Annotated in this window: 52 protein-coding genes, 1 tRNA gene, 1 pseudogene and 1 riboswitch (2 of these 55 cut by a window edge); of the genes and pseudogenes, 30 read left to right on the forward strand and 24 right to left on the reverse strand. The window is 73.9% G+C overall.

Annotated features, from left to right (window positions below):
* Window positions 1-742 carry the 3' portion of an MFS transporter gene (locus tag C569_RS0117505; protein WP_018787078.1) on the forward strand. 686 nt of this gene lie to the left of the window's left edge, so 742 of the gene's 1,428 nt are visible here — the last part of the coding sequence; its start codon lies beyond the left edge, outside the window; the stop codon is at window positions 740-742.
* A 1-nt stretch (window position 743) separates the two neighbouring features.
* Here the strand turns inward: C569_RS0117505 and C569_RS0117510 are convergent, their stop codons facing one another.
* Together C569_RS0117510 and C569_RS0117515 are read right to left on the reverse strand one after the other, a co-directional pair.
* Window positions 744-1,541, reverse strand: coding sequence for an alpha/beta fold hydrolase (locus tag C569_RS0117510; protein ID WP_018787079.1), 798 nt, complete (start codon window positions 1,539-1,541; stop codon window positions 744-746).
* A 56-nt stretch (window positions 1,542-1,597) separates the two neighbouring features.
* Window positions 1,598-2,182 carry a helix-turn-helix domain-containing protein gene (locus tag C569_RS0117515; RefSeq protein WP_018787080.1) on the reverse strand — a complete coding sequence of 195 codons (585 nt, stop codon included), beginning with the start codon at window positions 2,180-2,182 and terminating at the stop codon, window positions 1,598-1,600.
* A 78-nt stretch (window positions 2,183-2,260) separates the two neighbouring features.
* Between C569_RS0117515 and C569_RS0117520 the strand changes: the two genes are divergently transcribed.
* The 3 genes from C569_RS0117520 (at window position 2,261) to C569_RS30495 (ending at window position 7,076) form a co-directional block, all read left to right on the forward strand.
* Window positions 2,261-3,208 (forward strand): NAD(P)/FAD-dependent oxidoreductase, encoded by a 948-nt coding sequence (locus tag C569_RS0117520; RefSeq protein WP_026268288.1) that lies wholly within the window; start codon window positions 2,261-2,263, stop codon window positions 3,206-3,208.
* Between the two features lie 79 nt (window positions 3,209-3,287).
* Window positions 3,288-5,135 (forward strand): glycoside hydrolase family 15 protein, encoded by a 1,848-nt coding sequence (locus C569_RS0117525; RefSeq protein WP_018787082.1) that lies wholly within the window; start codon window positions 3,288-3,290, stop codon window positions 5,133-5,135.
* Between the two features lie 201 nt (window positions 5,136-5,336).
* Window positions 5,337-7,076, forward strand: coding sequence for an ABC-F family ATP-binding cassette domain-containing protein (locus C569_RS30495; RefSeq protein WP_018787083.1), 1,740 nt, complete (start codon window positions 5,337-5,339; stop codon window positions 7,074-7,076).
* A 171-nt stretch (window positions 7,077-7,247) separates the two neighbouring features.
* Here C569_RS30495 and C569_RS0117535 read toward each other — a convergent pair whose 3' ends face one another.
* The 4 genes from C569_RS0117535 to C569_RS0117550 all read right to left on the reverse strand — a co-directional run bounded on the left by C569_RS0117535 (window position 7,248) and on the right by C569_RS0117550 (window position 9,330).
* Window positions 7,248-7,487 carry a hypothetical protein gene (locus tag C569_RS0117535; RefSeq protein WP_018787084.1) on the reverse strand — a complete coding sequence of 80 codons (240 nt, stop codon included), beginning with the start codon at window positions 7,485-7,487 and terminating at the stop codon, window positions 7,248-7,250.
* Window positions 7,484-7,663: a hypothetical protein gene (locus tag C569_RS35060; RefSeq protein WP_018787085.1), complete on the reverse strand. Its 180-nt coding sequence runs from the start codon at window positions 7,661-7,663 to the stop codon at window positions 7,484-7,486. The genes C569_RS0117535 and C569_RS35060 overlap by 4 nt, the downstream gene beginning before the upstream one ends.
* Entirely contained in the window at window positions 7,660-8,016 is a 357-nt protein-coding gene (locus C569_RS33245; protein ID WP_036346155.1) for a hypothetical protein, read from the reverse strand. The genes C569_RS35060 and C569_RS33245 overlap by 4 nt, the downstream gene beginning before the upstream one ends.
* A 117-nt stretch (window positions 8,017-8,133) precedes the next feature.
* The gene (locus C569_RS0117550; protein ID WP_018787087.1) at window positions 8,134-9,330 is read right to left on the reverse strand and encodes a helix-turn-helix domain-containing protein; all 1,197 of its coding nucleotides are present in this window, start codon (window positions 9,328-9,330) and stop codon (window positions 8,134-8,136) included.
* Between the two features lie 165 nt (window positions 9,331-9,495).
* Between C569_RS0117550 and C569_RS30505 the strand changes: the two are divergent.
* Together C569_RS30505 and C569_RS0117560 are read left to right on the forward strand one after the other, a co-directional pair.
* Window positions 9,496-9,906, forward strand: a pseudogene (locus C569_RS30505) (XRE family transcriptional regulator); the annotation flags it as partial.
* Window positions 9,907-10,122: 216 nt separating this feature from the next.
* The gene (locus C569_RS0117560; RefSeq protein WP_018787089.1) at window positions 10,123-10,437 is read left to right on the forward strand and encodes a hypothetical protein; all 315 of its coding nucleotides are present in this window, start codon (window positions 10,123-10,125) and stop codon (window positions 10,435-10,437) included.
* Window positions 10,438-10,529: 92 nt separating this feature from the next.
* On the opposite strand, the gene C569_RS0117565 is transcribed toward C569_RS0117560, so the two are convergent.
* From C569_RS0117565 to C569_RS0117585, 5 genes are all read right to left on the reverse strand, one after another.
* Window positions 10,530-10,604, reverse strand: a tRNA-Val gene (locus tag C569_RS0117565).
* An 83-nt stretch (window positions 10,605-10,687) separates the two neighbouring features.
* Window positions 10,688-11,155: a peroxiredoxin gene (locus C569_RS0117570; RefSeq protein WP_018787090.1), complete on the reverse strand. Its 468-nt coding sequence runs from the start codon at window positions 11,153-11,155 to the stop codon at window positions 10,688-10,690.
* 82 nt (window positions 11,156-11,237) lie between these two features.
* Entirely contained in the window at window positions 11,238-11,672 is a 435-nt protein-coding gene (locus C569_RS0117575) for a DUF3052 domain-containing protein (protein WP_013287823.1), read from the reverse strand.
* Between the two features lie 110 nt (window positions 11,673-11,782).
* Window positions 11,783-14,209 carry a transketolase C-terminal domain-containing protein gene (locus C569_RS0117580; protein ID WP_018787091.1) on the reverse strand — a complete coding sequence of 809 codons (2,427 nt, stop codon included), beginning with the start codon at window positions 14,207-14,209 and terminating at the stop codon, window positions 11,783-11,785.
* A gap of 62 nt (window positions 14,210-14,271) precedes the next feature.
* Window positions 14,272-14,742: a MarR family winged helix-turn-helix transcriptional regulator gene (locus tag C569_RS0117585; protein WP_018787092.1), complete on the reverse strand. Its 471-nt coding sequence runs from the start codon at window positions 14,740-14,742 to the stop codon at window positions 14,272-14,274.
* 185 nt (window positions 14,743-14,927) lie between these two features.
* Between C569_RS0117585 and C569_RS0117590 the strand changes: the two genes are divergently transcribed.
* A complete protein-coding gene (locus C569_RS0117590) occupies window positions 14,928-16,571 on the forward strand; it encodes an alkaline phosphatase (RefSeq protein WP_018787093.1) in 1,644 nt (547 codons plus the stop codon).
* Between the two features lie 37 nt (window positions 16,572-16,608).
* Here the strand turns inward: C569_RS0117590 and C569_RS0117595 are convergent, their stop codons facing one another.
* Window positions 16,609-17,013, reverse strand: coding sequence for a secondary thiamine-phosphate synthase enzyme YjbQ (locus C569_RS0117595; protein WP_018787094.1), 405 nt, complete (start codon window positions 17,011-17,013; stop codon window positions 16,609-16,611).
* Between the two features lie 189 nt (window positions 17,014-17,202).
* On the opposite strand from C569_RS0117595, the gene aceE reads away from it, so the two are divergent.
* Window positions 17,203-19,947 carry a pyruvate dehydrogenase (acetyl-transferring), homodimeric type gene (aceE, locus tag C569_RS0117600; RefSeq protein ID WP_026268289.1) on the forward strand — a complete coding sequence of 915 codons (2,745 nt, stop codon included), beginning with the start codon at window positions 17,203-17,205 and terminating at the stop codon, window positions 19,945-19,947.
* A gap of 137 nt (window positions 19,948-20,084) precedes the next feature.
* On the opposite strand, the gene C569_RS0117605 is transcribed toward aceE, so the two are convergent.
* Window positions 20,085-20,531, reverse strand: coding sequence for an SRPBCC domain-containing protein (locus C569_RS0117605; RefSeq protein ID WP_018787096.1), 447 nt, complete (start codon window positions 20,529-20,531; stop codon window positions 20,085-20,087).
* A 201-nt stretch (window positions 20,532-20,732) separates the two neighbouring features.
* Between C569_RS0117605 and C569_RS0117610 the strand changes: the two genes are divergently transcribed.
* The 3 genes from C569_RS0117610 to gltX all read left to right on the forward strand — a co-directional run bounded on the left by C569_RS0117610 (window position 20,733) and on the right by gltX (window position 24,915).
* Window positions 20,733-22,046, forward strand: a complete 1,314-nt coding sequence (locus C569_RS0117610; protein ID WP_018787097.1) for a GH1 family beta-glucosidase — start codon at window positions 20,733-20,735, stop codon at window positions 22,044-22,046.
* Window positions 22,043-23,320: an MFS transporter gene (locus C569_RS0117615; protein ID WP_018787098.1), complete on the forward strand. Its 1,278-nt coding sequence runs from the start codon at window positions 22,043-22,045 to the stop codon at window positions 23,318-23,320. The genes C569_RS0117610 and C569_RS0117615 overlap by 4 nt, the downstream gene beginning before the upstream one ends.
* A 185-nt stretch (window positions 23,321-23,505) precedes the next feature.
* Window positions 23,506-24,915: a glutamate--tRNA ligase gene (gene gltX, locus C569_RS0117620; protein WP_026268290.1), complete on the forward strand. Its 1,410-nt coding sequence runs from the start codon at window positions 23,506-23,508 to the stop codon at window positions 24,913-24,915.
* Window positions 24,916-24,996: 81 nt separating this feature from the next.
* Here the strand turns inward: gltX and C569_RS0117625 are convergent, their stop codons facing one another.
* Window positions 24,997-25,578: a copper resistance CopC family protein gene (locus C569_RS0117625; RefSeq protein ID WP_018787100.1), complete on the reverse strand. Its 582-nt coding sequence runs from the start codon at window positions 25,576-25,578 to the stop codon at window positions 24,997-24,999.
* Window positions 25,579-25,791: 213 nt separating this feature from the next.
* Between C569_RS0117625 and C569_RS0117630 the strand changes: the two genes are divergently transcribed.
* Window positions 25,792-26,454, forward strand: coding sequence for a hypothetical protein (locus tag C569_RS0117630; protein WP_026268292.1), 663 nt, complete (start codon window positions 25,792-25,794; stop codon window positions 26,452-26,454).
* A gap of 67 nt (window positions 26,455-26,521) precedes the next feature.
* Here the strand turns inward: C569_RS0117630 and C569_RS0117635 are convergent, their stop codons facing one another.
* Window positions 26,522-26,851, reverse strand: coding sequence for a hypothetical protein (locus C569_RS0117635; protein WP_018787102.1), 330 nt, complete (start codon window positions 26,849-26,851; stop codon window positions 26,522-26,524).
* A 103-nt stretch (window positions 26,852-26,954) separates the two neighbouring features.
* Here C569_RS0117635 and C569_RS0117640 point away from each other — a divergent pair, with 103 nt between their 5' ends.
* The 5 genes from C569_RS0117640 to fabF all read left to right on the forward strand — a co-directional run bounded on the left by C569_RS0117640 (window position 26,955) and on the right by fabF (window position 31,992).
* Complete coding sequence (locus C569_RS0117640; RefSeq protein ID WP_369753671.1) at window positions 26,955-28,229, forward strand: PucR family transcriptional regulator; 1,275 nt, start codon at window positions 26,955-26,957, stop codon at window positions 28,227-28,229.
* A gap of 97 nt (window positions 28,230-28,326) precedes the next feature.
* Window positions 28,327-29,496, forward strand: coding sequence for an acyltransferase domain-containing protein (locus tag C569_RS0117645; RefSeq protein WP_018787104.1), 1,170 nt, complete (start codon window positions 28,327-28,329; stop codon window positions 29,494-29,496).
* Entirely contained in the window at window positions 29,497-30,441 is a 945-nt protein-coding gene (locus C569_RS0117650; protein ID WP_018787105.1) for a beta-ketoacyl-ACP synthase III, read from the forward strand. It begins immediately after the preceding gene.
* Window positions 30,442-30,524: 83 nt separating this feature from the next.
* Window positions 30,525-30,764 carry an acyl carrier protein gene (locus C569_RS0117655; RefSeq protein WP_007072348.1) on the forward strand — a complete coding sequence of 80 codons (240 nt, stop codon included), beginning with the start codon at window positions 30,525-30,527 and terminating at the stop codon, window positions 30,762-30,764.
* 1 nt (window position 30,765) lies between these two features.
* Entirely contained in the window at window positions 30,766-31,992 is a 1,227-nt protein-coding gene (gene fabF / locus C569_RS0117660) for a beta-ketoacyl-ACP synthase II (protein WP_018787106.1), read from the forward strand.
* A 179-nt stretch (window positions 31,993-32,171) separates the two neighbouring features.
* On the opposite strand, the gene C569_RS0117665 is transcribed toward fabF, so the two are convergent.
* Both C569_RS0117665 and C569_RS0117670 read right to left on the reverse strand, forming a co-directional pair.
* Window positions 32,172-33,893 (reverse strand): glycoside hydrolase family 3 protein, encoded by a 1,722-nt coding sequence (locus C569_RS0117665; RefSeq protein WP_026268294.1) that lies wholly within the window; start codon window positions 33,891-33,893, stop codon window positions 32,172-32,174.
* 33 nt (window positions 33,894-33,926) lie between these two features.
* Entirely contained in the window at window positions 33,927-34,418 is a 492-nt protein-coding gene (locus tag C569_RS0117670) for a DUF3145 domain-containing protein (RefSeq protein ID WP_026268295.1), read from the reverse strand.
* Between the two features lie 330 nt (window positions 34,419-34,748).
* On the opposite strand from C569_RS0117670, the gene C569_RS0117675 reads away from it, so the two are divergent.
* On the forward strand, window positions 34,749-35,078 hold the full coding sequence (locus tag C569_RS0117675; protein ID WP_026268296.1) for a hypothetical protein: 330 nt from the start codon (window positions 34,749-34,751) through the stop codon (window positions 35,076-35,078).
* Window positions 35,079-35,115: 37 nt separating this feature from the next.
* On the opposite strand, the gene C569_RS0117680 is transcribed toward C569_RS0117675, so the two are convergent.
* On the reverse strand, window positions 35,116-35,745 hold the full coding sequence (locus C569_RS0117680; protein WP_018787110.1) for a carbonic anhydrase: 630 nt from the start codon (window positions 35,743-35,745) through the stop codon (window positions 35,116-35,118).
* Between the two features lie 145 nt (window positions 35,746-35,890).
* Between C569_RS0117680 and C569_RS0117685 the strand changes: the two genes are divergently transcribed.
* The 4 genes from C569_RS0117685 to C569_RS0117700 all read left to right on the forward strand — a co-directional run bounded on the left by C569_RS0117685 (window position 35,891) and on the right by C569_RS0117700 (window position 41,434).
* Window positions 35,891-36,805: an alpha/beta fold hydrolase gene (locus C569_RS0117685; RefSeq protein WP_018787111.1), complete on the forward strand. Its 915-nt coding sequence runs from the start codon at window positions 35,891-35,893 to the stop codon at window positions 36,803-36,805.
* Window positions 36,806-36,930: 125 nt separating this feature from the next.
* The gene (locus C569_RS0117690; protein WP_018787112.1) at window positions 36,931-39,045 is read left to right on the forward strand and encodes an AAA family ATPase; all 2,115 of its coding nucleotides are present in this window, start codon (window positions 36,931-36,933) and stop codon (window positions 39,043-39,045) included.
* Between the two features lie 92 nt (window positions 39,046-39,137).
* The gene (locus C569_RS0117695; protein ID WP_026268297.1) at window positions 39,138-40,052 is read left to right on the forward strand and encodes a cation diffusion facilitator family transporter; all 915 of its coding nucleotides are present in this window, start codon (window positions 39,138-39,140) and stop codon (window positions 40,050-40,052) included.
* A gap of 143 nt (window positions 40,053-40,195) precedes the next feature.
* Window positions 40,196-40,326: riboswitch (cyclic di-AMP (ydaO/yuaA leader) on the forward strand.
* Window positions 40,327-40,330: 4 nt separating this feature from the next.
* Complete coding sequence (locus C569_RS0117700) at window positions 40,331-41,434, forward strand: hypothetical protein (protein ID WP_036346137.1); 1,104 nt, start codon at window positions 40,331-40,333, stop codon at window positions 41,432-41,434.
* Window positions 41,435-41,456: 22 nt separating this feature from the next.
* On the opposite strand, the gene C569_RS0117705 is transcribed toward C569_RS0117700, so the two are convergent.
* Window positions 41,457-41,969 carry an SRPBCC family protein gene (locus C569_RS0117705; protein ID WP_231394822.1) on the reverse strand — a complete coding sequence of 171 codons (513 nt, stop codon included), beginning with the start codon at window positions 41,967-41,969 and terminating at the stop codon, window positions 41,457-41,459.
* Window positions 41,970-42,010: 41 nt separating this feature from the next.
* A complete protein-coding gene (locus C569_RS0117710; RefSeq protein ID WP_018787116.1) occupies window positions 42,011-42,370 on the reverse strand; it encodes an STAS domain-containing protein in 360 nt (119 codons plus the stop codon).
* Window positions 42,371-42,789: 419 nt separating this feature from the next.
* Here C569_RS0117710 and C569_RS0117715 point away from each other — a divergent pair, with 419 nt between their 5' ends.
* The 3 genes from C569_RS0117715 to C569_RS0117725 all read left to right on the forward strand — a co-directional run bounded on the left by C569_RS0117715 (window position 42,790) and on the right by C569_RS0117725 (window position 44,684).
* Complete coding sequence (locus C569_RS0117715) at window positions 42,790-43,194, forward strand: hypothetical protein (RefSeq protein ID WP_018787117.1); 405 nt, start codon at window positions 42,790-42,792, stop codon at window positions 43,192-43,194.
* A 160-nt stretch (window positions 43,195-43,354) separates the two neighbouring features.
* Window positions 43,355-44,029 (forward strand): BON domain-containing protein, encoded by a 675-nt coding sequence (locus C569_RS0117720; protein WP_018787118.1) that lies wholly within the window; start codon window positions 43,355-43,357, stop codon window positions 44,027-44,029.
* A 100-nt stretch (window positions 44,030-44,129) separates the two neighbouring features.
* A complete protein-coding gene (locus tag C569_RS0117725; protein WP_018787119.1) occupies window positions 44,130-44,684 on the forward strand; it encodes a DsbA family protein in 555 nt (184 codons plus the stop codon).
* Window positions 44,685-44,687: 3 nt separating this feature from the next.
* Here C569_RS0117725 and C569_RS0117730 read toward each other — a convergent pair whose 3' ends face one another.
* Window positions 44,688-47,462: a LuxR C-terminal-related transcriptional regulator gene (locus tag C569_RS0117730; RefSeq protein WP_018787120.1), complete on the reverse strand. Its 2,775-nt coding sequence runs from the start codon at window positions 47,460-47,462 to the stop codon at window positions 44,688-44,690.
* A 152-nt stretch (window positions 47,463-47,614) separates the two neighbouring features.
* Here C569_RS0117730 and C569_RS0117735 point away from each other — a divergent pair, with 152 nt between their 5' ends.
* The 5 genes from C569_RS0117735 (at window position 47,615) to serS (ending at window position 53,252) form a co-directional block, all read left to right on the forward strand.
* Window positions 47,615-48,058 carry a hypothetical protein gene (locus C569_RS0117735; RefSeq protein ID WP_018787121.1) on the forward strand — a complete coding sequence of 148 codons (444 nt, stop codon included), beginning with the start codon at window positions 47,615-47,617 and terminating at the stop codon, window positions 48,056-48,058.
* Window positions 48,055-49,194: an alcohol dehydrogenase catalytic domain-containing protein gene (locus C569_RS0117740; RefSeq protein ID WP_018787122.1), complete on the forward strand. Its 1,140-nt coding sequence runs from the start codon at window positions 48,055-48,057 to the stop codon at window positions 49,192-49,194. The genes C569_RS0117735 and C569_RS0117740 overlap by 4 nt, the downstream gene beginning before the upstream one ends.
* Before the next feature lie 31 nt (window positions 49,195-49,225).
* On the forward strand, window positions 49,226-50,401 hold the full coding sequence (locus C569_RS0117745) for a trans-acting enoyl reductase family protein (RefSeq protein WP_018787123.1): 1,176 nt from the start codon (window positions 49,226-49,228) through the stop codon (window positions 50,399-50,401).
* A gap of 31 nt (window positions 50,402-50,432) precedes the next feature.
* Entirely contained in the window at window positions 50,433-51,536 is a 1,104-nt protein-coding gene (locus C569_RS0117750; RefSeq protein ID WP_018787124.1) for a MerR family transcriptional regulator, read from the forward strand.
* 432 nt (window positions 51,537-51,968) lie between these two features.
* Entirely contained in the window at window positions 51,969-53,252 is a 1,284-nt protein-coding gene (serS, locus tag C569_RS0117755; protein WP_018787125.1) for a serine--tRNA ligase, read from the forward strand.
* Window positions 53,253-53,319: 67 nt separating this feature from the next.
* On the opposite strand, the gene C569_RS0117760 is transcribed toward serS, so the two are convergent.
* The 3 genes in view from C569_RS0117760 to C569_RS0117770 are tightly spaced (at most 16 nt apart) and all read right to left on the reverse strand, a layout consistent with a single transcriptional unit that may run on beyond the window.
* A complete protein-coding gene (locus C569_RS0117760; protein WP_026268300.1) occupies window positions 53,320-53,904 on the reverse strand; it encodes a redoxin family protein in 585 nt (194 codons plus the stop codon).
* Between the two features lie 16 nt (window positions 53,905-53,920).
* Complete coding sequence (locus C569_RS0117765; RefSeq protein ID WP_018787127.1) at window positions 53,921-55,387, reverse strand: NADH-quinone oxidoreductase subunit NuoF family protein; 1,467 nt, start codon at window positions 55,385-55,387, stop codon at window positions 53,921-53,923.
* Window positions 55,384-56,885, reverse strand: partial view of a hypothetical protein gene (locus C569_RS0117770; RefSeq protein ID WP_026268301.1) — the 3' portion only. The gene runs 124 nt beyond the window's last position; 1,502 of the gene's 1,626 nt are visible here — the last part of the coding sequence; its start codon lies beyond the right edge, outside the window — the gene reads right to left on this strand; its stop codon occupies window positions 55,384-55,386. Before C569_RS0117770 ends, C569_RS0117765 begins: the two co-directional genes overlap by 4 nt.

The raw sequence follows: 56,885 nt of genomic DNA on the forward strand, positions 1-56,885 counted from the left end.
GCTCGGCCTGGGCGCGCTCGCCGCCGCGCTGGTCGCCGGGTTCGTGGTCCGGCAGGCCACCGCGCGCCGCCCGCTCATGCCGCTGCGGCTGCTGCGCTCGCGCGGCGTCGCCGTGGCGAACGTGGTGCAGGTCCTCACCGTGGCCGCGACCTTCGCGTTCCAGGTCCTCGTCACGCTCTACCTCCAGCAGGTGCTCGGCTACGACGCCACCCGCACCGGGCTGGCGCTGCTCCCGGCCGCGGTCGTCATCGGCGCGGTGTCGCTCGGCGTCTCGGCCCGGCTCAACGCCCGCTTCGGCGAGCGGGCCGTGCTGATCGCCGGGCTCGTGCTGCTCGCCGCCATGTTCGCGCTGCTGGCCCGGGTGCCGGTGGACGGCCGCTACCTGCCCGACGTGCTCCCGGTGATGCTGCTCGCCGGCGGATTCGGGCTGGTGCTGCCGGCGCTCACCGCGCTCGGCATGTCCGCCGCCCGCGCCGAGGACGCCGGTCTCGCCTCCGGGCTGTTCAACACCACCCAGCAGCTCGGCATGGCGTTCGGCGTCGCGGTGCTGTCCACGCTGGCCGCCGCCCGCACCGCGGACCGGGTCGCGCTCGGCGACGACCGGGCCGCCGCCCTGACCAGCGGCTTCCACGCGGCGTTCGCGGTCGGCGCCGGGCTCGTGGTGGTCGCCGTCGTGCTCGCGTACGCGCTGCTGCGCCCGCGCACGGCGGCGCGCGCCGACGCCCCGGCGCTCGTGGGGTGAGTCAGCCGGGGGCGCGCGCCGGATGGGTGAGGAACGGCAGCACCGCCGCCGGCAGCGCGGGTGAGGCCACCACGTCGTAGTGGGTGAGCCCGGGCAGCACCGCGAGCCGGGACGCGGGCCGGGCGGCACCGTCGCCGCCCGCGTCCCGGTGGCCGCCGCCGAGCAGGCCGAAGAACTCCGCCGCGTGGCTCACCGGGATCTCGTCCGCGTCGGCGAAGACCAGTAGCACCGGCATCGGCAGCGCGGCCACCTCGGCGGACCAGTCGTAGTCACGCCGCAGCAGGTCCCCGCTGCGGGCCCAGAGCAGCGGCCAGTCCTGCGGGCGGGGCGCGACCCGCGCGTACCGCTGGTGGGACGGGGTGCCGCGCATGCGCTCGGCGGTGCGCTCGTCGTGGGCGGCCATCGCGGCGAGCGTCTCCGGGTACCAGCCGCGCCGCCGGAACGGCGTGGAGACGAGCACCAGGCGGCGGACCAGGGCGGGATGCAGGATCGCGGTCCGCAGGGCCACCGCGCCGCCGAGCGAGTAGCCGAGCACGTCGGCCCGCGGCAGCCCGAGGTGACGCAGCAGCCCGGCCACGTCGTCGGCCATCGACTCGTACCGCAGCAGCCGGTCCAGACCGCCGGTGCGGCCGTGGCCCCGCAGGTCCACGGCGATCAGCCGGCGGCGCGCGGCCAGCGCCTGCCGGACCGGCGCGAACGTCTCCGCCGACCCGTATCCGCCGTGCAGCAGGACCAGCGGTCGGCCGTCGCCGTGCTCCTCGTACCAGATCCGCAGCCCGCCGACGTCCGCATAGGTCACCCGCCGATCGTCGCGCCGCCGGTGCCGTCGCGGGTGCGTTTGCCGCAGTGCCGGTCTCAGCGGGACGCGCGGGGGCGGGCGCGCAGGTGGGCGCGCTCCCCCTGGCTGCCGAAGAGGCTGAGGAACTCCACCCCCTCCCTGTCGGCGCAGCCGAACCAGTGCGGTACCCGGGTGTCGAACTCGGCCGCCTCACCGGGTTCGAGCACCAGGTCGTGCTCGCCGAGCACGAGCCGCAGCCGCCCGTTGAGCACGTAGACCCACTCGTACCCCTCGTGGGTCTTCGGCTCGGGCTCGGACCGGCCGCCGGCCGGGATGATCAGCTTGTACGCCTGGATGCCGCCGGGCCGGCGGGTGAGCGGCAGCATGGTCATCCCGTACGCGGCGACCGGCCGCAGGTGGATGCGCGGGTCGCCGGTGGGTGGGGCACCGACCAGTTCGTCGAGCGTGACGCCGTGCGCGCGGGCCAGCGGTAGCAGCAGTTCCAGCGTGGGCCTGCGACCGCCGGACTCCAGCCGGGACAGGGTGCTCACGGAGATACCGGTGGCGGCGGAGAGGTCGGTGAGGGTGGTCTCGCGCTCGCGGCGCAGCGCGCGCAGCCGGGGGCCGACCGCGTCGAGGGCCTGGTCGAGGTCGTCGTCCATGCCATCAGTTTGCCGCATCGGCAAAGGAGTTTGCAGTCCGCCGGGCGCGGCGGCACTCTGGTCGCGGAGGTGGTCACGATGACCGAGAACTACGAGGTACTGGTGATCGGCGGCGGCGCGGCCGGGCTCAACGGCGCGCTCATGCTGGCGCGGGCACGCCGGTCGGTGCTGGTGGTGGACGGGGGCGAACCCCGCAACGCGCCCGCCGACGGCGTGCACGGCCTGCTGGGGCACGACGGCGTGCCGCCGGCCGAACTGCTGGCGCGCGGCCGGGACGAGGTGCGCCGCCACGACGGGCACCTGACCGAGGGCCGGGTCGAGGCGGTGGACCGCGACGGCGCCGGGTTCGCGGTGGCGCTCGCCGACGGCCGCCGGGTACGCGCCGGGCACGTGCTGGTCGCCACCGGCCTGGTCGACGAGCTGCCCGACGTGCCCGGCCTGCGCGAGCGCTGGGGGCGGGACGTGGTGCACTGCCCGTACTGCCACGGCTGGGAGGTACGCGAGCGGCCGATCGGAGTGATCGGCAGCGGCCCGATGTCGGTGCACCAGACACTGCTGTTCCGGCAGTGGAGCGACGACGTGGTCTACCTGCGGCACACCGCGCCGCCGCTCACCGACGAGCAGGCCGAGCAGCTCGCCGCGCGTGGCGTGCCGGTGGTCGAGGGCGAGATCGCGGCGGTCGAGACGGCCGGGGACCGGCTGACCGGGGTACGCCTGCGGGACGGCCGCACGGTCGACCGCGAGGTGCTGAGCGTCGCTCCCCGGATGGTGGCGCGCGCCGGATTCCTGGCCGGGGTCGGCCTGCGCCCGCAACCGCACCCCAGCGGGATGGGTGAGTACCTGCCGGCCGACGAGTCGGGGCGTACCGATGTCCCCGGGGTGTGGGTGGCGGGCAACGTGACCGACCTGTCGGCGCAGGTCGGGGCCGCCGCGGCGGCGGGCGCCCGGACCGCGGCGATGATCAACGCGGACCTGGTGCAGCAGGAGACCCGCCGGGCGGTCGAGGCGCGGCGCGCGGCAGGGTGAGTGACCACGAATCGTCCCTAACCTGACAATTGTTCCCTTAGGTTGGGTCGGAGAAGGCAGGCGGAACCTGGGGGGCGATGTGAAGGGCTATCCGGCGATCGAGGATCACGGGCTCATCGGCGACCTCCAGACCGCCGCACTGGTGACCTGCGACGGGACGATCGACTGGTTCTGCGCGCCGCGCTTCGACTCGCCGAGCATCTTCGCCGGACTGCTGGACAAGGACAAGGGCGGCTTCTTCCAGATCGCCCCGCACGACGTCCGGTACGTCACCAAGCAGCTCTACCTGCCCGGCACCCCGATCCTGATCACCCGGTTCATCAGTGCGGACGGCGTCGCCGAGGTGGTGGACTTCATGCCGGTCACCGGCGAACGGGTCACCGACTCGCACCGCATCGTGCGCATGGTCACCATGGTGCGCGGCAGCATGCGCTTCCGGGTGGAGTGCCGGCCCCGGTTCGACTACGCGCGCCAGAGCCACGGGCTGGAGCGGCACCGCAACGGCTTCCTGTTCCGCAGCCCGTCGGCGACGCTCACTTTCAACCCGATCGACCTGGCGCGGCAACGGTGGGCGCAGACCGCGGACGTCCGGATCGAGGGCGGCGACCTCATCGTCTACGGCACGCTCAACGAGGGCGACACCGGCGGGGTGATCCTGGAGACCGGTAGCGAGGAACCCCGGATCATCCCGCCGGAAGAGGTCCAGGGCATGTTCGAGTGGACCCGGGACTACTGGCGGCGCTGGGTCGAACGCTCCCGCTACACCGGGCGGTGGCGGGAGATGGTCGAGCGCTCCGCCATCACGCTCAAGCTCATGACGTACGCGCCGACCGGCGCGATGATCGCCGCGCCGACCGCCGCGCTGCCCGAGCTGGTCGGCGGCACCCGCAACTGGGACTACCGCTACACCTGGGTACGCGACACCTCGTTCTCGGTGCACGCCCTGCTCGGCCTCGGGTTCACCGAGGAGGTCAGCCGGTACATGGACTGGCTCGACGAGCGCATCCGTGAGGCCGGCGACCACCAGGATCCACTGAAGATCATGTACCGGGTGGACGGCTCCTCGGACCTGCACGAGGAGGTGCTCGACCACCTGGAGGGGTACCGGGGCTCCCAACCGGTGCGGATCGGCAACGGCGCGGCCGACCAGCTCCAGCTCGACATCCACGGCGAGGCGCTGTACGCCATGCACCTCGCCGACGAGCAGGGCATCCGCGTGTCGCACCAGGTGTGGAAGAGCACCGTGCGCCTGATCGACTGGCTCTGCCACAACTGGGACCAGCGCGACGCCGGCATCTGGGAGAGCCGCCACCACCCACGCAATTACACGTTCGGCCGGGTGATGTCCTGGGTGGCGCTGGACCGGGCCATCCGCCTGGCCGACCGGACCGGCCGGCCCGGGGACATGAGCTGCTGGACCGAGCAGCGCAACCAGATCTACAACCAGGTCATGGCCCGCGGCTTCCACCGGGAACGCGGCAGCTTCGTGCAGGCGTACGACGAGAACGTGCTCGACGCCGCCCTGCTCTACATGCCGGTCGTCGGTTTCGTCACGCCCACCGACCCGCTCTGGCTGTCCACCCTGAAGTCGATCGAGCGGGACCTGGTCTCGGACAGCCTGGTCCACCGGTACGACCCGGTGCACTCCCCGGACGGCCTGCCCGGTCACGAGGGCACGTTCAACATGTGCACGTTCTGGTACGTCCAGGCGCTGGCCCGCTCCGGCCGGCTGGACGACGCGCGGCTCACCCTGGAGAAGATGTTCACCTTCAGCAACCACCTCGGCCTGTACGCCGAGGAGATCGCCTCCACCGGTGAGCAGATCGGCAACTACCCGCAGGCGTTCAGCCACCTCGCCCTGATCAACTCGGCGCTGACGCTCAACAACCTGCTCGACGCCGAGGCCGACGCCCGCCTCCGCCGATAATCCCGGCGACCCACGGTCCGGCCCCCGGGTAGGCTCGCCCGCATGAGATTCCACGCCACCGTCGTGAAGCCCTGGTCCCTCCGCTGACGGCGGCAGGGTGACCGGCTTCTTCTGACGTACCAGCTCTGCTCCGCCGTCCTGGCGTTCCCGCCGGGCGGTGTCCTCGCGCTGCCCGGCTCCACGACGAGCCGAGAGCGGACTGTGAACAACCTCGACAACATTTCCAACCAGGGCGGCCTGCTGCCCGCCGGGCACCGGGCGCACGTGCGCGCCGACGGCGTCCGCGTGGTACGCGGCGGCCGGGTCGTGCTGTCCGACGTCAGCGTGACCGTCTCCGCCGGATCACGCCTGGCCATCGTCGGCGAGAACGGCCGCGGCAAGACCACCCTGCTCCACGTGCTGGCCGGCATCATCGCGCCCGACCAGGGCGCAGTGGAACGGCTGGGCACGTTCGGCGTCGCCCGGCAGAACCTGGAGTCGCGCCACGGCGAGACAGTGGGCACGCTCGTCCGGGAGGCGATCCACGAGTCCGAATGCGCACTGCGGGCGCTGGACGACGCCGCCGACGCGCTGGCCGCCGGCCGGGCGGGCGCGGACGACGCGTACGCCACAGCGCTCGACGCGGCGACCCGGCTGGACGCCTGGGACGCGCAGCGGCGCGTCGACGTGGCGCTGGCCGGTCTCGACGCCTGCCCGGACCGGGACCGCCCGCTGGCGACGCTGTCGGTCGGCCAGCGCTACCGGGTCCGGCTGGCGTGCCTGCTCGGGGCCCGGGTCGACCTGCTGATGCTGGACGAGCCGACCAACCACCTCGACGCGGACAGCCTGGCCTTCCTCACCGCGCGGCTGCGCGACCACCCGGGCGGTGTGGTGCTGGTGACCCACGACCGCGCCCTGCTGCGGGACGTGGCCACGGAGTTCCTCGACCTCGACCCCAGCGTGGACGGCCGCCCGCGCCGCTACGCCGGGGACTACACCGCCTGGCAGGACGGGCGCCGCCGCGACTTCGCGCACTGGGTACGCGACCACGAGGCGCAGCAGGCCGAGCACCAGCGCCTGGCCGACGCGGTACGGGAGGCGCAGGGCCGGCTCAGCACCGGCTGGCGTCCGGACAAGGGCCACGGCAAGCACCAGCGCCAGTCCCGCGCCCCCGGGCTGGTCCAGGCGCTGCGACGCCGGCAGGAAGCGCTCGACGAACACCGGATCACCGTCCCGGAGCCACCTCAGCCGCTGCGCTGGCCGCCGCTGGACACCCGGGCCGGACTGCCGATCCTGCGGTGCCACGACGTGACGGTGACCGGACGCCTGCGTACCCGGGTCACGCTCACGCTCGACGGCGGGGACCGCCTGCTGGTGACCGGACCCAACGGTGCGGGCAAGTCGACGCTGCTCTCCGTGCTGGCCGGCGACCTCGTGCCGTCGACCGGGGAGGTCCGCCACCCGTCCGGGGCGCGCGTCGCGTACCTCGGTCAGGAGGTGCCCGACTGGCCGCCCCTGATGCTCGCCCACGACCTGTACGAGCAGCACGTGGGGCGGCTGCGCTCCACCGGGCGCCCCGGCTCCGGCACGCCTCTGCCGCTGGGCGCGACGAACCTGCTCGACGCCGAGGCCCGGCGTACCCCGGTCGGCCGGATGTCGCACGGGCAGCACCGGCGGCTGAACCTGGCGCTGCGGCTGGCCGAACGTCCCGACCTGCTGATCCTCGACGAACCCACGAACCACCTGTCCGCGCCGCTGGTCGACGACCTCACTGCGGCCCTGCTGACGACGCCGGCGGCAGTGGTCGTCGCCACCCACGACCGGCAGATGCTCCACGACCTGGCGGCCTGGCCGGCACTGCCGCTCACCGCTGCGGCCCCGGACCAGCGGATGACGGCGTTCGCCCCTCCGGCGACGCCAGGTCGTTCGGTCACGGAGGGTGATGCCCATCCGGAAGAGTGATACTCCGAGCGATATGCCTGAGAGTCATAAATATACCTCTCAGGCATATCGCATTCCGTCCCCACTCTTCTCGCCGCACTGGCGCCGCCCGCGCCGTGGCGGGCTGCCTCGTCGTACCGGCCGAGTGGACGCGGTTCCGGCGGCGGCTGCGGGAGCGGCGCGGCTGAGCAGTCACCGCCCCTGCGGACCGGCCTCCCGGGTCCACCCGACGAAGCGGCGGTGCAGGGCGCCGGCGGGCGCCCACGGCATGTCCTCGGTGGCCTGCACGAGGTAGGCGCCGAGGTAGAGGGCCAGCGACACCGGCGCGCCGGCGTACTCCGCGCGCAGCTCCCGCCTCCGCGTGGGGCACGGCCAGGGCAGGTCGCAGCCGCCACAGGTCCAGACCGGCATGACCGGGCCGTGGGTGGTCACCGCGCACCCTCCAAGAACCGCGCGGTGACCGCCCGCGCCTGCCGGCTGGTCGCCCACTCCACCTGCCAGCAGGGGTACGGCGTGAGCCGCGCCCACCACGCCCGGCACCCGGCACACATGCCGTCGAGTCCCCGTACGTGAACCGCGAGGATCGTCTCCTCCGGCCCGCCGATCACTCGTCACTCCCCTGCGGCCAGTGACCACGGTTGATCGGAATCCGGTGCCGCGAATGACAGGGTAGGTCGGCACCGCACCGGCAGACCCGTCTCCACCGCCGCCAGCACCACACCGGCCGATGCCGCCGGGCGAACGTCAACGCGGCGGCGGACAGGTACGCGTCGTACGAGACGCGACGTTCGCGCGAGGCGTCGCCGTCCGGGGACCGTTGCCCGCCGCGCGCCTGGTCCAGCAAACGCCGCCGGGCGATCTCCTGCTCCAACGCCTGGAGCCTCTCGCCGAAGCCGGGCGCCGCCGACGACGAAAGGTACCGACCGCCGAGCCGCCGCAGGAACGCAATGGTCACCGTCATCTGGCCGGCCCTCCATGGTGGGGGCACGGAAGACATCTGCTGATGTGCCTCGATCCGCGCCCGGTGGAGATCCAGCGTCACGCCGCGCGCGGCCACGATCCAGGAGGTGACCGTCCGCTAACCAGGTGTGCTGTCCGCTGTCGATCGGCGGGCGGGTGCGTACTCGACGCACAGGTCACGCAACATCGCCGCCTCCGGCACGCCCGACTGCTCAACCTTTGCGAGCAGTTCCGCGGCTCGCCACCAGTTCGACGGGACCACCCGGCCGGACGCCACCGCCTGGGCCCCGAGCGCGACCGCCTCATCCGGCTGACCGGCGGCGACCAGGGCAAGCCCGAGGTCGAGACGCGCCGACGCGGACCGGCGAGGACGCGCTCCCCCGTCACCGTGCGGGTCCAGATCGGCCAGCACCGCCCGCGCCACCTGCTCCGCGCCCGGGTCACCGGCCCACGCCAACGTCGTGGCCAGATAGGCGGCGGCCTTCGCGGGGTCATAGCGGTAGTGATGCTCTGCCCGTTCCGGCACGGGCAGATTCGCCGTCAACCGCTCCACCCGATCCAGTACCCGCCGGGTGGCGACCACATCACCGAGCCGCGCCCACGCACGAGCTTCCTGAGCGGTCGCCTGAATCCTGGCCGAGCTGCCGTTCGGCGCGACCCGCTGCGCCTGGTGAGAGAGATCGAGTGCCGTGCGGTAGTCACCTTGCGTCAACACGTCCCAGGCCCGGGTCTCCAGACACCACGCCTGGATCTCCGCATGTTCGGCGTGCTCGGCGAGTTCACGAGCGGCGCGCAGATGAGCAGTCGCCGCACCGCGCTGCCGCAGATCGATGTGAACAGTCGCCCGAAGCACCGCCAACCAGCCACCGGCGACAAACAGCCGGCGCTGCTGAGCAAGCGTGACCCGACCGTCCAGCAGCCGCACCACATAGGCCAGATGCCGTCGGACCAGCGGCAAAAGATCCGCCGGTGCCATCGTCGGATAGGAACCGGCGAGGTCGTCGATGCCCTGCTCGATCCGTTCGAGCACCTCACCGCTGACATCACTGGCGGCAACCCTCGCCCGCAACTCGCCCGCCTCGGCCGCATGGTCGATCGGCGCATCGACCAGACGAGCGAGCACACCTCCGGCGTCGAGAATCTGATCCAAGTGGCGCGCCGTGTCGACAGTCGGGGCCTTGAGCCCCGCCTCCAGCTCGTACAGGTGGCTCTTGCTCCGATGGGCGAGCTGCCCCAAGGATCGGAGCGACAGACCATGCCGCTCCCGAAACTCGCGCAGAGCTGCCCCGAAGCGCGGATCGACGGAGGAAGCCATAGCCCAGCTCCAAGCTCAAGAGGCCCGGCGGCCATTGCGTCGACGGTACCCCGAAACGTCGCCCGTCGATGACCCACCGACTGCACACCAAAGGTGACACTACTGCTACACAGCGCTATCGTGTCGCTCCTGGCCACCTCACCCGTGTCCAGCCCGAGCACCGCTCACAGGTCGTACGAGGGCGTGTGGTTCAGCCGCTACCAGTACTACTCCAGCGGACGGGAGGAGTCGTTCGCCGGACAGCACTTCGTCGTCCTGCTCCAGCACGGCGACAGGCTGACGGCGCGCAGCCTGCCCGGATCTGCTTCCTCATCGCTGTCGCTGGACCTGACCGTGGACGGCGCCGTCATCACCGGCACGTGGGTGGAGCAGACCGACCCGGCCGGCTACTACCGGGGCGCCCGCTATCACGGGGCGATCCAGCTCCTGGCCGAGCCGACGGGCCGACGGATGGCCGGGAAGTGGGTCGGATTCGGCAAGGACATGGACGTGAACACCGGCCCGTGGGAACTCGTCTTCCGCGACGCGTCGACCTCCAAGGCGACGCTGGACCGGTACAACACGCCAGCGACGTAGCAAGCGCCGCGCCATCGCCTCGACGTCGGACGGAAGGGGTGATCGCGTCGACTACTCTGCACCGGAACACGGCACGGTGCCCGTATCCAGCGAAGCCGCACGTCGTGCCCGCCGCCCAGGCGCAGGCGGAGACGTGCTCGGCGCGGACGGCCAAGCGGCTCGCGATGTTCGGCAACGGCACCCTGCACGTCCGGGGCCGGCACGATGTCGCAGGTCATGGCCTGGCTCATCGACTTCGTGGTGTGCCTGTTCGTAGTCGCGGTGGGTGTCGTCGCCCTGTCCGTGGTGGACCGGGCGGCGCCCCTCTCCGGCAGCGCCCTCGCTGGGGCGGCGCTGTCGTTGTTCGTCGCGATCTGGGGCATCAGCGGGCCGAACGGCTACAAGTGCAGCACCACGTTCCCGGCCGCCGGAGGCGTCCGCTCCTGGTTCTGCTACAACGCGCCGAAGGGCACCCTGAACGCGACGGTCTCCGGTCCGGCCGGCCGGCCGTCGCGGCATCCGCTGGTGACGGCGGCGGCATCTCAGGGCTGACCGGCCCGGAACGCCGTCAAGATCCGATCGAACCGGGCACCGGCGCGGTGTTCACCCTCCATGCCGGTGCCCGTTTCGCTTCCCGAGCAGGATGGTGGGCGCGGCAGGTTTCGAACCTGCGACCCCTCGCTTGTAAGGCGAGTGCTCTCCCACTGAGCTACGCGCCCGGGACGCCCGTACGGCGGGCCGGAGCGGCCAGCTTACCTGTCCGCCTCCGGCCCTGCGCAACGACGTGCCTGGGGTGTGGGACTCAGGCGGCGACGGCCTCGGCCAGCGCCTTGCGCCAGCCCTGCTGGTCGCGCGCCTCGCCGGGCATGTTCATCTCGGCGAACCGGACCACGCCGGCCTTGTCGATGACGAAGGTGCCCCGGTTGGCGATGCCCGCGACGTCGTTGAAGACGCCGTACGCCTGCGCCACCGCGCCGTGCGGCCAGAAGTCGGCCAGCAGCGGGAACTGGTAGCCCTCCCGGTCGGCCCAGATCTTGTGGGCGTACACGGAGTCGACGCTGACGGTCAGCACCTGGACGTCGTCGTTGAGGTACTCGTTGAGGTTGTCCCGCACCTCGCACAGCTCGCCCTGGCAGATGCCGGTGAAGGCGAGCGGGTAGAAGACCAGCAGCACGGTCTTGCGACCGCGGAGGTCGGAGAGCCGAACCTCCTGGTTGTTCTGGTCCTTGAGCAGGAAGTCGGGCGCCTCGGCGCCAACCTCGATGGGCATGCGTGCTCCCTCGGGGGAATCGATCTGGAGGTGATCAGCCTGCCACACCCGGCGACCGTGGTCGCCGGGTGTGCGGCGCGCCCTACTTCTTGCTCTTGGACCCGCGCCGCATGACGAGGCGGGCTCCGCTCCAGTCGCGGCCGGCGTTGATGGTGGAGGTCTGCTGGAGCCCGGCGGTCTGCGCGCTCTCCGCGACCTCGCTCGGCTCGACGTGTCCGTCGCGGCCGGCCTTCGGGGTCAGGAGCCAGACCACGCCGTTGTCCGCGAGCGGCCCGAGGGCGTCGACGAGGAGCTCGAACAGGTCACCGTCGCCGTCGCGGTGCCAGACCAGAACCGCGTCGACCACCTCGTCGGTGTCCTCGTCGACGAGTTCCCCACAGCGGTCGGTCAGGGCGTCCCGGAGATCGGTGTCGACGTCGTCGTCGTAGCCCATCTCCATGACGACCATGCCCGGCTCGATACCGAACCGGTCCGCCAGGCTGCGTACCCCGTCGGCCTGGCCAGCGGTCGCGCTCACTGTCGCGTGCCTCCTCATCTATCCCTGCTCGTGGCGTCGGGTGACACCGTCGGGCCCAGTCCACACAGTTGCGGCTCGCCGCGCAAGTGGCGCACCGGGTGGAACGGAATTTACCGTGCCAGCAGCGTACGGGCACCCTGGGTGATGGCTTCCGCGGAGACCAGAACCTGACGGGCAGCCGGACCTAATGGTACAAACGAGTCAAGTGCGGCTACGCGGCGCGCGGCGCCCACGTACCCGGTGTCGACGAGCGCGGACAGCACGCCCTCGCCCACCCCGCCCGTTCGCCGCGTCTCGTCCACCACCAGCACCCGGCCGGTCGCCGACGCCTCCCGGATGATGTCGGCCACCGGCAGCGGGGCCAGCCAGCGCAGGTCCACCACCCGGCTGCCCACGCCCTCCTCGGCCAGCGTGGCGGCGGCGCGCAACGACATCCGTACCCCGTTACCGAACGTGATGATGGTGAGGTCCTCGGCGGAGCCGATCCCGTAGACGCGGGCCCGCCCTATCGGCACGTGCCGGTCCGCCCAGGTGCCCGGCTCGGCATAATCGGCGACCCACTCGTCGTCACCGTCCGTGTACAGGTCACGGACGTGGTAGAGCGCGATCGGCTCCACGAAGACGCAGACGCTGCCGTCCACCCGGGCCGCCGCCAGGCAGGTGCGCAGCATCGGCGCGGCGTCGTCCGGCCGGGCCGGCACGGCCACCACCAGCCCCGGTACGTCCCGCAGTGCCCCCAGCGAGCTGTCGTCGCGGTCGTGCCCGCCGAGTCCGTCCGGGCTCGCCAGGCCGGGCACCCGCACCACCATCGGGTTGCGGAACGCGCCGCGGGACAGGAACCGCATGGTGGCCGCCTCGCCGCGGAGCTGATCCTCGGCCCCGTGCAGCGACGTGAGGTGGCGGATCTCCGGCACCGGCAGCAGGCCGGCCAGTCCGGCGCCCAGCCCGAGCCCGAGGATCGACGTCGGGTCCGGCAGCGTGTCGAACACGCGCGCCGCCCCGAACCGGTCCCGCAGCCCCTCGGTAACCCCGTACACCCCGCCCCGGGCGGCGATCTCGTGGCCGAACACCGCCGTCGCGGGGTGGTCGAGCATGCCGTCGGCGAGCGCGGCGTTGATGCTCTGCGCCAGCGTCAGCGGGCCGGTCAGCTCCGGCGGCTTGCCGCCGAACGCCTCCGCCCGCGCCCCGGCGCCCGGCCCGGCCGCGTGTGCCGCCGCCTCGGCGACCGCGCGGGACACCCGGACCGGCCGGCGCGGCGCCAGTTCCCGCACGATCTCGACCGGGGACGCGAGCTTCGGCTCGTCCAGCACCTCCTCGGCCACGCGGCGCAGCTGCCAGCCCCGCTCGTCGTACCGGGCCAGCAGTTCCTCGCCACTGGCGTACCCGGAGGTCACCAGCAGCCGCGCGGTGGCCAGCAGCGGGTCGCGGGCCGCGTCGCCGTCGCCCTGCTCCATCAGCCGGACCGTGCTCAGGTGCAGCACGGCGGGGCGGCGCTGCCGGCGTACCCAGTCCGCCGCCTCCGCCGCGACCCGGTAGGTCGCGGCCACGTCCGTGCCGTCGGCGGCGAAGTATTCGATGCCGGGCCGGGCCCGCAGCGTGGCGGCCACCCAGCCCTCGGTGGAGACGCCGCCGTCCGCGCAGACGAACAGCACCGGGATGCGCAGGCCGGTGTGGTCGTACCAGCCGGTCGTGTTCAGCGCGGCGGTGGCGGTGGCGTGGTCGACCGCGCCGTCGTCGAAGGAGCAGACCACCACGGCGTCCGCGGGCCAGGGCGCCGGCTCGGCCTCGCCGTCGGCGGGCCGCGCGCCGCGGCGCAGCCGCTCCAGTGCGAGCCCCAGGCCGACGGCGCGCGGCAGGTGCGGGCCGTCGGCCGGGGTGGTCGGCACGACGGCCAGGTCGGCGCGGCCGAACACCTTCGCCCGCCCGCCGGCTGCGGGCTCCTCGGCCGAGGCGACGATGCCGCGCAGCACGTCGCGCGCCGCCGCCGCGTAGGCGTCGTCGGGCGCGGGCTGCGGCAGATCGGGTACGACGACAGTCGCGTCACCGTCCGCGTCCACGACGATCCCGGCGCCCACGGGAAGGCTCTCCGCCTCCTTCTCCCCCGGGCCGGCGTCGAGATCTCGGGGCGAACCGTCCCCCGCAGGGTCGCTTCCGCGCCGAGACCCGTCCGCTTCCGGCGCGTCGGGGGCGGGCGGGAAGGCGCCGGCGGCCTGGGCGGCGCGCAGGCAGTAGAACGCGCCGGAACGGGCGTGCAGCAGCGCCGGATCGGTCGGGCGCAGCGCGGCGGCCACCGCGGCGTCGCCCTCGTGACCGGCCGACTCGACTGTGAAGTACCCCTCGCCGAAGCCGGACAGCCACCGCCCGGCCAGATCGAGCAGCCGGCTGGTGAGCTGCGCGTCGAACAGGGCCAGCGCCTGCGCCCCGGTCAACGGCCCGCCGTCGGGCAGTGCTTCGCCCAGGTCGCGCCGCTGGTCGGGCGCCCCGAGCGCGGCCAGTTCGGCTCGGAGCCGGTCGTCGAGATCGCGCGGGGTGGTCACGCGGACAGCATTACCGACTCGGGCCCGCCTCGCCCAGTCGGACACGTTCCGCCCGGCGTGGCTCAGACCTGGCCACACTCCTGCGGGCAGCCGCCGTCGGCGACCTTGAGCACCAGGTCCCGCAGGATGGCCAGTTCGTCGGTGCTCAGTCCGTCGAGGAGTCGGGAGTCCGACATCACCTGACGGAGCCGGTCGCGTACCTGCCGCCCCCGCCCGGTGACCACGAGCGTCCTCTGCCGCCGGTCGGCCGGGTCGGTACGCCGTTGCACCAGCCCGGCCTGCTCCAGGCGATCGGCCAGGCCGGTGACGTTGGACCTGTCGCAGCCGAGCTGCACGGCGAGGTCACGGGCGGGCAGCGGGCGGTCCGGGTCCAGTTCGTGCAGCGCCCGGGCGACCGCCGGGGTGAGGCCCAGCGCCGCGATCCCCTCGTCCTGGTGGTGCCGCATCGCGGCGGCGACGTGCAGGATCCGGCGCACGGTCTCCCCGGCCAGGTCCGCCCGGTCGTGGACGGCGGGAACGGTGGATTGCGCCATCCGGTCATCGTATTGGCGAGTCGATCTTCGATCAGCCGAACGGTCGGGCACCTCCTGCAACCGATTGCCGATCATGAAGCGCTGTTCGGCGGAAATCCCCGGCCGGTCGTCCGCGCGTCACCTTCCGGCCATCGACGTCCGTGAGGCTGCCCGGAGTCGACGAACCGGACTCCGGGAGGAAAACCGTGGCTCTGTCCCGACGTACCATCCTGCTCAGCGGCGCGGCGCTCGGCGCCGCCGGCGCGGCAGCCGGCCTGCCGGTCGCGGCCGCCGCGTCGCCCGGCCCGCTGCGCCACGACCCGTTCACGCTCGGCGTGGCCTCCGGCGACCCGGACCACGACGGCTTCGTGCTCTGGACCCGGCTGGCGCCGGAGCCGCTGGCCGAGGACGGCCTGGGCGGCATGCCGTCACGGGTCGTGCCGGTGGCCTGGGAGGTGGCCGCCGACGAACGCTTCCGGCACGTGGTACGCCGAGGCGTACGGCTGGCCCGGCCCGAGTCCGCGCACAGCGTGCACGTCGAGCTGAACGGCCTGCTGCCCGGGCGGGAGTACTTCTACCGGTTCCGCGCCGAGCGCTGGCTGTCCCCGGCCGGGCGGACCCGGACCGCCCCGGCGCCGTGGACGATGCCGTCCGCCCTCGCGATGGGCTTCGCCTCCTGCTCCCAGTACGAGCACGGCTACTTCACCGCGTACCGGCGGCTGGCCGAGACCGAGCCGGAGCTGATCCTGCACCTCGGCGACTACCAGTACGAGTACGCCAAGGACACCTACAACGTCCCCGGCGGCAACCCGCGCGACCACGAGGGGCCGGAGACCCGGACGCTGGCGAACTACCGGCAGCGGCACGCCCAGTACAAGACCGACACCGACCTGCAGGCGGCGCACGCGGTCGCGCCGTGGGTGGTGGTCTTCGACGACCACGAGGTGGAGAACAACTGGGCCGACGAGGTGCCCGAGGCGCCCGATCCGGACTTCCCCGCGCGGCGCGCGGCGGCGTTCCAGGCGTACTACGAGAACATGCCGCTGCGCCGTACCTCGATCCCGCGCGGCATCGACATGCAGCTCTACCGGCGGGTGCGCTGGGGGCGGCTGGCCACCTTCCACATGCTCGACACCCGGCAGTACCGGGACGACCAGGCGTGCGGCGACGGCTACAAGAGCTGCGCGGACGCGTCCGACCCGGCCCGCTCGATCACCGGCGCCGCCCAGGAGGCGTGGCTGCTGGACGGCTTCCGCCGTTCCGAGGCGCGCTGGGACCTGCTCGGCCAGCAGGTCTTCTTCGCCCAGCGGGACAACAACTCCGGTCCGCTGACGGTGACGAGCATGGACGCCTGGGACGGGTACGCCGCCTCCCGGGACCGGATCACCAGGGGCTGGACGGCCGCCGGGGTCCGCAACCCGGTGGTGCTCACCGGCGACGTGCACGCGCACTGGGCCAGCGACCTGAAGCTGGACTACGCCGACCCGACCTCGCGCACCGTCGGCAGCGAACTGGTCTGCTCGTCGATCACCTCGACCGGCGACGGCGCCGACTCGCCGACCGGCTCGCACCCGTGGCTGGCGTTCAACCCGCACCTGCGCTTCCAGAACAGCCTGCGGGGGTACGTGCGCACCACGATCACGCCGACCGAGCTGACCGCGAATTTCGACGTGCTGCCGTACGTGAGCCGGCCGGACGCGCCCGCGTACACCCGGGCCACGTTCGTGATCGAGGACCGCGTACCCGGACTGAACCTGACGTACGACCGGCCGCCGGCCGCGGCGCGTACCGCCGCCCCCGGTGTCGACCAGGGCCGGCAGACGGTGGAGGCGGAGACGGTCCGCCCGTGACGGCGCGGCCGGGCCGGGCGTGCGGCGCCCGGTCCGGTCAGCCGGCCAGGAACGAGAGGCGCACCTGACGGTCGGGGTTGTCGCCGTTGGTGTCGACCAGGCAGATCGACTGCCAGGTGCCGAGCTGGAGCCGCCCGCCGAGCACCGGCAGCGTCGCGTACGGCGGCACGAAGGCGGGCAGCACGTGGTCGCGGCCGTGGCCGAGTGAGCCGTGCCGGTGCCGCCACCTGTCGTCGGTGGGAAGCAGGTCGTCGAGCGCCCGCAGCAGGTCGTCGTCGGAGCCGGCGCCGGTCTCGATGATCGCCAGCCCGGCGGTGGCGTGCGGGACGAAGACGTGCAGCAGGCCGTCGCCGGCCCCGGACACGAACTGCTCGGCCTCGCTCGTGATGTCCCGGACGGTCGGCCGGGAGCCGGTCCGGACGGTGATCACCTCACTGCGCATACGGCGCATTCTGCCGCAGTGCCCGGTTCCCCGCCGCGCCCGGTGATAGCGCACCCGGTCATCGCGCAAAGTTACTGATGGGTACCTGTGTTCAGCGTCGCGTCTGAGGGTGGGAGAGGTGACGGCACACGCCACCAGGGGGCAGGATGGCGCTAGAGACCTATCCCACACGAAACCGAGGGAACGCCTGTGGCTACGGAACGCAAGCGCCCGGTGATCACCGCTGGTCTGCCGAGCCAGCTTCCGGACATCGACCCTGAAGAGACCAGCGAATGGGTCGAGTCACTCGACGGTGTCATCGACGAGCGCGGGACAAAGCGAGCCCGGTACGTCATGCTGCGCCTGCTGGAGCGGGCCCGCGAGCGGCAGGTCGGGGTGCCGTCCCTGACCACCACCGACTACATCAACACGATCCCGCCGGAGCGCGAACCGTGGTTCCCGGGCGACGAGCACGTCGAGCGGCGGCTGCGGGCGTACATCAGGTGGAACGCCGCGATGCTGGTGCACCGGGCGCAGCGCCCGGAGATCGGCGTCGGTGGGCACATCTCCACGTTCGCCAGCTCGGCGTCCCTCTACGAGGTGGGCTTCAACCACTTCTTCCGGGGCAAGAACCACCCGGGCGGCGGCGACCAGATCTTCTACCAGGGTCACGCCTCCCCCGGCATGTACGCGCGGGCGTTCCTGGAGGGCCGGCTCAGCGAAAGCCAGCTCGACGGCTTCCGGCAGGAGCTGTCGCACCCCGGTGGCGGGCTGCCGTCGTATCCGCACCCGCGGCTGATGCCGGACTTCTGGGAGTTCCCGACCGTCTCCATGGGTCTCGGCCCGCTGAACGCCATCTACCAGGCGCGGTTTAACCGCTACCTGCAGCACCGGGGCATCAAGGACACCTCCCAGCAGCACGTCTGGGCGTTCCTCGGCGACGGCGAGATGGACGAGGTCGAGTCGCTCGGCGCGATCGGCGTGGCCGCCCGTGAGGAGCTGGACAACCTCACCTTCGTGATCAACTGCAACCTCCAGCGTCTGGACGGACCGGTCCGCGGCAACGGCAAGGTCATGCAGGAACTGGAGGCGTTCTTCCGGGGCGCCGGCTGGAACGTCATCAAGGTCGTCTGGGGCCGCGAGTGGGACCCGCTGCTCGCCGCGGACACCGACGGCGCGCTGGTCAACCTGATGAACACCACGCCCGACGGTGACTACCAGACCTACAAGGCGGAGTCCGGGGCGTACGTCCGGGAGCACTTCTTCGGCCGCGACCCGCGGACCCGCAAGATGGTCGAGCAGCTCTCCGACGACGAGATCTGGAACCTCAAGCGGGGTGGCCACGACTACCGCAAGCTCTACGCGGCCTACAAGGCGGCGATGGAGCACACCGGCCAGCCGACGGTGATCCTGGCCAAGACGATCAAGGGCTGGACGCTCGGCTCGCACTTCGAGGGCCGTAACGCCACGCACCAGATGAAGAAGCTGACGCTGGAGGACCTGAAGCTCTTCCGCGACCGCCTCTACCTGGACATCCCGGACAAGGCTCTGGAGGAGAACCCCTACCTCCCGCCGTACTACACGCCGGGTGAGAAGTCCGACGAGGTCGCCTACCTGAAGGACCGGCGTCAGCAGCTCGGCGGCTACCTGCCCACGCGCAGCACCGCGCGCAAGACGCTGACCATCCCGGGCACCGAGCGGTTCTCCGACGTCAAGCGCGGGTCGGGCAAGCAGAAGGTCGCCACCACGATGGCCTTCGTCCGCCTGCTCAAGGACATCATGAAGGACAAGGAGTTCGGCAAGCGCTGGGTGCCGATCATCCCGGACGAGGCCCGTACCTTCGGTATGGACTCGCTGTTCCCGACCCAGAAGATCTACTCGCCGCACGGCCAGCGCTACACCTCGGTGGACCGGGAGCTGTTCCTGTCCTACAAGGAGTCGACCGCCGGCCAGATCCTGCACGAGGGGATCAACGAGGCCGGGTCGGTGGCCTCGTTCACTGCCGCGGGCACGGCGTACGCCACCCACGGTGAGCCGATGATCCCGCTGTACATCTTCTACTCGATGTTCGGCTTCCAGCGCACCGGCGACGGGTTCTGGGCGGCGGCGGACCAGATGGCACGGGGCTTCGTGCTCGGCGCGACCGCCGGCCGGACCACACTCAACGGCGAGGGCCTCCAGCACGAGGACGGCCACTCGCTGCTGCTCGCCGCCACCAACCCGGCGGTGGTCTCCTACGACGCGGCGTTCGCCTTCGAGCTGGCGCACATCGTGGAGAACGGCCTGCACCGGATGTACGGCGAGGCGCAGGAGAACATCTTCTACTACCTCACCGTCTACAACGAGCCGATCTTCCAGCCGGTCGAGCCGGAGGGCGTGGACGTCGAGGGCATCCTCAAGGGCATCCACCGCTACTCCCCCGCACCGCAGGTCGGCGACGACGCGCCGAAGGCGAACATCCTCGCCTCCGGCACCGGCATGCAGTGGGCGCTCAAGGCCCAGCAGCTGCTCGCCGAGGACTGGGGCGTGTCAGCCGACGTGTGGTCGGTGACGTCCTGGACCGAGCTGCGCCGCGACGCGGTCCAGTGCGAGGAGCACAACCTGCTCAACCCGGGTGAGGAGCCGCGGGTGCCGTACGTCGCGCGGAAGCTGGCCGACGCCGACGGGCCGAAGGTCGCGGTCAGCGACTGGATGCGCGCGGTACCGGACCTGATCGCCCGCTGGGTACCCGGGGACTACACCTCGCTCGGCACCGACGGCTTCGGCATGTCGGACACCCGGCACGCGCTGCGCCGCCACTTCCATGTGGACGCCGAGTCGGTCGCGGTGGCCACGCTGCGCCAGCTCGCGCTGCGCGGCGTGGTGCCGGCCCACGTGCCGGCCGACGCGGCCCGCAAGTACGCGCTGGACGACGTCAACGCCGCTCCGGTCGGCGAGACCGGCGGCGACAGCTGAAGGAAGGGCCCCTTCTTAACGCCTCCGGTAGAGGAGGGGCCCCTTCTTAACACCTCGGGCGGAGACGACGACGGCCCGGCGTCCCTGGCGGGAACGCCGGGCCGTCACCATCGCGGGCGACGCCGGGACGGGCTCGGTCAGCCGACGGCGGCCAGGTCGGTCAGCCGGGCCAGCGAGTCCTCCAGGTCGGCGCCGACCCGGCGCAGGCCGAGCCGGAGCAGGGCCGCCTTGACGGGTCCGGCGGGCCACCGCACGACGATCAGGCGGACGACTGTGCCGCCCTCCTCCTCGTCCGGGGTCAGCTGGACGTAGATCTCGGTGCGCGCCTCGGCCCTGGCGCCGGCACCCTTGGCACGTTCGCGCCAGCCGATCAGGGTCGGTTCCTGGAAGGCGATCACCTCGGCCTCGTGCGCGGCGCCGCGTCCGGCCTGGACCAGCTGCCGCCGCCCGAATCCCTCCCCGGACAGGACCTCCGCCGCGCGGACTCCCGCCAGCCAGGCCGGCAGCTGCTCGGCGCGCTGCACGACGTCCCAGACCACTTCCACCGGCGCCGCCACGTGTGCGCTGCGTTCCACGAGGATCATGAGTATCTTTCCCCCACTTAAATCACATCCGCGATATTTGGCACTCTATGTGTAAATCGGACTTAAGCGGACGGGTTCGGAAAAGACACGCCGAACCGCCTTGCGTCATCCACCCATGACGACCTATGGCGCAGCGGTCCGCAGGACCCTAGAGTCGCGAGCACGCTTCACGTCTTGGAGGGTGACTTGACGACCGCGCCGATGCCCGAGTTCCCCGCCGGCTTCCGCTGGGGGGTCTCCACCTCCGCCTACCAGATCGAGGGCGCGACCTCGGTCGACGGTCGCGGTCCGTCCATCTGGGACACGTTCGCCCACTCCCCGGGCCGGATCGCCGACGGCAGCACCGGCGACCAGGCATGCGACCACTACCACAGGTACGCCGAGGACACCGCGCTGCTGGCCGGGCTGGGGGTGTCCGCGTACCGGTTCTCGATCGCCTGGCCGCGGATCCAGCCCGCCGGCACCGGCGCGGCGAACGCCGCTGGGCTGGACTTCTACGACCGGCTGGTGGACGGCCTCCTCGCCGTCGGCGTGGACCCGGTCGCCACGCTGTTCCACTGGGATCTGCCGCAGGCGCTGGAGGACGCCGGCGGGTGGCTGCACCGGGACACCGCCGCCCGCTTCGCCGAGTACGCCGACCTGACCGCGGCGCGCCTCGGCGACCGGGTCAAACTCTGGATCACGCTCAACGAGCCGTTCATCCACATGAGCCTCGGCCACGGCATGGGCGAGCACGCGCCCGGCCGGACGCTGCTGTTCGACGCCTTCCCGGTGGCCCACCACCAGCTCCTCGGGCACGGCCTCGCGGTCGCGGCGCTGCGCGCCCGCAGCACGTCCCCCGTGGCGATCGCCAACAACTACTCCCCGGTGCGGCCGGCCGGCGACACCGACGCGGACCGGGCCGCCGCCGCGGCGTACGACGCGCTGCACAACCGGCTGTTCACCGATCCGCTGCTCGGACGCGGCTACCCGGACGCGCTCGGCCCCGACCCGGGCGTGATGCGCGACGGCGACCTGGACGTGATCGCCGCCCCGATCGACGTGCTCGGCGTCAACTACTACAACCCGACCGGCATCCGGGCGCCGGAGGCGGACTCGCCGCTGCCGTTCGAGCTCGTGCCGCTGGAGGGCTACCCGCGTACCGCGTTCGACTGGCCGGTGGCCCCGGACGGGCTTCGCGAACTGCTGCTCCTCCTGCACGAGCGGTACGGCGGCGCGCTGCCGCCGATCCAGGTCACCGAGAGCGGCTGCGCGTACGCCGACGCGCCCGACGCCGACGGCCGGGTGCACGACCCGGAGCGGATCGCGTACCTGGACGGGCACATCCGCGCGGTGCGCCAGGCGATGGCCGAGGGCGTGCCGGTGACCGGGTACTTCGTCTGGTCGCTGCTGGACAACTGGGAGTGGGCCGAGGGCTTCACCAAGCGGTTCGGCCTGGTACACGTCGACTTCGACACGCAGCGGCGGACGCCGAAGTCGTCGTACGCCTGGTTCTCGGATCTGGTCCGACGATGACCACGATGAACCCGACGCCGGCCTCGCTGCCGGCGGCGCTCGCGGAGCCGACCGTCCCGGTACGGCGGGGCTGGATCGCGCTGATCTTCGCGGCCAACCTCGGGGTCTGGATGGCGTTCTTCACTCCGATCCAGGTGCTGCTGCCGCAGCAGGTGGAACGGATCGCCCCGGCCGACAAGGAAGCCATGCTGGCGGTGGTCACCGGCCTCGGCGCGCTCGCCGCGGTGCTGGCGAACCCGCTGGCCGGGGCGCTGTCCGACCGCACCTCGCTGCGGCTGGCCAACCGGCACTTCGGCCGCCGGCACGTCTGGACCGCGCTCGGCGCGGTCGTCGGCGCGCTCGCCCTGGTGCTGCTGGCCCGGCAGAACACCATCGCCGGGGTGGCGGTGGCCTGGGTGGCCGCACAGGTCTGCTTCAACGCGATGCTGGCCAGCCTCACCGCCGCGATCCCGGACCGGGTGCCGGTGGCACAGCGCGGCGGCGTGTCCGGCTGGGTGGGCATCCCGCAGGCGCTGGGCCTGGTGCTCGGCGCGGTCCTGGTGACCGCCGTGGTCACCGGCAACGCGGCCGGGTACGCGGCGATCGCGCTCGCCGTGCTGCTGCTGTCGCTGCCGTTCGCGCTGCTGACCCAGGACGACCACCTGCCCCGGGAGCACCGCTCGCCGCTGCGGCTGCGGTCCCTGTTCGCCTCGATGTGGATCAGCCCGCGCCGCCACCCCGACTTCGCCTGGGCCTGGTTCACCCGGTTCCTGGTGCAGACCGGCAACGCGCTGGGCACGCTCTACCTGCTCTACTTCCTCACCGACGGGGTGCGGGTGGCCGACCCCGAGGGCTCGCTGCTGGTGCTGATCCTGCTCTACACGCTGGGCATGGTGCTCACCGCTGTGGTTGCCGGGCGGATGTCCGACCGCTCCGGCCGGCGCAAGGTCTTCGTGATCGCCTCCGGGTTGATCATGGCGGTGGCGGCGGTACTGCTGGCGGCGGCGCCGGTCTGGCCGATGGCGATCGTGGCGGCGCTGCTGCTCGGCGCCGGGTACGGCGTCTACCTGTCGGTGGACGCGGCGCTGATCACCCAGGTGCTGCCCGCCGCCACCGACCGGGCCAAGGACCTCGGCGTGATCAACATCGCCAACTCGGCGCCGCAGGTGCTCGGCCCGGCGCTGTCCGCGCCGATCGTCGTGCACCTCGGCGGCTACCCGACGCTGTACGCGGTCACCGCGGCGGTCACAGTGCTCGGCAGCGCCCTGGTCGTGAAGATCCGCTCCGTGCCGTGACGCCCGCCGGCCGCCGCGCGTGTTGACGCGTGCTGGCGCGTGCTGGCGCGTGCTGGCGCGTGCTGGCGCGTGCTGGCGCGTGCTGGCGCGTGCTGGCGCGTGTTAAGAAGGGGCCCCTTCACCTCCTGAGACGTTAAGAAGGGGCCCTTCCTTACACGGTGGCGGCCCGCCGTAGGCTGGGGGGCGTGACGGTACGTGTACGCTTCGCCCCCTCCCCGACCGGTATGTTCCATGTCGGTGGCGCCCGCTCGGCGCTGCAGAACTGGATCTTCGCCAAGCAGCAGGGCGGGGTGTTCGTGCTGCGCATCGAGGACACCGACGCGGCACGTAACCGGCCCGAGTGGACCGAGGGCATCCTCTCCGCGCTCGACTGGATCGGCATCGCCCGGGGCAGCTACGAGGGCCCGTACTTCCAGTCCTCGTACGCGGGCGAGCACCGGGCCGCCGCACAGCGGCTGTACGAGGGCGGCCGGGCCTACTACTGCGACTGCACCCGGGACGACGTGCAGGCGCGGACCGGTCCGCAGCAGCGCGGCTACGACGGCTTCTGCCGCGACCGTGGCCTGGAACCGGGCGAGGGCCGGGCACTGCGCTTCCGTACGCCGGACGAGGGCGAGACGGTGGTGGTCGACCTGGTCCGCGGCGAGCCGACGTTCGAGAACAAGCTGATCGAGGACTTCGTCATCGCCCGCGGTGACGGCTCCCCGGTGTTCCTGCTGGCGAACGTGGTCGACGACATGTCGATGGGGATCACCCACGTGATCCGGGCCGAGGAGCACCTGCCGAACACCCCGAAGCAGCAGTTGCTGTGGGACGCGCTCGGCGTCAAGCCGCCGGTCTGGGCGCACGTGCCGGTGGTGGTGAACGAGAAGCGGCAGAAGCTGTCCAAGCGGCGGGACAAGGTCGCGCTGGAGGCGTACCGGGACGAGGGCTACCTCGCCGACGCGATGCGCAACTACCTGATGCTGCTGGGCTGGGCGCCCTCGGGCGACCGGGAGATCGTGCCCTGGCCGGTGATCGAGGAGGAGTTCCGGCTGGACGAGGTCAACCCGTCCCCGGCGTTCTTCGACGAGAAGAAGCTGCGCGCGTTCAACGGCGACTACATCCGAGCGCTGCCGGTGGCCGACTTCGTCGAGGCGTGCCGTCCATGGCTCATCGGCACCGGGACCATCGCCCCGCCGCCGTGGCGGCCCGACGAGTTCGACCCGGCCGCGTTCGCGGCGGTGGCCCCGCTGGCGCAGACCCGGATCGCGGTGCTCAGTGAGATCGTGCCGAACGTCGACTTCCTGTTCCTGGCCGACCCGCTGATCGACGAGGCGGCCTGGGCGAAGGCGATGAAGGAGGGCGCCGCCGACCTGCTGGACGCGGCGATCGCCGCGTTCGAGGCGCTGGAGTCCTGGGACGCCGAGTCGCTGAAGGCCACGCTGGAGGCGGTCGGCGCGGAGCGCGGGCTGAAGCTGGGCAAGGCGCAGGCGCCGGTACGCGTCGCGGTCACCGGGCGCACCGTCGGCCTGCCCCTGTTCGAGTCGCTGGAGGTGCTCGGCCGCGACCGTACGCTGACCCGGTTGCGCGCCGCCCGCGTACGCCTGGTCTGAGCCGCAGGCAGGGCGCCGGTTCCGACGTTCGGGCGTGTCGGGGCCGGAAAGCGGTACCTCTGTCGAGCGCGCTGGCCACGGTCACCGGCGGGTGGCCCGGCGGCGCAGCAGCAGCCCGCCGCCCAGCGCCGCGAGCACCACCACCGCGCCGGCCGCCCACAGCCAGCCCGTACCGCCGTCGTCGTCCGCTCCCGCGGCGGCCGGGGTCGGGCTCGCCGCGGACGGCGCGGCGCTGGTCGGCGAGCCGGTGGGGGCGGCGCTGGTCGGCGGCGTGCTCGCCGACGAGGGCTCTGCCGGGGTGCCGGTGGTCAGTGTGAACCGGATCTCCCCCTTGACCGGATGGCCGTCGTCGGACGCGAGCCGGTAGGTGACGATGTAGAGACCGGCCGCTCCCGGCCGGAACGGGACCGTCACGCGCTTGCCGGCGAAGGTCGGTGTGCCGCCGGTCGCGACCACGTTGTCCGGGCCGGTGACGGTGACCTCGGTGGTGGCCTCCTTCGGCGTGGCGAGGAACCGCAGCTCGATCCGCTCCGGTGCGGCGGTCAGCCGGGCCCTGTCCCGCGGATCACTGCCGGTCAGCGAGTTGTGCGCGGCGGCCGGCGCGGCCGGCAGCAGCGCGGACGCCGCGACCACCCCGAGCACCACCGCCCAGGTACGCGCCATACGGGCGACCCTGCCCCCCATGGTTCCCCCCGTCCGGGTAGGATCCGGCCGATGATCATCGACCGTTCTTTGGTCGGTCACAGCTCGCAGATAGTTCCAAATACTCTTCCACCAGCTGCAACCGAGCGCCGTTCTGCGGAGTCTTTGTGGTGGACACCGGTCCAGTGTGACCTGCAGCGGAAGCCAGCCATCGAACGGGGCGAGGAGGCGGCGATGATCCGAAGGGTGAGACGGCTGGCCGCCGTGACCGGGAGCGTGGCGGTTCTCGCGTGCACGCTGGCCCTGGCCGGCACGGTGACGGCCCAGGCGGCGCCCAAGCCGAAGGCGGCGGCCCCGACCGGCGTCGACATCAGCGGGGAGCGGCTCGACGCGCCGCTGAAGCTGCGGTCCGACACCAGCCCGAACGAGGTCAACCTGCTGGTCGACCAGGTCAAGTGGTTGGGCACCACCGGCCAGCTGCGCGGCCCGGCCGCGAAGGATCTCGGTCCGAAGTACACGGTGGTGGTGCTCGTCGCCGCCGGCCCGCAGCGTGCCTACGACCTGTTCCCGCTGGCCAAGGGCGGTCCGCGGATCTACCGGCCGGGTAAGCAGCCGGACCAGAGCAGCACCCGTGCCGGCTGGTTCTTCGGGCGGCTCAACATGCCCGAGACGCTGCGCTCGGTCGGCGTGCCGATGCCGGCGCAGTTCGACACGCTCGCCGGCGGCATCGGCGGCGGCGAGCGGGTGCTTCCGGAGGAGGCGCTCGACCCGGTGCAGAACATCGACACCGCGCTCGGTGAACTCCAGCGGCTGCTGCTGCTCAACGTGGGCGTCGTGCTGGTCATCACCGCCGGGCTGGCCGGCATCGCACTCCTGGTCCGCCGCCGCACCCGCTGAGCCGCGGCAGCCCGGCCCGAACCCCCTACAGCTCCCGCCGGCACCCGTCAGCCCGGCCGGCGACGCGTCAGCACCAGCGGCGCGGCGGGCGCTCCCGGCGGACGGTGCGGTTGCGGGGGCGTACCGCGCCGTGACGGTGGGCGCCCGCCCAGCCGGCCAGGCCGCTGCGGCAACCCGGGTCGGCCGGTTCCTCGTCGGCCGGACGGGCCGGCTCCGCCGCCCGCTGCCGGGGCACACCCGGCTCGTCCTCGGCACGCTCCGGCGCCCGCCCGGACGGCTGCTCCCCCTGCTGGTTCAGGCACGGCCGGCGCGGGTGTGTGGCAGTCGCCGGCTGGTCGTGGCCGCGCCGGCAGGCTTCACCCTGGGCGCAACCGTGCTCGGCCTCCCCCTGCGCCATCCCGGCCCCCCTCACGTGTCGGCCTCGCCCGCCCGGCCGAGTCTGGCCCGGCGTGCCCTGACACCGTACTGGCCCGGCCGGACAAGATCGTCATCGCGTACCGGTGGAGATCGTCACGCCGCGGCCAGGGCGTCGCCTCGAAGTGGATCCGCTGGTCACGCCGTGTCAGGCTGGTGCGGTGAGCGAACCGGGCGGAACGGAGACGTCGGCGACGCTGCGCCGCATCGAACGGGCGGCGGGCGGCCTGGCCACCGCCAGCGTGGCCCGGATGGACGAGACGCTGCCGTGGTTCCGTGAGCTGCCCGCCGACCAGCGCTCCTGGGTCATGCTCGTCGCCCAGGCCGGCGTGCGTTCGCTGGTGCAGTGGCTGCGCCAGGGCGGCGGCGCGACCGACCGCACCCAGGAGGTGTCGGACGAGGTCTTCGCCGCCGCGCCGCAGGCGCTGGCCCGCTCGATCAGCCTCCAGCAGACCGTGGCGCTGATCAAGGTGACCATCGACGTGGTCGAGGAGCAGGTGTCGGACCTGGCGGTGCCGGGCGAGGAGCAGTCGCTGCGCGAGGCGGTGCTGCGCTTCTCCCGGGAGATCGCGTTCGCCGCCGCGCGGGTCTACGCCCGGGCGGCCGAGAGCCGCGGTTCCTGGGACGCCCGGCTGCAGGCGCTGCTGGTCGACGCGCTGCTGCGCGGCGACTCCCCGGACGTGCTGGCCAGCCGGGCCGCCGCGCTGGGCTGGACGGACGCGCCGCCGGTGGCGGTGGCGGTGGGCCGCTCCCCCGGCGGCGAGGTGGCCGCCGTGCTGCACACCGTATACCGGCAGGCCCGGCGGATCGGCGTCGAGGTGATCGGCGGCGTGCACGGCGACCGTCTGGTCATCGTGCTGGGCGGCGCGGCCGACCCGGTGGCGGCCACGGAGAAGCTGCGTACCGCCTTCGGCGACGGGCCGGTGGTGGTCGGCCCGGCGGTGCCCAGCCTGGACGAGGCCACCGAGTCGGCGCGGGCGGCGCTGGCCGGGTTCCGGGCCGCGCCGGCCTGGCCGACCGCGCCGTGCCCGGTCGCCGCCGACGAGTTGCTGCCCGAACGCGCGCTGGCCGGCGACACCGAGGCCCGCCGCCGGTTACGTCACGACGTGTACGCGGCACTCGCCCGCTCCGGCGGGGAGCTGCTGGAGACGCTCGACGCGTTCTTCGCCGCCGGCGGCACGCTGGAGAGCGCCGCCCGGGCGCTGTTCGTGCACCCGAACACCGTGCGCTACCGGCTGAAGCGGATCGCCGAGGTGACCGGCTTCTCGCCGCTGGCCCCGCGCGACGCGTTCGCGTTGCAGGTCGCGCTGACAGTGGGACGCCTCGACCCGGTGGTGCCGACGGCCTCCGACCGGCGATGACCACCGACGATCTTTGTAGGTTTCCTCTAAAGGTTCTAGTGCGGTTTCGTGCCGTACGTTACAGCGCGGCACGCCGGTATCCGTCAGAGTCGTACACGTGCTCGCCGTACTCTCTCCCGGACAGGGTTCGCAGAAGCCCGGCTTCCTCGCGCCGTGGCTCGACCTCCCCGGCGCCGAGGCGCGTCTGCGCTGGTGGTCGGCGCTGGCCGGGGCGGACCTGATCCACCTGGGCACCCGGGCGGACGCGGACGAGATCAAGGACACCGCCCGCACCCAGCCGCTGCTGGTCGCCGCCGCGCTGCTCGCCGCCGAGCACCTGCCGATGCACGACGTCGGGCTGGTCGCCGGGCACAGCGTCGGTGAGCTGGGCGCGGCCGCGCTGGCCGGGGTACTGCCGGCCGAGTCCGCCGTGACGCTCGCCGGCGTACGCGGACGGGAGATGGCCGCCGCCTGCGCGCTGGAGCCGACCGGGATGGCCGCCGTGCTCGGCGGTGACCCGGACGAGGTGATCGCCGCGCTGACGGCGCTCGGGCTGCACCCGGCCAACCGCAACGGCGCCGGTCAGATCGTGGCCGCCGGCGCCGTCGACGCGCTGGACAAGCTGGCCGCCGAGCCGCCCGCCCGGACCCGCGTCATCCGGCTCCAGGTGGCCGGCGCGTTCCACACGCCGTACATGGCGCCCGCCGAGACCGCCCTCGCCGCGGTGGCCGCCGGAGTCCCGGCCTCCGCACCGGCCCGGATCCTGCTGTCCAACCTCGACGGCGCACCGGCCGGGCACGGCCCGGAGACGGTACGGCGACTGGTCCGGCAGGTGACCGCGCCGGTCCGCTGGGACCTGTGCATGCGCTCGCTGGCCGACCTCGGCGTCACCGGCGTCATCGAGCTGCCGCCGGCCGGCACCCTCGCCGGGCTGGTCAAGCGGGAACTCAAGGGCGAGGGCGCACCCGAGATCGTCACCCTGAACACCCCGGCCGACCTGCCCGCCGCGCGCCGCCTGATCGCCCGGCACGCCGGCCCCGCGGCCCGCCCGGCCGCGCCGCCGTTCCGGGTGGTCGTCTCCCCCGCCGCCGGCCGCCTCGACCGGTCGGCCGCACCGGCCGAGGGCGCCGGGGTACGCACCGGACAGGTCGTCGGCCACATCGCCACCGGCCGCGGGCAGGTCGAGGTGACCGCGCACGACAACGGGTCGCTCGTCGAGTGGCTCGCACACCACGACGACCCGGTCGCACCGGGCCAGCCCCTCGTCCGTATCGGAGGAACGCACTAAATGGCCGGCAGCCGGATCGTCGCGATGGGGCACTACCAGCCCTCCCGCGTCGTCACGAACGACGAGATCGCCCAGATGGTCGACACCAACGACGAGTGGATCCGGGACCGGGTCGGCATCGTCACCCGCCGGATCGCGGGCGACGAGACGGTGGCCGACATGGCCACCGCCGCCGCCGGCAAGGCGCTCGCCAACGCCGGGCTGACCGCCGCCGACATCGACCTGGTCGTGGTGGCGACCTGCACGTCCGTGGACCGCAGCCCCAATGTGGCCTGCCGGGTCGCGGCCAAGCTGGGCATCGACGCGCCCGGGGCGTACGACCTCAACACCGCCTGCTCCGGTTTCGCGTACGCGCTGGGCACCGTGGACCACGCGATCCGGGCCGGCGCGGCGCGCAACGCGATCGTCATCGGCGCCGAGAAGCTCTCCGACGTCACCGACTGGACCGACCGCTCGACCTGCATCATCTTCGCCGACGGTGCCGGGGCGGCCGTGGTCAGCGCGACCGCCGACGACGAGCCGGCCGGGATCGGGCCGGTGGTCTGGGGTTCCGCGCCGGAGAAGAGCGACGCGGTCCGGATCGAGGGCTGGCAGCCATACATCATCCAGGAGGGGCAGTCGGTGTTCCGCTGGGCCACCACCGCGCTGGCCCCGCTCGCGCTCCAGGCGTGCGAGCGCGCCGGGGTGGACCCGTCGGAGCTGGCCGCGTTCGTGCCGCACCAGGCCAACGCCCGGATCATCGACGGCATCGCCAAGCGGCTGAACATCCCGGACGCGATCATCGCCAAGGACATCGTCGAGTCCGGCAACACGTCGGCGGCGAGCATCCCGCTGGCCCTGTCGAAGCTGGTCGAGCGGCGCGAGGTGCCCTCGGGCGCCCCGGTGCTGCTGTTCGGCTTCGGCGGCGGCCTGACCTACGCCGGTCAGGTCGTCCGCTGCCCCTGAGACCCCCTCGGGCGCGAACGCGCCGAGGTGTGTGACAGGCGACGCCTGCCGCACGTGACCCCCGATGAGAGGAACCAACCGCAATGACCCGTGACGAGATCACCGCCGGCCTCGCCGAGATCCTCGAAGAGGTTGCCGGGGTGAACCCGGACGACGTGGCCGAGGGGAAGTCCTTCACCGACGACCTCGACGTCGACTCGCTCTCCATGGTCGAGGTCGTGGTGGCGGCCGAGGAGAAGTTCGGCGTCAAGATCCCGGACAACGAGGTGCAGAACCTCAAGACCGTCGGGGACGCGGTCAGTTACATCGAGGCGCAGTCCTGATATGAGTCGTCCCGACGTCGTCGTCACCGGGCTCGGCGCGACGACCCCGCTCGGCGGGGACGTCGCGTCGACCTGGGACGGCATGCTCGCCGGCCGCTCCGGGGTGGGTGCGCTCACCCAGGAGTGGGCCGCGCAACTGCCCGTCCGGATCGCCGCCGAGCTGGCGGTCGACCCGTCCGAGGTGCTGGACCGGGTGAAGCTGCGCCGGCTGGACCGCTCGGAGGCGATCGCCATCATCGCCGCCAAGCAGGCGTGGGCCGACGCCGGCCTGGCCGACGCCGGCCCGGACCCGGAGCGCCTGGCGGTCAGCGTCGGCTCCGGCATCGGCGGCGCCACCACCCTGCTCGCCCAGGACGACATCCTGGAGGCGTCCGGGCCGCGGCGGGTCTCCCCGCACACCATCCCGATGCTGATGCCGAACGGCCCGGCCGCCTGGGTCGGCCTGGAACTGGGCGCCAAGGCCGGCGTGCACACGGTGGCCAGCGCCTGCGCGACCGGCGCGGAGGCGATCGCGCTGGGGCTGGACATCATCCGCGCCGGCCGGGCCGACGTGGTGGTGGCCGGCGGCACCGAGGCGGTCATCCACCCGCTGCCGATCGCCGGCTTCAGCTCGATGCGGGCCATGTCGACCCGCAACGACGAGCCGGAGCGGGCCTCCCGGCCGTGGGACTCCGGTCGCGACGGCTTCGTGCTCGGTGAGGGCGCGGGCCTGGTCATCCTGGAGCGCGCCGACCACGCCGCCGCCCGGGGCGCCCGGGTGTACGCGCGCCTGGCCGGCGCGGGCATCACCTCGGACGCGTACGACATCGTGCAGCCGCACGCCGAGGGTGAGGGCGCCATCCGCGCCATCGCCCGGGCGGTCGCCGACGCGGACGTGGCCCGTACCGACATCGTGCACGTCAACGCACACGCCACCTCCACCCCGGTCGGGGACATGCTGGAGATCGGCGCGCTGCGTCAGGCGGTCGGCGACCATCCGGTGCTCACCGCCACGAAGTCGATGACCGGGCACCTGCTCGGCGCGGCCGGCGCGCTGGAGTCGATCGCCACCATCCTGGCCATCCGGGACGGCGTGATCCCGCCGACGATCAACCTGGACGACCCGGACGAGGGCCTGACGCTGGACGTGGCAGCGCACAAGGCGCGTCACATGGAGATCCCGGCGGCGCTGAACAACGCGTTCGGCTTCGGCGGGCACAACGTGGCGCTGGTCTTCACCCGCCCCTGACCGGACGTAAGGAAGGGCCCCTTCTTAACAGCCTCCGTTAAGAAGGGGCCCTTCCTCTACCGCAGGCGTTAACAAGGGGCCCTTCCTTACACACGTACCGGAATCCCTGTGTGGCCTCTCCCATGCGCGCTTGGCCAGCCGGGACCGCCCGGACGCACGCGGGTTTCGGCGCGGCCGGGTCAGGTGCGGCAGGTGGTGGCCGGCAGGCCGGAGACCGGCACCGGGGACCGGCCGGCCGGGCGGGCCTTGCCGGCGAGCACCGCGGCGAGCCCGGTCATCGAGGCGCGGGTGGACGAGTAGGTGGCCATCAGCGTCGGCGACTTCGCCCCGGACAGCACGTACGGCGTGTCCATCGCCACCGTGACGGCGGCGCCCGCGCTCAGGTCCTTCGCGCCGTCGCCGTATCCGACCAGGTGCACCACCGTGCCGCCGGAGGGCACCACCTTGACCCCGGCCGCGGTGAGCGCCTCGGTCAGCAGCTTGCGGGTGCGCTCCCGGCCGCCGGAGGAGGTGACGCTCACCGGCCCCTTCACCGCGCCGCACGTGCCGCGCAGCACCGTCACCGCGGCGGCGGCCAGGTCGTCGGCGGCCTTGCGGTGCGCGGTGCCGTCGAGGGTGGACAGCGCGGGCGCGTCCCGCCCGGCCAGCCGGAACTTCATGGTCAGCACCCGGGTTACCGCCTCGACCAGGCGGGCGCGGGGCAGCGAGCCGTCCTTGAGCGCGGCGCGCAACCCGTCGTACGCCTGGTTGACGTTCGGGGGCATCAGGATGAGGTCGTTGCCGGCGTTGAGCGCGCGCACGGCGGCCTCGCCCGGCGACCACTTCTTCGCCGGGGCCATGTTCATGCCGTCGGTGATCACCACGCCCTGGAAGCCGAGCTGGCCGCGCAGCACGTCGGTGAGCAGCTTGCGGGAGAACGTCGCGGGGGTGCCCGGGTCGACGGCCTTGACGTCCAGGTGGGCCGACATCACCGCCATGGCCCCGGCGCCGATCCCGGCCCGGAACGGCGGGAACGCGAGGCGGTCCAGCTCGGCGCGGGACTGCTTGATCACCGGCAGTTCGGTGTGCGAGTCCTCGGCGCTCAGGCCGTGCCCGGGGAAGTGCTTGACGGCGGCGCCGACGCCCTCGGCCTGGAGACCGCGTACCGCGCCGGCCACCTGCGGGGACGCGGTGGCCGGGTTGGCGCCGAAGGAACGGGAGCCGATCACCGTGCTGCGGGTCGCCAGCACGTCGGCGACCGGCGCGAAGTCGAGGTTGATCCCCATCGCGGCCAGTTCGGCACCGGCGGCACGCCAGGCGGCCTCGGTCAGCGCCGGGTTCCCGGCGGCGCCGGCGGCGAGCGGGCTCGGCAGCAGCGTGACGCCGTCGGTGATCCGGGTGACCACGCCGTGCTCCTGGTCGGTGCCGATCAGGAACGGTGCGGCGCCCGCGGGCAGCTTGCCGGCGGCGGCGCGCAGCCCGTCGGTGAGCGCGCGGACCTGCCTGGGGTTGTCCACGTTCGTGGTGGCCTGGTTGCCCGAGGTCGGGTCGTCGGCGCTGAAGCCGACCAGGATCACGCCGCCGAGCCGGTATTTCGCCACCATCTCGGCGGGGGTGTCGACCCCGGCGAGTGCCCGGTTCCCGGCCGCCGATCCGGCCGAGACCTCGGTGGCCGAGCTGCCGTAGGCGTACGGCATCAGCACCTGCCCGACCAGGTCCTCGTCGCTCAGCGTGCCGGCGAGCGCGGCGGCCCGGACGGCCGGGTCGGCGGCGGGCGGGTCACTCGGCGCGGGCGCGGCCGACGACGGCGCCGGGCTCGACGGGGTGGGCCGGGGCCGGTCCGGCCCGTCCGAGCACCCGGAGGCGAGCAGCGCGGTCAGTGCGGCGAGCGCGACGGCGGAGCGGCGCGAGGAAATCGACACGCGGCCCACCGTATCGGGGCAACTCGGCCTACGTCACCCGACCCGGGTGAGCAGCGTCACCGGCGCACCGTCGCCGGCGTACCGGTAGGGCTCCAGTTCGGCGTCCCAGGCGGTGCCGAGCGCCTTGTCCAGGGCGTGGGCCAGCGCCTCCGGACCGCGTGCGGCGACCATCAGGCTGCGGAGCTGGTCCTCGCCGAGCTGGATGTCGCCGGCCGCGCCGACCGCGGCGCGGAACAGGCCCCGGCCGGGTACGTACATGAAGCGCTCGCCGTCGATGCCGGGACTGGGTTCCTCGGTGACCTCGAAGCGGATCATGGGCCACTGCCGGAGGGCAGCGGCCAGCTCCGCGCCGGTCCCCGGGTTGCCGGTCCAGCCGCACTCGGCGCGGCGGGCGCCCGGATCGACGGGCTGTGCCGTCCAGTGCAGGTTGACCGGCGCGGCGAGGACGCGCGCGATCGCCCACTCGACGTGCGAGCACACGGCGAGCGGGGTCGAGTGGACGTATACGACGCCACGCGTTGGCACGGTGACCTCCCGGTGAGCCGAGGTGCGTCTTCCCCTACGACCTCGTCCTACGCGAGTGGTACCTGGCACACATGATGACCCGTGTGACTGGTGGTGCGCCAGCGAATCGGAAAATTCGCCGGGCCCCGGGGCCGGGAAATACCCGGGTGGTGGACCTGGTTGTGCCCTCTGACGCCGCGACGACCAGCCAGGTGTCGTGGTCGTGTACAGTTCTCTGGGCGGTTCTCTGTGCCGCCGTACATCTTCGCGGGCCGGCGCCCACCCGGGCGTCACCCGCACAGCCCCCGGACGGCCTTCCGTCCCCACCGTACGTCTGCAAGGAGTACCTCCGTGGCGAGCAACACCTCTAAGACCGCGCGCGCGTCCGTCCGGGCCGGCCAGGCTGGCCAGGGTGGCGCCCTCAGCGTGCTGGGCGAGTTCAAGTACCTGATCCCGCTCAACGGCGGCAAGCACGCCTACGTGCGCAACCTGACCAACGGCAAGACCGCGCACCTGCGCACCGACTCCGAGGCGTTCGTCGAGGAGATCCGTGTGCTGGCCGCCGCCGGCCACGCCGCCAAGATCCGCGCCGAGATCAACGGCCTGGCCGCGTCCTACCCGGACCACGGCTGGGACGCCACCGAGAAGCGCCTGGTCGAGGCCGGTGTCTTCGAGGGCTGAGCGCCCCCACCCGCACCACCGCGACCGCCCGCCGGGATCACCCCGGCGGGCGGTTTCGCGTCTGCTCCTGCGGCAGCAGCGCCACCTCGCCGGTGGCCAGGTCGTAGAGCGCGCCCTCCACGGCGAGTTCGCCGGCGTCCACCGGCCCGGCCAGGCGGTCGTCGCGGCGCAGCGCGTCCACCGTGCGCCGGACGTGGCGGCGGATCGCCAGCGGGTGTGCGTCCGGGTCGTCCACCCCGACGTCGGTGACCGCCGGGGCGATCCGGTCCACCACGTACGCCAGGTCGCCGCCGGGGCACCGCCCGGTGCGCAGCGCCTCGACCGTGGAGCCGACCGCGCCGCAACGCTCGTGCCCCAGCACCATCACCAGGCGTACGCCGAGCTGCTCCACCACGTACTCGATCGAGCCCCGGACGGCCCGGTCCAGGACGTGCCCGCCGGTACGGATCACGCAGATCGAACCGAACGTCTGGTCGAAGATCGCCTCCAACGGCACCCGCGAGTCGATGCAGCCGAGCACGACCGCGTACGGCTGCTGGTCACCGGAGGCCACCGCCGCGGCGGCGGTGACGTCGTGCCCGTGCACCGGCTGCCCGCTGACGAAGCGGCGGTTGCCGGCGAGCAGCTCGGCCAGCGCGGCGCGCGGGCCGCGGGCGGTGGAGGGCATGCCTTCAGCCTGGTCACCGATCCGACGCCGCGGGGCCGGACGGGAATCTTCTCTCCAGGCCGGTTGCCGTGGTCTGATGGCGGGTAACGCCGGTGTCACCGCCGGGTCATCCGGTGGACACACCGGCGGGCCCGGGAGGTGGACGATGCCGGACCTGGAACTGCGGCTCCCCGACGACGTACGCCTGCACGTCGACGTCACCGGGCCGGTCGACGCCGAGGTGACCGCCGTCCTGCTGCACGGCTGGACGCTGGACGGGCGCAGCTGGCACCACCAGGTCGCGGAGCTGCGGGAACGCTTCGGTGGCCGGGTCCGGGTGATCACCTACGACGCGCGCGGACACGGCCGGTCGAGCTGCCTGGCCCTGCGCGACGCCACCCTCGCCCAGCTCGGCGACGACCTGGCGGCGGTGGTCGACGAGATCGCCCCGTCCGGGCCGATCGTCCTGGTCGGGCACTCGATGGGCGGGATGACGGTGATGGAGTACGCCCACCGCCACCCCGACCGGTTCGCCGCGCGTACCGCCGGGCTGGTCTTCGTCTCCACCACCGCCGAGGGGCACACGCACACCGCGTACGGGCTGTCCCCCCGGATCACCCGGCTGATCCGCCTGGCCGAGACCACAGGCGCCGGGGTGCTGGCCCGCTGCGGTGGCTGGCGGCCCCCGCACGCGCTGCTGCGCGCGCTGCGCCCGAGCATCCGCTGGATGCTGTTCGGCGACCGCTGCGACCCGGCCGACATCCGGCTGGTCACCTCCGCGGTGGCCCGGGCCACGCTGCGCTCGATCGGCGGTTTCCGCGCCTCGATCGGCGCCCAGCACCGGCTGGAGACGCTCGCCGCGCTCGGCGGGCTGCCGGCCGCCGCGCTGGTCGGGGACCGGGACCGGCTCACCCCGCCACCCTGCGCCGAGTCGATCGCGGCGGCGCTGCCCACCACGGAGCTGACGGTCTGCCCGGGTGCCGGGCACATGCTGATGATGGAGCGCCCCGGCGAGGTGAACGCCGCCCTCACCGGCGTGCTGGACCGGGTGCTGGCCGGCCGCCCGGCCGCCCGCCTCTGAGCTTCTCCCGCTCGCCGAGCGGCACCGGCGTACGCCACGTGCGCGGCATGCCCCGACGTGCCGGTTGCCGGCGGCCCGTACCCTCATTCAGCCCGTCGTGCCCTCCGAACACAGGAGCATCCGCGTTGACCGACCAGACCACGCTGGACCGGGAGATCGCCGCCGAGCAGCGCCACCTCGACCGGGTGTACGCCCGGCTGGCCGAGCTGCGCCGGTCGGCGGCCGACGCCGAGCGGGAGGGCTACCGGCTGGCCCGGGTCGGCAACTTCGGCGCGCTGGTCGAGCGGGACGCGATGGTCTTCCACGCCGCCCGGCGCCGGCACGTGCTGGACGCCGAGCACGAGGGGCTGGTGTTCGGGCGGCTGGATCTGCGTACCGGGCAGGTGCTGCACGTCGGGCGTCTCGGTGTGCGGGGTGTGGACGCGGAGACGCTGGTGGTGGACTGGCGGGCGCCCGCCGCCGCCGCGTTCTACCAGGCCACGCCCGCCGCGCCGCGTGGCGTGGTGCGCCGCCGCACGATCCAGTCGGCGGCCGAGAAGGTCACCCGGATCGAGGACGACCTGCTGGACCCGGAGGCCGCCCCGCCGGACATGGCGGTGGTCGGTGACGGGGCGCTACTGGCCACGCTGTCCCGGGCCACCGGCCGGGGCATGCGGGACATCGTCGCCACCATCCAGCGCGAGCAGGACGAGGCGATCCGCTCCCCCGGCAACGGCGTCACGATCGTCTCCGGCGGCCCCGGCACCGGCAAGACGGCGGTGGCGCTGCACCGGGCCGCGTACCTGCTCTACTCCGACCGGGCCCGGTACGCCGGCGGCGGCATCCTGGTGGTCGGCCCGTCCGGCGTGTTCGTCGAGTACATCGCCTCGGTGCTGCCCTCGCTCGGCGAGGAGACCGCCACGCTGCACTCGCTGGGCTCGCTGTTCCCCGGCCTGTCCGCGTCCCGGACCGACCCGCCGGACGTGGCGGCGGTGAAGGGCTCGCTGCGGATGCGCCGGGTGCTGGAACGCGCGGTACGCGACGCGGTGCCGGACTCTCCGGCCGAGCTGCGCCTGCTCTACCGGGGCGAGTTGCTGCGCCTGGAACGCCCCGCGCTGGACGCGATCCGGGACCGGACGCTGGCCCGTGGGGCGCGCCGCAACGAGGTACGCCGAACGGCGTTCGACGCGGTGCTCGCCGCGCTCTACGCGCAGGCCCGCACGCTGCGGGTGGGCCGGCTGCCGGAGCAGCCCGCGTTCGAGGACGAGATCATCGAGCGGCCGGAGTTCCGCGAGTTCCTCAAGGCGTGGTGGCCCCGGCTGCACCCGCGGCACGTGCTGGGCTGGCTGGCCCGCCCGGATCGGCTGCGCCGCTACGCCGAGGGGATCCTCTCCTCGGCGGAGATCCGGCTGCTCGGCGACGCGTACCGGACGCTCGGGGCCGAGGGACTGACGGTGGCCGACATCGCGCTGCTGGACGAGCTGGACGCGCTGCTCGGCAAGCCGGTGCAGCGGGCCCGGCCCAGGCGCGACCCGTACCAGCTCGCCGGTGGCGTGCGCGAGCTGAGCACGTACGCCGACCGGCAGCGCGCCGCCCGCGCGGCGGCGCGGGAGCGTCCGGCCGACTACCGCGACTACGCGCACGTGGTGGTGGACGAGTCGCAGGACGTCTCGCCGATGCAGTGGCGGATGGTCGGCCGGCGCGGGCGGCTGGCGTCCTGGACCGTGGTCGGTGACCCGGCGCAGACCGCCTGGACCGGCGACCCGCAGGAGCTGGACCGGGCCCGTGACCAGGCGTTGGGCCGGCGCAAGCGGCACCGGTACGAGCTGACGACCAACTACCGCAACTCGGCGGAGATCTTCGCGGTGGCGGCGGCGGAGATCCGCCGCCTCTATCCGGACCTGCCGCTGCCCGACGCGGTGCGGTCCACGGGGGTGCCGCCGGTGGAGCGGACGGTGCCCGCCGCCGACCTGCCGGCGGCCACCGTCGAGGCGGCCGAGACGCTGCTCGGGCAGGTGGAGGGCACGGTCGGCGTGATCACGCCGGTGCCGCGCCGGGACGAGGTGGCCGGCTGGCTGGGCGGGCTCGGCGCGGGCCGGCTCCAGGTGGTGACCAGCCTCCAGGCCAAGGGCATGGAGTACGACGGCGTGGTGCTGGTGGCGCCGGGCGAGATCCGGGCCGACCCCTCGGGCGTGCGCACGCTCTACGTGGCGCTGTCCCGGGCCACCCAGCGCCTCACCACGCTCGACCCGGTGGGGTGAGTGGCCCCGCCGCCACCCGCAGTTCACTAGCATACATAGCGATGTGAACATACATTGGGCCGGGGCCGGTACGGGGCAGGAAGGGTGTTGGCGTGGGCGCAGGCCATGACCACAGCGGCGCGGTGACCAACGCGGCACACCGCCACCGGGGCCGACTCTGGGCCGCCTTCGCGCTGCTCGCCGTCCTGATGGTGGTCGAGGCGGTGGCCGCCTTCACGACCGGTTCGCTGGCACTGCTCTCCGACGCCGGGCACATGTTCACCGACGTCCTCGGCATCGGCATGGCGCTCGCCGCGATCACCGCCACCCGACGTGCCGGCACCGACCCGCAGCGCACGTTCGGGCTCTACCGGCTGGAGGTGCTCGCCGCCCTCGCCAACGCCGTACTGCTCGCCGCCGTCGCCGTCTACGTCCTGGTCGAGGCGGTACGCCGGTTCGGCGAGCCGCCGGAGGTGCTGGCCGGCCCGATGCTCGTGGTGGCAGTGCTCGGCCTGCTCGCCAACATCGTCGCGTTCGCACTGCTGCGCGCCGGGTCGAAGGAGAGCATCAATCTGCACGGGGCGTACCTGGAGGTGCTCGGCGACCTGCTCGGCTCGCTCGGCGTGATCGCCGCCGCGCTGGTCATCGCGGTGACCGACTGGTGGTGGGCGGACCCGCTGGTCGCCGTCGGCATCGGCCTGTTCATCCTGCCGCGCACCTGGCGGCTCGGCCGGGCCGCGGTGCGCATCCTGGTGCAGGCCGCGCCGGAGCACCTCCAGGTGACCGCCGTGCACGACCGGCTGGCCGCCGTGCCCGGCGTGGCCGAGGTGCACGACCTGCACGTCTGGACGCTCACCTCGGGCATGGAGGTGGCCTCGGCGCACCTGACCACCGATCCGGGCGTGGACCCGAGCGCGGTGCTGGCCGCGGCACGGGCCGCCCTGCACGAGGACTTCTCCATCGATCACGCCACGTTGCAAGTCGAACCCGGAGCGTCCGCCGGGGTGTGCGGACCGACCGAGTGGTGATTAGGACACACTTAAATCACTGTGGCTAATGTACAGTTATGCCGGTTTTGCCCCGCCTGGCGGTATTGCTCCACGGAGCCGTACCCGGGCAGCGCCGGTAGTCTCGATCGCGGCCGCACCCGCGGGCGCCACCGGCCCCGGTGGGGCGGCCGTCGCCTAATCGTCCGCAGGGACGAGCCGGGGAACCACGTACGTGGGGTGCATCCGCGTCAGCGGTAGGGATCTTCCGTCCCGAACCCGTCAGCTAACCCGGTCGGCGTTGACGGAAGGACATGTGAATGCCCCCAGTGGCACCTGTACGACGGACGGCCGCCCGGATGGCGGCCCTGATCGTCGCGACGCTGGCCCTCGGCGTCGCGACCGTTCCGGTCTCCCCCGCCTCGGCGGCGCCCGCGACCGGCCTGCTCGCCGCCGCGCCCGGCGACGACGAGGGCGGCACGCCCGAACTGCGTGCCCAGCTCGACGCGGCCAGCAAGGGCTGGTTGGAGGCGAAAGCCGCGCTGAACCGGTCGGTGAGCCGTCAGAAGCAGCTCAACGACCAGCTCGAAGCAGTCGGCGCCGAACTCGCAGTACGCGACGCCAAGGTCGGCGAGATCGCCGCGGTGGCGTACCGCAACGGCCGCCTGGGCACAGCCGGGGCGCTGCTCGGCAGCAGCAGCCCGGAGGGCTTCATGGACCGGGCCGCCGCGCTGGAGCAGGTCGCCGCGAACGAGGACCGCACACTGCGCGACCTGATCGCCACCCGGGACGAGGCCACCCGCACCCGCGCCCAGCTCGACGGCGAGATCCGCGAGCAGCGCAAGCAGGTGACGGTGATGGCCCGGCGCAAGGACCAGGTCGAGCGCGCCCTGGAGGCGGCGAACGACCGCGCCTCGCGCAGCAGCGGCGGCAGCAGCGGCAGCAGCGGCAGCGGCAGCAGCGGCAGCGGCGTGCAGGGCACCTCCAGCAAGAACGCCGAGCCGGCGCCGCGCAACTCGGACGGCTCCTGGCCGTCGGAGTCGTGCAGCGTCAACGACCCCACCCCGGCGAACGGCTGCATCACCCCGCGCACGCTGCACGCGCTGCAGCAGGCCAAGGCGGCCGGCTTCACCCGGTACGTCTCGTGCCACCGGCCCAGCGGCTCCGGTGAGCACCCGAAGGGGCGGGCCTGCGACTTCGCCGCGCAGAAGAGCGGCTTCGGCGGCGTGGCCTCCGGCGGTGACCGGACGTACGGCAACAACCTGGCCGCGTACTTCGTGCGCAACGCCGACCCGCTCGCCGTGCTCTACGTGATCTGGTTCAAGCAGATCTGGCTACCCAGCAGCGGATGGAAGTCGTACAGCGGGGCCAACGGCGACCCGTCCAGCGACCACACCAACCACGTGCACCTGTCGGTGTACTGAGCGCCCCGGCGGGCCGGCCGGATCAGGCCGGCCGGCCCTCCAGGGTCGCTCCGAGACGTGCCGCCAGGCCCAGGTGAGCCGCCCGGGCCTGGCGGAACGCGTACCCGAACAGCGGCGCCGGCGCGGTCAGCGTGATCTCCACGTCGATGCGTACCGTGCCGTCGGGCTCGTCGCGCAGCCGGGTGTGGTTGCGGACCGTCGTCGCGGGCTGCTGCCGCGCCACGGTAACCACCTCGTCCTCGCCGGCGATCAGCACGTCCGCCTGGTACGTGACCGGGAAGTGCAGCGGGCCGAGCTGCAGCCGGTCGGTGATGGCGTAGCTGGCCAGCGCGCCCGGCCGGGCCGGCAGCTTCCGGACCCGGACGATCAACGGATGCAGCTCGCCCTGGCGACTCAGATCACCCAGCAGGGCCACCGCTTCGGCCCGGCTGCACCGGGCCTGCACGGTGTAGCTGAAGCTGTCGCTGCTCTGCAAGCGGGCCCCCTCGCCGTCGTGCGTCGCGACGATCGTCCCGTACCGACGCCGGACTGGCAACGGGTAGAAGGTCCCCTGGTCGCAGGGGGTGTGAACGGCGCTCAGGCGCCGGGCAGAACCTCGGGGGTGTCGTCGGCGAACCACGGCTCGGGCGCGCCGAACAGGCCGAGCAGCCCGGTCACCCAGAGCTGCCGGTGCACGAACCGGCTCGGCTCGGTGACCACGAGCTTGACGCCGCTGACCTCGCAGGTCTGGAAGCCCGCGACCATGGCACTGATGCCGACCGAGTCGATGAACGTGACGAGCCGCATGTTCAGCTCGATCCGCGAGGGGCGGCCCTTCGCGAGCACCTCGGCGATCGCTTCCCGCACCTCGTACGCGGTGTCGACGTCGATCTCCCCACGGGGCGCGATCTGGACGACACCACCCGGTCGCATCGACTTCACGATCGACAGGCTCACGCGAGCACCTCCACTCGCCCATGACGGGCGCCTCATCAGTACGCGGGCCGCGACCGAGCGTATTCCTCTCACGGCCCGGTCGCCACCCCCCGGGATGAGCAATTCGCGAACTGGGCACACCTGGGCGTACCCAATCCGGACCTCCGGGTTCCAGTTTCCCCTTCAAGGACGGGTCGCGACCAGCCGTGCGGCTGGTCGGCCCCGCCGATCCGCCGACCAGGGTAGCGGGCGCACGCACGTCCCGCGGGCACCGGTCCCGGCGCGTTCGAGTGGTTCGTCCCGTTCACCGCCCGGTCGCCGTGACCCGGGGGTGGTTTGCCGCGCCCGCCCGCTGGGCACTGCCCGAGACAGTGAACCCGCCGGATGGACACCGGAGTCCGAAGTGGCCGCCGGCCTTCGGCACCCGAGGAGGCAGAACGATGTTCGGATCCAACCTGCTGGACCGCCGGGGCAAGGCCGAGCGGGTCGCCGACCAGGCGTGGCAGCACCTGCTCTCCGCCGTCGGTTCCGCCGGCGACAGCGTGCGCGACGCCACCCGGACCGCCCGCCGCAGTTCCTCCGGCCTGGCCGACGACGCCACCGACCTGGTCGGCACCGCCGCCGAGGAGGCACGCCGCCGGGCCGGCCTCGCGTTCGACGCGCTCGCCGGCCGCCGGCCCGCGCTGCCCTGGACGCTGCTGATCGCGGCGGCGCTCGCCGGCGCGGCGATCGGCTGGGCCGCCGGGACCGCCGCACGCGCCGCCGGCAGCCGGGACCGCACCGCGAACGAGATCGAGTTCGTGGACGTCGACCGGCCGAACTCGCCGGCCGGCCTGGACGGCTGAGCGACAGGCGACCCGACACGGTGGCCGCTCCCGGGACGCCCGGGGGCGGCCACCGTGCTGCCCCACCCGCACCGGGTGAGGCCCGCTCACCCGGGACACGCGCAGGATCGCGGGTGCGGGACCACACGCCCGTGCCGCGATCGACGGGAGGGAGAGCCGGATGGCCACCGACACGATCACGCGTACCGACCGGGACATCCAGTCCGCCGTGCTCGACGAGCTGACCTGGGAGCCACGGGTCGGCCCGGACGAGATCGGGGTGACAGTCACCGAGGGCGTGGTGACGCTGACCGGCCGGGTGGACAGCTACGCCAAGAAGTGGGCCGCCGAGCGGGCCGCCCACCGGGTCGCCCGGGTCCGTGCGGTCGCCAACGACCTCGCCGTCCGGATCGACACCGCCGCCGGGCGGGAGGACCCGGAGATCGCGGTCGCCGCCGTACGGGCGCTGGAGTGGGACGCGTTCGTCCCGATCGAGGCGTTGCAGGTGACCGTCGCCGACGGCTGGGTCACGCTGCACGGCGAGGTCGAGTGGGAGTACCAGCGGCGGGCCGCCGAACGGTCGGTCGGCCGGCTCACCGGCGTACGCGGGGTGAGCAACGGGATCGCGGTACGCCCGGCGGTGCACACCGGCGGCCACGACCTGGCCGAACGGATCGTGGACGCGCTGGCCCGCAACCGCGCCACCGAGGCCGAGGAGGTCGACGTACGGGTGCACGGCGACACGGTGCTGCTGGACGGGCAGGTCCACTCGGCCGGCGAGCGTGCGGAGATCGAGCGGGTGGTGTGGAACGCCCCCGGCATCCGGGAGGTGCACAACCACCTCGTCGTGCGCTGACGGGGAACCACCCCGCCCGGGTGAGCCCGCCTCACCCGGGCCCCGGCCAGGGTGGGGGCATGAGTGATCCGAACGGCGCGGACCGGCGGGTGAGCGCCGGATGACCACGCCTCTCCAGGTCACCACCGCACGGCTGCGGATCCCGGTGACCGAACGCGACCACGTCCGCGGGCCGGTGGACGCGCCGGTCACCATCGTCGAGTACGGCGACTTCCAGTGCCGGTTCTGCGGCGCCGCGTACCCGAACCTGACCGAGGTGCTACGCCAACGGGCCGACGTGGTGCGGCTGGCGTACCGGCACTTCCCGATCACCAACGTCCACCCGTACGCGGAGAGCGCCGCGGAGACCGCCGAGGCCGCCGCCGCCCGGGGCCGGTTCTGGGAGATGTACGACTGGCTCTACCAGCACCAGGACCAGCTCGACCCGGTGCACCTGTCGCTGGGCGTCGAGCAGATCGGCCTGTCGCCGGAGGAGATCGCCGCGGAGGTCGGCCGGCAGGAGTACGCCGACCGGGTCCGGCAGGACTTCGTCGGCGGCATCCGCAGCGGCGTCAACGGCACCCCGACGTTGTTCGTCAACGACGTCCGGCACGACGGCGGCTACGACCTGGCCGACCTGCTGACAGTGGTGGACGCCGCCACCGACGACGGCTGACGGTCAGATCAGCCGCAGCTCGCGTGCCCGCCGGACGGCGTCCCGCCGGCGGGTCGCGTCGAGCTTGCGGTAGATGTTGCGCACGTGCGTCTTGACCGTGTTGACCGACAGCGACAGCTCGGCGGCGATCTCCACGTTGGACAGGATGCTCTGGAGATAGCGCAGGATGGTCAGTTCCCGCTCGGTGAGCGGCTCGTCGAGCGTCCGGGCCGGATCGTCGGCCGCCGCGGCGACCGGCTGCGCATCCACGCCCCGGACCAGCTCGCTCACCGTGGCCCAGTACGCGGTGCCCGAGTCCAGCCGCGCGGCGAGCAGGTCCCGTACCCCGGGGTCGGCCCGGGTGAAGACGCGCCGGAAGCCGTCCGGTTCGGCGAGCGCCAGCACCTCCTCCAGCAGCCGGCCGGCCCGCCGGGCGTCACCGGAGGCGTCGGCGAGCGCCGCGTCGAGCAGCCCGGCGCCCAGCCGCACCGGCAGCGGCCAGTCCGCCGCGCCGGACGCGGTCCAGTCGGGCAGCTCCCGCTCGGCCGCGCGGACGTCACCGGCGCGCAGCCGCAGCCGCGCGGCCACCAGTGCCGGCGCCGGCCCGTCGCCCGCCGCGTCGAGCAGCGTCCGGGCGCCGTCGACGTCGCCGACTGCGGCGCGTACCTGTGCCTCGTCGGCGGCGAGCCGTTCGCCCAGCTCCGGGCCGGGCGCGACGGCCCGCGCCGCGGCGAGCGTGCGCAGCGCGCCGCCCGGGTCGTCGCGGTCGGCCAGCAGCCCGGCCCGGCACAGCGCGGTGAGCGCGGCGCCGCCCGGCTCCGCGCCGGCCGGCCCGGCGAGCGCCAGGTGGGTCGCGGCCTCCGCCGGCCGGTCCCGCTGCCAGTCCACGAGCGCCAGCGCCAGGTACGCGTAGCCGCAGTCGGACCGGGACGACCAGCCCTGGCAGGGCGGCATCGCCAGTGCCTCGCGGGCCAGCTCCTCGGCGGCCCGCAGCGCCCCCCGGGCCGCCTCCAGCAGCGCCGAGCGGCTGACGCAGAGCAGCTCGGTACGCGGCCGCCCGGCCCGCCGCGCCGCCTCCCGGGCGGTGGCGAACCGGTCCCGGGCGGTGGACAGCTCCCCCTCGGCCAGCGCGGCCAGCCCGTGCGCCGCCCCGGCCACCGCGCGTACGTCGTCCCGCTCCGCCGTGCCGGCGCGGGGGTCGCCGGCTCCGCCGTCCGGGCTCGGGAGCGCCTGCGCCGGGCCGGTGGCCAGCAGTCGGTCGGCGGCGCGGCGTACCTCCTCGTGGTCGCCGCCGAGCCGGGCGAGGCTCAGCTCCACGGCGGCGGCCAGCCGGCCGAACCGGTCGCGGCGCGGCGCGGGCAGGCCGGCGGCCTCGGCCAGCGCCCGCCGCAGCTGCGCGTCGGCGGCGGCACGATCCCCGGCGTACGCCCGCTCGGCGGCCGCGGCCAGCGCCAGCTCCGGATCCCGGTGGACCGCCTCGGCGGGCGGCTCGGGTGGGGCCGGCGCGGCAGCCGGGTCGTCCGGGGCCAGCTCGGGCCACCGGGTGACGAGCAGCTCGGTGGCGTCGGCCCAGCGACCGGCGAGAAGCGCGTGCCGCAGAGCCTCGGCCGGACGGTCGTGGGTGCCGTACCAGTGGGCGGCCCGCCGGTGCAGTTCGCGCACCTCGTCGGCGGGCAGCCGGTCCAGCTCGTCGCGCAGCACGTCGGCCAGCAGCGGGTGCGGCCGGTACCACTGCGGGCTGCCGTCGTCCTGGTGGAGGAAGCCGCCCTCCCGGGCCGCCTCGGCGAGCAGGTGCCCGGCGTCGGGCCGCCCGGTCAGCGCGGCGGCCAGGTCGGCGTGGACCGCGACGGCCACCGCCACCCGGCGCAGGACGTCGCGGGTCGCCGGTTCCAGCGGGCCGAGCACCTCGTCCCGCAGGTACGCGGCGACGTCCGGCTGGTCACCGGCGAACCGTTGGACGGTGCGCGCCGGGTCGGCACCGTCGCCGAGCGCGAGCGCGGCGAAGCGCAGCCCGGCGGGCCAGCCGGTGGTGCGCTCGGCCAGCCGGGTCACGGCCGGTGCGGGTACGGCCACGCCGTGCGCGACGAGCAGGTCGGCCACCTCGTCGGCGGTGAACGCCAGGTCGTCGGCGCCGATCACGGTCAGTTCGCCGGCCAGCCGCCAGCGGTGCAGCGCCAGCGGTGGTTCGCCGCGCGAGCCGGCCACCAGCCGCAGCCGGCCGTCGGAGTGCCGGAGCAGGAACTCCAGCCCGGTCAGGGCGGCCGGGTCGGTGACCCGGTGCAGGTCGTCCAGGACCAGCAGCGCGGGCCGGTCCCGTGCGGCGAGCGCGGCGGCGAGCGTTTCGAGCTGTTCGGGCCGGGGCGGCCCGTCCGGCACCGGCGGCGGCCCGTCGTCCGGGTCGCCTGCGGCGGCGGTGCGCAGGGCCGCCGCGAGGTAGCCCCAGAGTCGCCGGGTGGTCTCCCCCTCGGCCACCGTCACCCAGGCCGGTGCCGGCCCGTCCCGCTCCCCCTGCGCCCACGTCGACAGCAGCGTCGTCTTGCCCCAGCCGGCCGGGGCGCAGACGAGCGTCACCGGCCCCGACGCGCCCTGTTCCAGCCGGTCCAGCAGCCGGGGACGCAGCAGGACCGGCTCGGGCGGCGCGGACGGCGTCAACCGGGACGCCAGCAGCGGCGGACCACCCGGCAGCGCACCACCGGCGACATCGGGTGCGTCGAGGCCGGTGGTGAGCAGATCGGGCGTACCGGTGATCTCGTTCGTGCCACTCGGTGCGGTGACGACCTGGTCTGCCTCCTCCGGCATGCGCCCCTCCCCCCGTCGGTACGGGCAGCGGTTACCCGCACCGCGCCGGTTCACCCCTTCGGGGCGAACCCCGCTCACCCGGGCGGCGCGCACCCTGTAGGCACGCGGGGCGGCCGGCCGGATGCGGCCGCCCGGGGACGGCGGGAGGTCAGGTGGCGCGGAGCAGACGGCTGGCGGCCGGGGCGCTGGCGTCGGCGGGGGCACGGATGCTGGCTCCGGCGGGTGCGCGGGTGCTGGCCCGCCGCCGTGCGCGGCAGGCCGGTGCCGATCCGCGGCCGGGCCGGTGGCAGGTGGTGACGGTGGCCGCGCCGCCCGAGCAGGTGCTACCGGCCGGGCGGTGGCCCGAGCCGCTGCGGCGCCTCGACGGCGCGGTCGAGGTGTGGGCCCGCCCGGCCCCCGGCGGGCGCGGCACCGAGCTGGCGGTCCGCCCGCTGGGCGGGGAGTGCGCGCTCCCGGGGTTCGCCGCGCACCTGGTCGGCGACGATCCGGGCCGGTTCCTGCGCCAGGTGCTGCGGCAGACCAAGCAGCTCCTGGAGACCGGCGAGGTGCTGCGGGCGGACCGGTCACCGCTGGACCGGCCGGGAGCCGCGCCGTGAGGGCGCTGTGCTGGGCCGGTGCCGGCCTCGTGGAAGTGCGTCGCGTCCCGGACCCGGAGCTGCGCAACGCCCAGGACATGATCGTCCGGGTCCGGCGGAGCACGACCTGCGGCGCGGACCTGCCGCTTCTGGCCGGGCGGGTGCCCGAGGCGTCCGCCGGCGAGGTGCTCGGGCGCGAGTTCCTCGGCGACGTGGTCGAGGTCGGTCCGGAGGTACGCCGGCACCGGGTCGCCGACCGGGTGGTGGTGGGCGCGGCGGTGGCCTGCGGGGCGTGCTGGTTCTGCCGGCAGGCAATGCCGGCCTGCTGCGACAACGGCACGGGCGGGGTGGCGGCCGAGCCGCAGTGGGGGCAGCCGCCCGCCGGGGGTTACGGCCGGCCGGCCCGGCTGGGTGGCTTCGCCGGCGGTCACGCCGAGTACGTGCGGGTGCCGTACGCCGACGTGGGCGCGTTCGCCGTACCGGAGTCGGTGAGCGACGAGCGGGCGGTGTTCGCCGCCGGCGCCGCGCCGGCCGGCTGGTACGGCGCGGAGCTGGGCGAGGTCGCCCCCGGCGACGTGGTGGCGGTGTGGGGGGCGGGCGCGGTCGGCCAGCTCACCGCCGACGCGGCGGTGGCCCGGGGCGCGGACCGGGTGGTGGTGGTCGACGACCGGGACGACCGCCTGCGGATGGTCACCGGGCACGACGGCGTCGAGGCCCTCAACCACAGGTACGTGGATGTGCTCGCCGAGCTGCGCGAGCGCAGCGGCGGCCGGGGTCCGGACGTGTGCGTCGACGCCTCCGGGGTGACAGCCGCCGGACCGGGCCGGTGGCCGGCGGTCGAGCCGGACGGCGGGGCGGCGCTGCGCGAGGCGGTGCACGCCTGCCGCAAGGGCGGCGTGGTGGTGGTGCTCGACGCCCGGCCGGGATTCGTGGACCGGTTTCCACTCGGCGCGTTCGCGGACAAGGGGCTCGCCGTCCGCGCCGCCCGGCGCCGGGGCGGTGCCGCGATCCCGGCGCTGCTGGAGCGAATGGCCCGCGACGAGCTGGTCACCGAGCATCTGGCCACGCACCGGATGCCGCTGGAGCGCGGCGCCGAGGGGTACGCGTTGTTCCGGGACCGGGCCGACGGCTGCGTCCGGGTGGTCTTCACGCCGTGAAGGTGAGCGCTCTGGATGGCACACTCGGCTGATGCGCGCAGACCGTCCGTACGACCTCGTCCTGTTCGGCGCCACCGGCTTCACCGGCGGGCTGACCGCCGACTACCTGGCCCGGCACGCGCCGGACCGGCTTCGCTGGGCACTTGCCGGGCGCAACCCGGACAAGCTCGCAGCGGCGCGGGACCGGCTGGTCGCGATCGACCCGGCCCTGGCCGACCTGCCGCTGCTCACCGCCGACGTGACCGACCCGGCGTCGCTGCGCGCGGTGGCGGAGAGCGCCCGGGTAGTGGCCACGACGGTCGGCCCGTACGTGCACCACGGCGAGCCGCTGGTGGCCGCGTGCGCCGCGGCCGGCACCGACTACCTCGACATCACCGGCGAGCCGGAGTTCGTGGACCTGATGTACGTGCGGCACCACGCCGAGGCGGTGCGCACCGGGGCACGCCTGGTGCACGCCTGCGGCTTCGACTCGATCCCGCACGACCTGGGCGTCTGGTACACGGTCAAGCAACTGCCGGCCGACGCGCCGATCGCCGTCGACGGTTACGTGCGGGCCGGTGGCCGGTTCTCCGCCGGGACGTACCACTCGGCGCTCACCGCGTTCTCCCGTACCGGTGAGACGAGCCGGGCGGCGCGGGCCCGCCGGGCGATGGAGCCCGGACCGGACGGACGCCGGGTCCGCGCGGTGCCGGGCAGGGTCGGCCGGGTGCGCGAGTTCGACCAGTGGGCGGTGCCGCTGCCCACCATCGATCCGCAGGTGGTCCGCCGGTCCGCGGCGGCCCGCCCGGAGTACGGCCCGGACTTCCGCTACCGGCACTTCGCCGCGATGAAGCGGCTGCCGACGGTGCTGGTCGCCGGTGTCGGGCTGGCCGGTGTCATGGGGTTGGTGAAGGTGGCGCCGACGCGGCGCTGGCTGCTCGGTCGGCTCGCCTCCGGGCAGGGTCCGACCGCCGAGCAGCGGGCCAGGTCGTGGTTCCGGGTGCGGTTCGTGGGCACCGGCGGCGGGCAGCGGGTGGTGACCGAGGTGGCCGGCGGCGACCCGGGGTACGACGAGACGGCCAAGATGCTCGCCGAGTCGGCGCTCTGCCTGGCCTTCGACGACCTGCCGGAGACCGCCGGGCAGGTCACGCCGGTCGCGGCGATGGGTGACGCGCTGCTGGACCGGCTGGTACGCGCGGGCATCACGTTCCGCACACTGTCGGAGTGAGGTTGACCCTCGACCCGCTTGAGGTCACAGGATGGCGGCCGTGGAGAGCGAGCTTCGCAGCATCGGGGAACTGGCCCGGGTCAGCGGGTTGACGGTCAGCGCACTGCGGTTCTACGACCGTTCCGGCGTGCTGGCCCCGGCCCGGGTGGACCCGGTCACCGGCTACCGCTGGTACACCGAGGAGCAGGTGGACCCGGCCCGGCTGGTGGCCGGGCTGCGCCGGGTGGGGATGCCGCTGACCGGCATCGCCGAGGCGCTGCGGCACCGGCACCGGCCGGCCGAGGTGCACCGGCTGCTGGACGCGCATCTGCGCCGTCTGGAGGACGGCCTGGCCGACGCGCGTCGCGAACTCTCCCGGATCCGCAGCCTGATCGACCCGGAGGAGACCGTCGTGACCACCCGCCTCGTGCTGTCCCGCACCGACCTCGCCGCCGCCGTGGACGCCGTACGCTTCGCCGTCGGCACCGACCCCGACCTGCCGGTGCTGTCCGGCGTGCTGCTGGAGGTCGCCGCGGACGGGGTGCACCTGTTCGCCACCGACCGGTTCCGGCTGGCCGTGGCCCGGGTCGCCGGTACCGTCGACGGCCCGCCGGTGAGCGCGCTGCTGCCGGTGGCGTCGGTCGACGAGGTGCGCGCGTTGCTGGATCTCGACGGCGCCGACGCCGCCGAGGTCGTCGTGGCCGCCGACCGGGTGACGGTCACGGTGGCGGGCCGCCCGGTGGTCGCCGTCCCGCTGCCGTACGACTTCCCCGACTTCCGGCGGCTGCTGCGGGCGCAGCTCGGCGACGCACCCGCGTACCGGATCCCGTTCGACGGCGCGGCGCTGCGCGCGGCGCTCACCGCCGACGGCGTCCCGGTCTGCCACCGGGCGCACGAGGGCGTCGAGCACGAGGTGGTCGCGCTCGGCCTGGACGGCCGGGGCGAGCTGCGCCTGGTCGACCCGAACGGGGTGGGCGACGGCGCGGGTGGCCCGGATGCGCTTCGGGTGGCGGTGAACCGTGAGTACCTGCTGGACGCGCTGGGGTCCGGCGACGGCCAGCTCGTGCTGGAGCTGGACGGCCCGATCACCCCGCTGGCCGTGCGCCGGGCCGACGACGCGCACGCCTTCTCGGTCCTGATGCCGGTACGCCTCTGACCGACGCCGCGCGATCAGGTCCGCAGCGCGCCGGCCCCGGCACCGCACCGCGACAGGAATCGGTGACCATGAGTGACGGAACCGCCGCCCCCGGCCCTTCACCCCTCGCAGACTTTGCTCTGCAGCCATCCGCGCGACGCTGACGCTGCGTCGGTGGCTGCAGAGCAAAGTCGCCGGAGGGACATGTCCGCCGGAGAGCGGATCCGAGAGATTGACCAGTTCAGCGAACTGGCGAGCTGAGCCGGGGTGGCGCGGGCACCGGAGCAGCATCACGGAACGTGAGCAGAGCCGACCTGCGGCACCACCACCACGCACCGTCACCGGAAAGGGCCCCGCGGCGGCGGGCTGCGCGGGCCGGGCCGGACCGGTGGGGGCGCGACGGTAGCATCTGGAGGTCCCACCTGACTGCCTGGACGGAGGCGTACGAGCAGCATGCTCGACATGGAGTTGATCCGGAAGGATCGCGAGGCGGTGGCGACCGCGCTGGCGAAGCGTCTGGATCCCGCCGAGGTCACCCGGGCGCTGGACGACATCCAGCGGCTCGACCAGGAACGGCGCGCCCTGATCACGGAGATCGACGCCGAGCGGCAGCGCCGCAAGGCCGAGGCGCGCGCGTACGCGGAGGCGAAACGGTCCGGCGGCACGCCGCAACCGGTCGCCCCGGAGGCCGAGCGCAAGCAGCTCGCGGAGCTGGAGTCCCAGCTCGACGAGGTGCAGACCCGGCTCCGCTCGACGATGAGCGAGCTGCCGAACCTGCCCGCCGACGACGTGGTCGCCGGGGGCAAGGAGGCCAACCGGGTGGTGCGGACGTTCGGCGAGGCGCCGGCCATCGAGAAGGTACGCGACCACGTGGAGCTGAGCCGCGCGCTCGGCCTGGTCGACCACGAGCGGGGCGTGAAGCTCGGCGGCTCGGGCTTCTGGATGTACACCGGTCTGGGCGCCCGGCTGGAGTGGGCGCTGGTGAACTGGCTGATCGAGCAGAACATCCAGGCCGGTTACGAGTTCCTACTGCCGCCGCACCTGCTGCTGGAGAGCGCCGGGTTCGCCGCCGGGCAGTTCCCGAAGTTCCACGACGACGTCTACCACATCGACAAGCAGTCGTCCTCGCGCGGCCAGTTCCTGCTGCCGACGGCCGAGACGGCGATCCTCGGTGCGTACCAGGACGAGATCCTGGAGACCCCGAAGCTGCCGTTGAAGGCGTTCGCGTACACGCCGTGCTACCGGCGCGAGGCGGCCGGTTCGCACTCCGACGAGCGCGGCACGGTGCGCGGCCACCAGTTCAACAAGGTGGAGATCTTCCAGTTCACGCTGCCGGACCAGGCGGGCGCGGCGCTGGAGGCGATGGTCGGGCACGTCGAGGGCCTGGTCGGCAAGCTCGGTCTGCACTTCCAGACCAGCCTGCTGGCCGCCGGTGACTCCAGCGCCTCGATGAAGAAGACGCTCGACGTCGAGGTGTGGATGCCGAGCACCGGCAAGTACAAGGAGGTGTCGTCGGTCTCCTGGGCCGGCGACTACCAGGCCCGCCGGGCGGCGATCCGCTACCGCGAGCCGGGCGCGAAGCAGACCCGCTTCGTGCACACGCTCAACGGCTCGGCGCTCGCCACCAGCCGCCTGTTCCCGGCCATCCTGGAGCAGCACCAGCAGCCCGACGGCTCGGTCGTGGTCCCGGAGGTCCTGCGCGACAAGCTCGGCACCGACCGCCTCACCCCGCGCTGACCCGCTCCCCCGTCACCGTCCCCGCCCCTCCCCGCGAGTGGGGCGGGGCGGCGCGGGCCACCCCCGGTCATCCCCGGGCCAGCGTCTCGACCTGCCGGGTCAGCGCCTCGCCGTCGAGGAATCCTCTGTGGACGACCCGTCCGGTGCGGTCCAGGACGATGAACGTGCTCTGCTCGGCCACCTCGAACCGGCGCCACAGCGCGCCCGTCCGGTCGTCGATCTGAGTCGTGCCGCCCAGGTCGAACTCGGTGACGAACGACTTCATGGCCTTCTCCTCGCCGAGCCCGGCGACGCCGACGACGGCGACCGTGTCGCGGTAGGCCGGGGCGATCTCGGCCACCGTCCACGCCTGGCTGGCGCAGGTGGCGCACCAGGGTGCCCAGAACCAGAGCACCACCGGCCGCCCGGCGAGGGCGGCGGCGTCGAACGCCGTACCGTCGAGGGTCTTGCCGGTGAACGACAGCACGGCCGGCACCGCGGCCGGTGACGCGGACGTCGGCCCGGACGGGGACGCGACGGACGGGGACGCGACGGACGGGGACGCCGGGGCGACCGCTCCGGCCTGCGTCCCGGGCTCGGGTCCGGCGGCGCAGGCGGTCGCGGCGCCGAGGGCGAGCACTGCGGCGGCGGTCACACGAACGGCGGTACGCATCGGCGGCTCCTGGGTTCTACTCGGCCCGGACCAGGCGGAGCGCGAGTTCGGGACAGACCTTGACCGCCTTGAGCGCGCCCTCGCGCAGCCACGTCGGCACCGGGGTGGGCGGGAACGCGGGGTAGCCGTTGCCGTCGAGCCGGATGAAGTCCGGCACCACGTGCGCGCACAGCCCGTGGCCGTCGCAACGCGACCAGTCCAGGGTGAGCTTCTGCGGATTGGCGTCCGGCGCGCCGGGCAGGCCCATCGTGCCCTTGACCCGCTTGCCGCAGCCCTCGCCGGTGGCGTGCAGCCGCAGGTCGTCGGCGAACACCTCCATGGCGGACAGCGCGAACCGGGCGGTGCCGTCCGGGTGGCTGCACGCGCCGCGTCCCTTGACGTCGCCGGCCGCGGCCCGGACCAGTTCGACCGGGGCGCTGCCGGAGACCGCGAGGTCGACCGAGCGGGCCAGGTCGGGCAGGCCCATCTTGCACGGGCCGCACTGCCCGGCGGACTCGCCCGCGAGGTACCGCACGACCTGGGCGGCCTCGCCGAGCGGGCAGGTGTCGGCGCCGAGCGGCACGACGATGCCGGCGCCGAGCGTGCCGCCCACAGCGGTGAGTCCCTTGCGGGACACCTCGGCCCGCTCGGCGGCCGCCGCGGTGATCCACTTGCCGTGGTAGCCGCCCGTCAGGATGCCCGGGCCGGGCGGCACCTCGCACAGGTCGAGGACCTCGCGCAGCGGGGTGCCGGCGGCGCACTCCACCACTGCGGGGCGCTTCGCCGACCCGGTGACGGTGAGCAGCACGGTGCCCGGCTCGTCGTCGGTGCCGAGCGCGGCGTACTCGTACGGGCCGATCCGGGCCGCGACGGCGAGCTGGGCGTACGTCTCGGCGTTCGACAGCAGCGTGGGCAGCCCGCTGACGCCGGAGTCGCTGGACCGCTTCTTCGTGCCGGGCGGGATGTGCGGCAGTCCGTTGATGCCGTTGACGAGCGCGCCGCCCTCACCGGAGATGAACCGGTGCGGGACCGTGACGATGGTGGTGGGCACCGGCATCTGCCGTTCCTGCAACGCCTCGGTCAGCGAGGGCCGGCCCACGTCGTCGTCGGCCACCCCGATCACGATCTCCTCGGCGTCGAGCGCGAACGCGGCGAGCGCGGCGCCGTCCAGGACGAGGTGCGGGGCGCGGGTGAGCAGCACCTTGTCCTTCCAGCTCGCCGGCTCCCCCTCGGAGGCGTTGACGACCACCACGGCGCCGAGGTCCTGCCGCGCGCAGGACTCCAGCACGGCGCGCAGCTTACGGGCGAACGGGAAGCCGGCGCCGCCCTTGCCCTTGAGGTCGATCGCCTCGGCGAGGCGCAGCAGCGCCGCCGGTTCCATCGGGCCGATCGGACCGTGCACCTCCTCGTGGGCCGGCAGGTCGAGCCGGCCGAACTCGGCGAACCCGGCGGTCAGGCGGGGCTCGCCGATGCAGGCGACCGGCGGGACCGTCGTGCGGGTCACCGGGCCTCACCCCGCAGCCCGGCCCAGTACGCGCCGTCGACCGCGTCCGCGTCGGCCCGCTTGCGACGGCTGGACCGGCTCTCCTTGCCCGCGCGCATCGCCCGGCGGGAGGCGAGGTCGACGAGCGTCGGGGTGTCGTCGACGAACGCCTCGTCGGCGGCGTAACGGGCCGGCGGACGCCAGTAGTCCGGCTCCTCCGGCACCTCCTCCTCGTCCCGGTAGCGCCGGCCGGACCCGCTGAGCGGTTCCGCCGACAGCGGGATGCCGGAGATCGGTTCACCGGAGGCCGGGCGGGTCTCCCAGCGGCGCGGGCTGTCCCACGGCTCCTCCGGCTCGTCGGTCGCGCGCGGCGGCGCGGAGTAGCGGGCCACCTCGGCCGTGGTGGCGTACCGGCCGCTGTCCGGGGGTGCGGAGTGGCGACCACCGGTGTCCGGCGGCGCCGAGTGCCGGCCGGCGCTCTCCGGCGACGCCGCGTGGCGGGCGACCAGGTCCTCGTCGTCGCGGGACCGGCGGCTCACCCGCTCCTCGGTCCGGGACCGGCGGGTGACGCGTTCCTCGTCGTCGCGGCGACGGCGGCGGGACCGTTCGCCGTCGGTCCGGCGGGCGGGCGCGTCCGGCTCGGTGTCGGTCCGGCGGGCCGGAGCGTCCGGCTCGGCGTCGCGCCGCCGGGCGGCGGCGACGCGGACCGGCTCGCGCAGCGACCCGGGTTCCGGCACCACGGGTACGGCGAACCGCTCCGGATCGCGCCGCCGGGCGGTGCCGGCCGGTGCGGTCCAGGTGGCGGTCGCCTCGGCCCAGCGGCCCCGGCCGGTGCCGCCGTCCTCCTTGTCGGCGGCCTTCTTGCGGGTGAGCGCGGCGAACACGCCGGTACGCTCCTCGCCCTTGCCGGCCATCGCCTTGTTGAGCGCGACCGCCTGGTGCTGCTCGCGGCTGCGCTTGCCGAGGTGGACCGAGACTCGGACCAGCAGCGCCATCACCACGAGCACCACGCAGGCGAGGTAGCTCAGCACCACCCAGGCGGCGGCCGGACGGCCGGCGTTGAGGCCGTGCACCAGCGCGAACGGCCAGGACACGTACGCCATCGAGTGCAGCGCGCGCCAGAACCACTTCGGACCGACCCCGGCGAACCGGACCCGGATCAGGCCGGTCCAGAGCACGCCCACCATCAGCAGCGCGGCGACGGTGCCCAGCCCGACGTAGAGACCGCTGCCGCTGAGGAACGGCACCACCGCGTCGGTGGGCCCGGCCCGGCCGATCGCGACCTTGGTGATGACGTGGAAGACCAGTCCGGCCACGCCGAGCACGCCGGTGGCGCGGTGCGCCGACTGCAGCAGTACGCGGTGCCGGATGAGCAGCACCAGGCGGTCGGTGGCGAGCAGGCCCAGCATCACGGTGATGCTGAGCGAGACCAGGGCGACCACCCCGGCGAAGAACTCGGTGAAGAAGAATCCGTACGAGTACATGACGCCGCCGGCGCCGGCCAGCTCCAACCCGGCCC

Origin of the sequence: Micromonospora sp. CNB394, assembly GCF_000374985.1 — a bacterium.
In the GTDB taxonomy this organism is placed as follows: Bacteria; Actinomycetota; Actinomycetes; order Mycobacteriales; family Micromonosporaceae; genus Micromonospora; species Micromonospora marina.

Coding starts and splice junctions, on each gene's coding strand:
- C569_RS0117515 (WP_018787080.1), bottom strand. CDS start 2,182: ATGGACGACGACCTCGACCAGGCCCTCGACGCGGTCGGCCCCCGGCTG.
- C569_RS0117610 (WP_018787097.1), top strand. CDS start 20,733: ATGCCCGAGTTCCCCGCCGGCTTCCGCTGGGGGGTCTCCACCTCCGCC.
- C569_RS0117725 (WP_018787119.1), top strand. CDS start 44,130: ATGACCACGCCTCTCCAGGTCACCACCGCACGGCTGCGGATCCCGGTG.
- C569_RS33245 (WP_036346155.1), bottom strand. CDS start 8,016: ATGACGGTGACCATTGCGTTCCTGCGGCGGCTCGGCGGTCGGTACCTT.
- C569_RS0117650 (WP_018787105.1), top strand. CDS start 29,497: ATGGCCGGCAGCCGGATCGTCGCGATGGGGCACTACCAGCCCTCCCGC.
- fabF (WP_018787106.1), top strand. CDS start 30,766: ATGAGTCGTCCCGACGTCGTCGTCACCGGGCTCGGCGCGACGACCCCG.
- C569_RS0117715 (WP_018787117.1), top strand. CDS start 42,790: ATGTTCGGATCCAACCTGCTGGACCGCCGGGGCAAGGCCGAGCGGGTC.
- C569_RS0117630 (WP_026268292.1), top strand. CDS start 25,792: ATGATCCGAAGGGTGAGACGGCTGGCCGCCGTGACCGGGAGCGTGGCG.
- C569_RS0117760 (WP_026268300.1), bottom strand. CDS start 53,904: ATGCGTACCGCCGTTCGTGTGACCGCCGCCGCAGTGCTCGCCCTCGGC.
- C569_RS0117560 (WP_018787089.1), top strand. CDS start 10,123: ATGGCCTGGCTCATCGACTTCGTGGTGTGCCTGTTCGTAGTCGCGGTG.
- C569_RS0117635 (WP_018787102.1), bottom strand. CDS start 26,851: ATGGCGCAGGGGGAGGCCGAGCACGGTTGCGCCCAGGGTGAAGCCTGC.
- C569_RS0117685 (WP_018787111.1), top strand. CDS start 35,891: ATGCCGGACCTGGAACTGCGGCTCCCCGACGACGTACGCCTGCACGTC.
- C569_RS0117585 (WP_018787092.1), bottom strand. CDS start 14,742: ATGGCGCAATCCACCGTTCCCGCCGTCCACGACCGGGCGGACCTGGCC.
- C569_RS0117730 (WP_018787120.1), bottom strand. CDS start 47,462: ATGCCGGAGGAGGCAGACCAGGTCGTCACCGCACCGAGTGGCACGAAC.
- C569_RS0117745 (WP_018787123.1), top strand. CDS start 49,226: ATGCGCGCAGACCGTCCGTACGACCTCGTCCTGTTCGGCGCCACCGGC.
- C569_RS0117595 (WP_018787094.1), bottom strand. CDS start 17,013: ATGCGCAGTGAGGTGATCACCGTCCGGACCGGCTCCCGGCCGACCGTC.
- C569_RS0117615 (WP_018787098.1), top strand. CDS start 22,043: ATGACCACGATGAACCCGACGCCGGCCTCGCTGCCGGCGGCGCTCGCG.
- C569_RS0117605 (WP_018787096.1), bottom strand. CDS start 20,531: ATGATCCTCGTGGAACGCAGCGCACACGTGGCGGCGCCGGTGGAAGTG.
- C569_RS0117655 (WP_007072348.1), top strand. CDS start 30,525: ATGACCCGTGACGAGATCACCGCCGGCCTCGCCGAGATCCTCGAAGAG.
- C569_RS0117570 (WP_018787090.1), bottom strand. CDS start 11,155: ATGCCCATCGAGGTTGGCGCCGAGGCGCCCGACTTCCTGCTCAAGGAC.
- C569_RS0117550 (WP_018787087.1), bottom strand. CDS start 9,330: ATGGCTTCCTCCGTCGATCCGCGCTTCGGGGCAGCTCTGCGCGAGTTT.
- C569_RS0117750 (WP_018787124.1), top strand. CDS start 50,433: ATGGCGGCCGTGGAGAGCGAGCTTCGCAGCATCGGGGAACTGGCCCGG.
- C569_RS0117700 (WP_036346137.1), top strand. CDS start 40,331: ATGCCCCCAGTGGCACCTGTACGACGGACGGCCGCCCGGATGGCGGCC.
- C569_RS0117520 (WP_026268288.1), top strand. CDS start 2,261: ATGACCGAGAACTACGAGGTACTGGTGATCGGCGGCGGCGCGGCCGGG.
- C569_RS0117720 (WP_018787118.1), top strand. CDS start 43,355: ATGGCCACCGACACGATCACGCGTACCGACCGGGACATCCAGTCCGCC.
- C569_RS0117680 (WP_018787110.1), bottom strand. CDS start 35,745: ATGCCCTCCACCGCCCGCGGCCCGCGCGCCGCGCTGGCCGAGCTGCTC.
- C569_RS0117625 (WP_018787100.1), bottom strand. CDS start 25,578: ATGGCGCGTACCTGGGCGGTGGTGCTCGGGGTGGTCGCGGCGTCCGCG.
- serS (WP_018787125.1), top strand. CDS start 51,969: ATGCTCGACATGGAGTTGATCCGGAAGGATCGCGAGGCGGTGGCGACC.